We start from the raw sequence: 55,910 nt of genomic DNA, 5'->3' as shown, positions 1-55,910 counted from the left end.
GGGGGTGATCCAGATGACGGCGGGGAAGACCCCGGTTCGTCGCTGTTCGAGACCGCTGCGGCGGTAATGCTGGTACTGGCGGCACTTGGCGACGATGCGTGCGGGGTTTTCCGTGGCGAGGTCGACCTCGAGGAACCAGTGGTCTTCGTACCCGTCGGGGGTGCTGGTGATGACGGCGAGGTCGGGCTTGAGGAAGATCCGCTGGCCGGCCGAGCCGAGGTAGGGACGCCAGCAGGCAGGTTCCGGGGTGATGCTCTCGACCTTGAGGTCGTGGGCGTCTTCAAGTTCGGCGAGCTGAACGCGGAGCTCTGAGATGGCGAGGGTGTGCTCGAGGAACGTCAGAGACGGGTCCTGATCGCGTCGGTACCGCTTCTTCCGCTGCTGCGAGTCGATTTCTCCGCCACCGGCGACCCTGGCGCCACGGTTGGTGATGGTCCAGATGCCGGCGCTCGAGCCGCGTGCTTGTCCGCCGACTGTGCGCGGGAGGACGTGCAGCAAGCCGACGCTTCCAAGCTTCTGGAGGAGTCGGTTGGTCTGGCGCGCCGCGGAACGGTCGCTGCCGTACCTGGCGCGGGCTGCTCGGGCGAGCTGCCTGCTGGTGGCGTAGCGCTGCTCGAGCAGGAATCGGAGGACGGCCTGCTCCTGTTCGGTCGGCCTCGGCTCTGCCCCGGTCTGTCTTCGTCGGCCGCTCATAGGTGCCGTCCTGGGCGACGGGCCGGTACCCACCGGAACGGTGGGTGAGTCGTAGCCAGAAGGTGAGCGACAAGGGCGGAACTGCGGGCGAGTACAGGCACGTTCAGGGGAGCGACGAGTCTGCCGAGGAGTCTCTGCTCAGAGGTCGATGAGACGAGAGTCATGGGCGCTTCCTTCGTCCGACTGGCTCGGTGCTCGGTTCGTGCGAGGCGGTCTCGGTCTGGTGGTCGAGGTGCAGGTCGCGGCGGAGCGCTGCGTCGATCTCGCTGACAGGCCGTCCATAGCGCGCGGCACTCTGTTGGCGGATCTCGATCGCATCCGACACGACAGGCGGTGGCGGCTGGGTCAAGGCAGAGAACCAGCCGGTCTGCTGGCCTTGCTGCCGAAGGTTCGCGTAGACGTGGTGGGCCGGTAGGAGTTGGAAGTCTTCGGCGCTCAGCTCGCGGGTGGTCTTGGCGAGCGCTGCAGCATCTGCCTGCTCGAGGCCGAAGACGATCTTGCTGCGGGCATTCGTGTCAATCGCAGAACGCATGGCGGTCGGAAGCTGGTCTCGGTACTGGTGGGCGAGGTGCCAGGCGGCGCCGAGGGACCGGCTCTGCGCGAGCGCATCGGCGAGATCACCCGAGGCGGGGAGGGCGAGGTAGTCCTGGACTTCGTCGATGTAGAGCGACGCGATGGTTCGCTTCTCCTGAGGGAGGGCGCTGCGCCCGAGGATGATCGGCCAGAGCGAACCGACAACGAGGGAACCGAGGAGCCGCGCGAACTCCGGGCCGAGCAGGCCCTTGTTGAGGGAGATCAGCACGATCTTCTTCTTCGTGAACAACTCCGAGAGGTCGAAGTAGGAATCGGACTGACCGAGGACATTCCGCATGCCCGGGCGGATGAGGAAGCTGCGCAGCTTGTTCATCGCGGGTCCGATCTCGAGGGCTTGCTGCTGCGGAGTGAGCGCGTCGTACCGGGCCCAGAAGGCACTCACACCCAGTGGGTCGTCGATGCGGCTGGTGATCTTGCGGCGGAACGTCGGATCGGTGAGCAGTGTCGGGAGCCAGAGTAGGTTCGCTCCCGGGGTGCGGGCGAGGGTGAGCAGGGCGGAGCCAAGGACGTCCTCGGAACGGACACCCCAGTTGTCGAAAATCCCCTTCAACGCTGCCATGAGCGAGTCAGCGACCAGCTCGGGGCTCCGATTCGCCCCTGCGAGGACGTTGATCCCGACGGGCCGGTCAGAGAGCGGGTCGATCACGACGACGTCGCCACGTCGGTGCTCGGGAATGCGCTCGAGGACGTCTCGGACGAGGTCCGCCTTCGGGTCGACCACGAGCACAGGACGGCCGGCGACCATATCGGCGACGATGAGCGACAGCAGCGCCGTGGACTTGCCGGACCCAGTCGGACCAAGCAGGACCGTGTGGAACGCCGCGTCCTGGATCGGGATCCCGACCGACTGAACGACCCCGGGAGCCGTGGTGGCAGCGAAGGTTCGTCCACCGTCCTTGAGGCCAAATGGCGCGGGCAGAAGCCGTGGGTGCTCGGCGGGCAGCCCGGGCAGCGGCCCGTCACCGAGCGGCCACCCCAGAAGGGGCAACAGTTCCGGAACCGACAGGGCAAGTCGGTAGCTTCCCGGTCGTCGAGCGGCGTTGAAGGAGCCCGGCGACAGGCCGTCGAGACGCAGTCGGGTTCCGGCTGCTTCGGCGACGCGCAGCGCCCCGAACAGGGACGTGAGGAGGGACCGCCGCCGTTCGAGAGTCGCAGCGGCAGCACCGATGCGCATCTCGACCCGAAATCCATGCTGAGAGGCGCGTTGCTTCAGCGAGCTGCGGACCTCGGTCGGCGCCTGCGCGCTACCCCAGAGGAGCTGCCACCAGGCCCTCCGAGGATCCTCGACCCTTTCCGGAACAAGGTGCGGCCCGCGCCGTGCACCCAGGACGATCTGCACCACGAGCTTGTCGCCGTCTCGATTGGCCTGAGCGAGAGCCGCCAGCACCGATCGCGTGATTGCGCCGATCCGCTCGGTGGTGAGGCTGAGCGCGGGGTGGCGAAGCCGGATGCGGCCGGCGCTGAGGACAGCGATGCGGGGACCGATGGGCGCGGTGAGGCGGGCGCCGGTCAGTTGCTTGACCATCAACGTGCCGACGCCAATCTGCGGCTTCTCGAGACCGATGAGCCAGCGGATCCCGGCGGCACTGGCGCGGGCTTCGAGGCGGACCGCGCCGAGCGAAGGCTCGGTCGCGATCCGCTGCAGCAACTCCATCGCCGCATCAATCGGGAAGGGACGCTGCCAGTGCACCTCGCGCCAAATGAGCGGGGGAGCGCTACGCATCCGATGCCCCGTCCATCCGGGAGTTGTCGGTCGAGTTCTCGTCGGCGGCTGGGCGCCGTTTCGCCGGGTCCTGCTCCATCTGCCAGAGGACGAGCGCGATGACGGCGCGGGCGAACTTGCGGCGGTCGATCGGCTGATTCCAGATCGGCTGCACGCGGACCTGACTCGACGCCGACGTGCCCGGCTTCTGCTTACGGCCGGCCATTCCGCCCACCTTCCGCCTGCCTGCTCGTTTCGCTGCTCGGCTGGGTCACAGGTCGTTCCTGCGGATGAAGCGCACGAGCAGCCACAGGCCGAGCCCGACCGCGAGGACGATCATCACGATCCACCACACCTCGAGCAGGAGCCGGGCGGCGATCGACACGAGCACGGCGATTCCACACAGGACGACGGCTCCACGCAGTGCGCTCGAAAGCCACGAGTCGTTCTTCTTCTCGGACATACTGAGGCTTATGCAAAATTGGTTTTTTGCCGAGTGAAAAAGATGAGTCCGCGGACGGCGTTGAAGGCATCTCGGAAGGTGCGCAGTGGCCGCCGGTAGTCGGTGTGGAATATCCGCCAGGTCTTGATGCTAGCAATTGTTCTCTCGATCACGTAGCGGTGGGTGTTCACGAAGCGATTGTGGTGTTTGGCGTAATTTGGCAGATGTTCTTCGCTTGGCCTCTTCTTTATTGGTGTGACCATTCCGGTGCCTTGATAGCCTTTGTCGGCCAGCGTGTTCGAGAGGTTAACGGTGTCGGCCAACCCGGTTTCTCGAAACGCGTGGGCATCGTGATGCTTGCCCGCGATCGGATCCGAAATGTGGATCAACCGACCGGAGAGATCGGCGAGGACCTGGCAGTTGTGCCCCGTGGTCATGTGTTTCCCGGAGTACAGCTCTGGCGCGTCCGACCAGGACCAGCACGGCAGGAGCGTGCCGTCGATGACGGCCGTTGTCCCGCGGAGCGCGGCCTCGACGTCCGGTTGCTCGTCGTCTATCACGACATTGAGCATCGCCTCAACCGACGCGATCGTTCGCGACACGGTCGACTGACTGACACCGACCACATCAGCGATCAACTGCTCGGTCACATTCTGGCGATAATAGAGAAGAGTGACCCGCAATGCTCCCTCGAGGGAAAGTCTGCGCGGACGTCCTCGCCGCCGACGCCACATGAACTCGTTCTCGATCCGTTCGGCGAGGATCGCGTAGTGCTCGGCCGTCATTCCCGTAGTAGACTGTGTGCGCACCGGCTGGTTCCTTTGCGAAGAGTTTCTGTTAAAGGCTGCTCTTCAATCAAAGCGGATTAGCCGGTGTTATTCGTGACCGACACGCGCAAATCCATCTCGATCAATCGTATTTTGCATAAGCCTCAAGGCATCTCGGAAGGTGCGCAGTGGCCGCCGGTAGTCGGTGTGGAATATCCGCCAGGTCTTGATGCTAGCAATTGTTCTCTCGATCACGTAGCGGTGGGTGTTCACGAAGCGATTGTGGTGTTTGGCGTAATTTGGCAGATGTTCTTCGCTTGGCCTCTTCTTTATTGGTGTGACCATTCCGGTGCCTTGATAGCCTTTGTCGGCCAGCGTGTTCGAGAGGTTAACGGTGTCGGCCAACCCGGTTTCTCGAAACGCGTGGGCATCGTGATGCTTGCCCGCGATCGGATCCGAAATGTGGATCAACCGACCGGAGAGATCGGCGAGGACCTGGCAGTTGTGCCCCGTGGTCATGTGTTTCCCGGAGTACAGCTCTGGCGCGTCCGACCAGGACCAGCACGGCAGGAGCGTGCCGTCGATGACGGCCGTTGTCCCGCGGAGCGCGGCCTCGACGTCCGGTTGCTCGTCGTCTATCACGACATTGAGCATCGCCTCAACCGACGCGATCGTTCGCGACACGGTCGACTGACTGACACCGACCACATCAGCGATCAACTGCTCGGTCACATTGAGGCTTATGCAAAATACGATTGATCGAGATGGATTTGCGCGTGTCGGTCACGAATAACACCGGCTAATCCGCTTTGATTGAAGAGCAGCCTCTAACAGAAACTCTTCGCAAAGGAACCAGCCGGTGCGCACACAGTCTACTACGGGAATGACGGCCGAGCACTACGCGATCCTCGCCGAACGGATCGAGAACGAGTTCATGTGGCGTCGGCGGCGAGGACGTCCGCGCAGACTTTCCCTCGAGGGAGCATTGCGGGTCACTCTTCTCTATTATCGCCAGAATGTGACCGAGCAGTTGATCGCTGATGTGGTCGGTGTCAGTCAGTCGACCGTGTCGCGAACGATCGCGTCGGTTGAGGCGATGCTCAATGTCGTGATAGACGACGAGCAACCGGACGTCGAGGCCGCGCTCCGCGGGACAACGGCCGTCATCGACGGCACGCTCCTGCCGTGCTGGTCCTGGTCGGACGCGCCAGAGCTGTACTCCGGGAAACACATGACCACGGGGCACAACTGCCAGGTCCTCGCCGATCTCTCCGGTCGGTTGATCCACATTTCGGATCCGATCGCGGGCAAGCATCACGATGCCCACGCGTTTCGAGAAACCGGGTTGGCCGACACCGTTAACCTCTCGAACACGCTGGCCGACAAAGGCTATCAAGGCACCGGAATGGTCACACCAATAAAGAAGAGGCCAAGCGAAGAACATCTGCCAAATTACGCCAAACACCACAATCGCTTCGTGAACACCCACCGCTACGTGATCGAGAGAACAATTGCTAGCATCAAGACCTGGCGGATATTCCACACCGACTACCGGCGGCCACTGCGCACCTTCCGAGATGCCTTCAACGCCGTCCGCGGACTCATCTTTTTCACTCGGCAAAAAACCAATTTTGCATAAGCCTCATTCTGGCGATAATAGAGAAGAGTGACCCGCAATGCTCCCTCGAGGGAAAGTCTGCGCGGACGTCCTCGCCGCCGACGCCACATGAACTCGTTCTCGATCCGTTCGGCGAGGATCGCGTAGTGCTCGGCCGTCATTCCCGTAGTAGACTGTGTGCGCACCGGCTGGTTCCTTTGCGAAGAGTTTCTGTTAGAGGCTGCTCTTCAATCAAAGCGGATTAGCCGGTGTTATTCGTGACCGACACGCGCAAATCCATCTCGATCAATCGTATTTTGCATAAGCCTCACTGCTTCCCTCTCATTACTTCGCTCCCTTCACGGGCGCGAACTTCTGCTGTTTCGGAGTCCGGTCGGACGGAACGAGGTAGCCCGGAATCGAGATATCGGAGTCGACTTCGTTTCCCCAGACGGACCAGTCGGCGTTGGACGGTGGGCGGCGGCGTGCGAACAGCTCGAGGTACGGGCCGCCCGAGATGCGCTCGATGACGGCGAACTGCTCCTCGGGCTTGTGGGAGTGCGCCTGCAGTGGTGCGAACATCCAGGTCGGCTGCGACTTGTACCGCACCGGCGCCTTGCCCTTCGTGGCGAAGAGAAGGTGCTCGGTGGCGTTACGGAGGTAGTTGCCGAGCAGGAGGCGCGGCTTGATCCAGGTGAGCGGTGAGCGCGGGGTGAAGCCCCAAGCGCGGATCACGTCATAGCCGTGCTCCAGCGTCGCGTTCGTCACCCACAGCCAGAGATGCGCGTTTTCTGCTGCGAGCGCTTCGACGGGCATCGCCTTGATGCGGTCCAGGCTCATGAGGGTGTAGTGCTGGGCGGCACCGAGGCGTCCGGTCTGTTCGATATTCCACGGCGGGTCAGCCAGGATCGTCGAGAACTTCTGGGGCGTATCTGTAGACATGATGGAAGAGTCTCCTTTCAAGAGGGGATGAGTACTATTTCGGCGCGACAAATACCGCTTACGCTTGACTGCCGCGATCTACCCCGTATTACGAAGCATCAGTGAAGATTCGTAAAGACTTGAACTTCAGCGGAATGTAAGCGACGAGAAAGCCGCGTTTCAGATAGCGGGGGTGACCAAAGTGGTATCCACAGCCGTTGACGTTTTCTTCACAACACCCTGTGGAAAACGGCTGCTACGGGCACCGCCGGGTCAGCGGCGGCGGTGCTTCGCGAGCGACGCGAGCACCGCACGGGCAACCGCACCGGGCTCGTCGTCGGAACAGATCCGAGTGACGAGGGTGTTGCCACCGAAGTCGGCGTCCGTCGGGCCACCACCACCGAGGACCACCGCGTGCACGCCGCCGGGGAACTCCGCCAGGCAACGAAGCGTCTCTGCCGGCTCGGGATCGAATAGCTCGAAGTCCGACAGCACCACGAGCGTCGCCAGGTGCTGCGGCCGCGTTACTGCCAGGAGTCGAGCCGCCCGAAGCGATGGCCCGAGGACCGAACTGCCCCTGGCATCGAGAGGAGTGCGCAACCCGTGCTCGATGAGGCGCAACCCGACCTGGGTCATTCGCACCGGCGGCACGTCTCCCGACGTCGGGACGTCGAAGTGCAGGACCGCCCCGAGTTCGTCGCGCCCGACGCCGGCCGACGCAATGCGGCGGAAGGCGAGCTTGCACTCCTGATATCGGTTCGAGACCGGGTCAACGCCGGCCGGTCCAATTACGGAGCCGGAGTCGTCGGCAATCACGATGGTCAGGGACTTACCACGACAGGGCCCACCCGGATGGCCGAGCCGGATGCGGGGCCCACGTGGAGGCCGCCCTGCACCGCTTCCGAACGAGTGAAGGCCGGGACGAACGAGATGCGCAGTCGCGAGCTGCGAAGTGGCCAGACCGATGACGCTCACGGACGCCCTCCGTCCTTCTCGGCGGCATGGACTCGCCCGACCGGCTCGGCTGCACGGCCGTGCCCGACGACGCCGGGGTTGCGGCGCAGGATCCGCGCCTTGAGCGCTGCGTAGGAGAAGACCGCGGCCTTCCCGCGTTCCCTGTGCTCGTCCCGTAGCGACTGAGCGCGCCGCTCATGCTCGGCGTGCTGCACGAGCGACCGAGCGCTACTGAGGCGTGCTGCACGCTTCAGCTCCTTTTCGTAGCGCTGCTCAAACGAGCCAAGGAGGTCGGCGACCTCGTCCGAGTAGGCCCAGGCGTTAAGGAACGAACCGGCCGCAACCGCGAGCGCGAACCCGCCATAGATGAGCCCCGCGAGCGGCCCCTCGATACTCGAACGCAAACCGAAGATTCCGATTGTGATGGCCGCCGCCACGCACCCAGCCATCCCACCGGCGAGCTTCACGAAACGAGCACCAGGGTCGATACCAGTGAAAAGATGACTGTAGGGCTTCAGATCTAGAGACAAAGCCTCCGCATCCTTCTCCCGTCTGGCAGCGAGGCGGAGATCGCGGAGATCTCCGCCCACCGAGCCAGCCGACACCGCAGCGAGCCCAACCGAAACGGCCTGGATGACCGCCAGCTCCGGGATCTCTCCGAAGTAGATGGCCGCACCGGCAATCCCCGCGACGTCGCCACCGACGAAGCCGAACCAGCACCCGACATACCACTGGCCCGCATGCGGCTTCCGCCGGACGAAAGGCGCCAGTGCCTGCCTGGCAGTGGTGAGCTGCGTACGGGACTCTGCGAGCACCACATCATTGCCGACCGCTGCGTCCCGCGCTTTTTCCGCCGGGTACTTGAGACCTGCGGCGCCGACATCGTCCTCACGGGACGCTGCCTCGCCGCTGGCCGCCCACGACGGCGTCTGTGCCCCAGACAGCGCGTCGTACTCCTCCTCGACGTACGTCTGGGCGATCATGGATGGTCGTGCGATAGCGACGGCCTCATCGATCCGTTGCAGCGCGACACCGTCGGCGAAGTCAGCGGCCTGCTCGAACTCGGACGAGGATCCGACGACTACTTCTCGGAGGCTCACTGGGTGCCTCCGCCGAAGTCGGTTAGGACCGCGCACGACCCGGCGCCGGTCGCATCGCACGTCGCCGACCAGAACGCCTTCAGACCGTTGACGTACTCGGTCGACGGTTGTTCCGTGCCTGCCACCTTTCCGACACCGAGGAAGGTCACTGAAACCCGCTCGTCGAGCTGCGGCAGTGCGACGGACGAAGCGAGGGCTTCGGCCGCCTCGGCGTTCAAGGTCGGGTCACTGAGGTCCACGCCCACGTTCTGGATCCCGTCGGTCTCCACCTGAACGCTGTACACCTGTTCACCACCGAGGCTGTCTCGCTCTGTGATGTAGTCGGCGAGGGCGAAGTAGGCCGCGGTCATGTCAGTCCCACCCGTATCGAGCCCCGGCAGCGCCGCCTCGTACGCTTCCTGCGCTTCCGCGAGCTTGTCGTCGACCAGCTCTTCGACCCCGCGCAGCCGAGCGTTCTCGGTAGCTCCAGCAGGCTCAAGATCCGCGTCCAGCAGGATCACGGAGGTCGCAGAGGACGATGAACCCACGACGACTCGCGCGTGACCGCCGCACACGGCAGCCTGAGTCAGGTGCGCACGGACCGCGCCCCATCGCGTTTCGAGGAGATCGGCGTCGCGGGATGAACCGGAGCCGTCGAGCGCGTCCAACGAGTTGAAGGCGGTGCCGGCCGGGCATTCGAGCGACCTCGCCTGGGAATTCTGGAGCGACTCCGTCCGAGAGGCGGAACCGGTAGAGCACCCCGTGAGCGTTCCGAGCAGCACGACGCACAACGCGGCGACGTTGGCGCGATGTTGATTGGGCCAAGACATGGTGGTCCTTTCGCTTGACATGTACAGATGAACCGACGTCGAAGTAGCCAAGGAGGTCAGCGTTCACTGAGGTGTGGCGTTGCGGCGGCGACAGATTGCCGGTACCTAATCCGCCGTGCGGATCGATCGGCTCCTGGTACGGCTACCCCGACTGCGGTGAACCGAACCTAAAACATCGTCTGACCAGGCACAAAGCACAAGCGTGATAACAGGCTGTACGCTTCAAGGCATGGACAGCCGCGAGCGTTACCCAGACAACGCGATGATGTTCGCGCCGGAGATTCCGCTCCGCTGGCAGGAGTTCATCGATCGACGCGAAGCGTTGCTCCTCAACTACGGCTACAACACCGCCCGCGCCTACTGGGCCGACCTACAGGACTGGTTCGAATGGGCAGTTGAACGCGACAAGGATGTCCTCGCGCTTTCCGAAAAGGAGCGAAAGCAGTACATAGCCTTATTACGACGTCGGAAATATAGTGAGAGCACGATCCGAAGACGGTTGGTGGTCTTGGGTCTTCTGATGGCGTTGGGAGCGCCGAGCATCGTCTGATGTGGGTGAGCCCGTCGACCAAGGACGTTCCGCAACGCCGTGCGATCCGGCACGGGACGCTCCGTAGTCGACTGCAGTTCCCTGCCCTCACCGTCTAGTACGAAGAGGACCAGCCGCAGCGACGCGAGGGCTCACCTGGAGCTCGTGAGCTGATGCTTCTGGGACTTGCGTAGCGCGAAGCACCCGTCGTGTGCAAGAATCATGCGTCAGGGACGAATACTCGCAGAAATTGTGCGCCTAGGGCTCTAGTTCAACGATTTCGATGCTGACGCGTGGCGCGGCGAGTCACTAATATTGCGCCTAAGAGCGTTATTCATAAGCATTTACCAGCCGAGTCGGTAAAGTTCGAGGCGGGTGACGGTGCGAATGAGGTTGGGAAGTTCTGTAAGACGTCCGCGATAGCCGGTCTTGAGGATTTTCCAGTTCTTCCAGTGCGCGATGCATCTTTCGACCGCCGAACGGATGGAGGAGATGTATCGGTTGGCTGTACGTGTGTTGTCATCATGTTGTCCGTGGTGAAATTTTTTCCGGGGAGTGACTGCGGTGGTTCCGACGTACGCTGGGTCCGCTATCCACTCGGCATTATCGAGAATCGGTTCCCATCCACACAGGCTGATGGTCGCTCGGTCGTGCCGAGCGCCGGGGGTCGGATCGGACACGCAAAGCAAGTTACCGTTCACGTCCGAGGCAACTTGCACGTTCAGCCCTTGACGGTGTCGCTTCCCGGAGTAGTTCGCTCTCCCCGTCACGGCGCGGTTCCCGGTGGGAACATCGGTGCCGTCGACCAGGACCACTCGGCCCTGGATAGCCGTCTTTAAACACCCCCCCGACAAACAGCAGGCCTGCTCGATCAGCGGGACGATCCGCCGATATGCGCGAGAAATCGTGGGCTGCGACACACCGAACATATCCGCGATAGTCGCTTGGTTCACGTTCTGCCGCAATAAGATCAGGGTCATAACGACCTGCTCGCGAATGTTCAGCAGCACCGGGCGTCCCGAAACCTCACCCCTCCCCGTGACAATCTGCCATATCCGACAGATCAGCTCCGTCAATTGCTCCGCATCCAGGCCTGTAGTAGAGTCGTACCGCATCGGCTTCCCGTTCCGAAAATAGCGAGCTTTGGAACTTCTATTCTCCCGAATGGGAAGCCGATGCCTCGGAACGACACGCCCGAATCAGACCTTATGAATAACGCTCTAAGTCCAACACAAGGGGGAGTATCGGTGGCCATTGACCGGATCACGGTTCCATGTAATACTGGTGTGGAATGGAAAGACCATCCCGATCAATTCTCTCCCAGTTCCCCTCTGAATGGCCGCGACGCGGTCCTCCTCGCAGCGAGGTGTTTTTCCTTATGAGCAACCTACGAGCGGTAGCGCACGAGCGCCTGGCGGCTGAGAAGTCGGAAGATTTTGGACATCGTTACCACGCAATTGAGGCACTTGAGTCGCTTAGGTCCGGAGCGCAAAACCCGGATCTTGTTTTGCGCGAGTATTTTTCTTCAGAATCACTAGATTTCCTCGTCTCTGCTGAGGGGTTGGCAGAGCTCGAAAAGTGGTTTGAGACGTTTGCGCTGAGTCTCGTTAGTATGCGGCGACTGGAACTCAGGCGGCGGCGTGGGGCTATTCTCGAGCCAGGGGACTGGCAAGTTGCGATCTTGGGCTTAGAGGAGATAATTTCTCTCCTTGCGGAGCGGCTCGAAGCGATTGTCGGCGCTGAGGGTGCATTGGCTCCTGAGACGGCGGAGAACATGAACAGCAAGCGTTCCGCCCGTTTGCGTATGCTGGGCAACCATGCCTCAAAGGGTTAGACGACTGCGCCTTTACGTAGTCGGGACACGCGGTGCCTCATCTCCTTCATCGGATTCACTGGTGGTGCTGATAGGTTAGAGGCTCTGGTCAGCGGCACCATCACCTGAAAGAGGCATCTCGATGTCCCCGTCTCAAACTCGTCTAACCGCCCAACGGAGGCTCCTTAGTCTTCAGTCTCAATTCCAGCGTCGGGCACTCCATGAGATTCACACTCGTGCTGACGGTGGACTCGGCTTCTTGGTTCCTCTTGAGAAGAGCGAGTATGTGTTGCGTCGTATCGCCGAAGATTTATCGGCGGAACTCAGCGGGAGTGGCTTAGAGGCCTCACCTCTGAGAGCGTTATTCATAAGCGTTTACCAGCCGAGTCGGTAAAGTTCGAGGCGGGTGACGGTGCGAATGAGGTTGGGAAGTTCTGTAAGACGTCCGCGATAGCCGGTCTTGAGGATTTTCCAGTTCTTCCAGTGCGCGATGCATCTTTCGACCGCCGAACGGATGGAGGAGATGTATCGGTTGGCTGTACGTGTGTTGTCATCATGTTGTCCGTGGTGAAATTTTTTCCGGGGAGTGACTGCGGTGGTTCCGACGTACGCTGGGTCCGCTATCCACTCGGCATTATCGAGAATCGGTTCCCATCCACACAGGCTGATGGTCGCTCGGTCGTGCCGAGCGCCGGGGGTCGGATCGGACACGCAAAGCAAGTTACCGTTCACGTCCGAGGCAACTTGCACGTTCAGCCCTTGACGGTGTCGCTTCCCGGAGTAGTTCGCTCTCCCCGTCACGGCGCGGTTCCCGGTGGGAACATCGGTGCCGTCGACCAGGACCACTCGGCCCTGGATAGCCGTCTTTAAACACACCCCCGACAAACAGCAGGCCTGCTCGATCAGCGGGACGATCCGCCGATATGCGCGAGAAATCGTGGGCTGCGACACACCGAACATATCCGCGATAGTCGCTTGGTTCACGTTCTGCCGCAATATGATCAAAGTCATAACGACCTGCTCGCGAATGTTCAGCAGCACCGGGCGTCCCGAAACCTCACCCCTCCCCGCGACAATCTGCCAGATCCGACAGATCAGCTCCGTCAATTGCTCCGCATCCAGGCCTGTAGTAGAGTCGTACCGCATCGGCTTCCCGTTCCGAAAATAGCGAGCTTTGGAACTTCTATTCTCCCGAATGGGAAGCCGATGCCTCGGAACGACACGCCCGAATCAGACCTTATGAATAACGCTCTGAGTAGAAAAGAATTTGGCAACCTGAGATCGATGTACGTGTCTGACGAACTGGACGCGCCAACCAGGTCACAAATAAAGATCCTTGAGTACCTTGTCGCGGGCCAGCGAGAGCTTGACTTTGAGCAGCTCGTCGCAAAATGGTGCGCTCAACACAAAAGAATCGTCGCAAGGACCTCGCGACTCCCGCGGCGAGAAAAGAAGAGGCGCCGCTCCCTTAGTGAGCGACGTCGTCGTCAAGTCTTTGCCGGGACCTTTGTGTTAGCGCTGGCGATCGAGAGGTCCGATCTCGCTCTGCTGTCACTCGCTATGCACTCGCTTAGGGAGCCTCGAATCCCTTCAGTTCTCGAATGAACGTAGGAGAGCATTATTCTCCTAGGGAGGCGTGGGAGAGGAGAAAGCTCACTCGATTCTTTACGAACTTCCTCGCGTTTGTTGCGGCTTGTGGCGTGCTTGTCCTTCTGGCTTTGTACGCAGCGCAGACGATTGGAATCGCTGCTAAAGTTTGTTCACATCAAACTACGCGCGACACGTCTCACTTCGGCCTTGATAATCAAGACGTGTCCGTGTCTGTTGTCAGCAATTGTGTTAGCGCTCAGCCTTCGGCTACCCTATTAGGATTTGCGGTCGCGCTAGTTGGAATTCTGATCTCCCCCGAGCTCCTCACGCTATTTCCAAACTTCAATCTTAAAGTAATGGGATTCGAGTGGGCGACTAAGAGCGTTATTCATAAGCGTTTACCAGCCGAGTCGGTAAAGTTCGAGGCGGGTGACGGTGCGAATGAGGTTGGGAAGTTCTGTAAGACGTCCGCGATAGCCGGTCTTGAGGATTTTCCAGTTCTTCCAGTGCGCGATGCATCTTTCGACCGCCGAACGGATGGAGGAGATGTATCGGTTGGCTGTACGTGTGTTGTCATCATGTTGTCCGTGGTGAAATTTTTTCCGGGGAGTGACTGCGGTGGTTCCGACGTACGCTGGGTCCGCTATCCACTCGGCATTATCGAGAATCGGTTCCCATCCACACAGGCTGATGGTCGCTCGGTCGTGCCGAGCGCCGGGGGTCGGATCGGACACGCAAAGCAAGTTACCGTTCACGTCCGAGGCAACTTGCACGTTCAGCCCTTGACGGTGTCGCTTCCCGGAGTAGTTCGCTCTCCCCGTCACGGCGCGGTTCCCGGTGGGAACATCGGTGCCGTCGACCAGGACCACTCGGCCCTGGATAGCCGTCTTTAAACACACCCCCGACAAACAGCAGGCCTGCTCGATCAGCGGGACGATCCGCCGATATGCGCGAGAAATCGTGGGCTGCGACACACCGAACATATCCGCGATAGTCGCTTGGTTCACGTTCTGCCGCAATATGATCAAAGTCATAACGACCTGCTCGCGAATGTTCAGCAGCACCGGGCGTCCCGAAACCTCACCCCTCCCCGCGACAATCTGCCAGATCCGACAGATCAGCTCCGTCAATTGCTCCGCATCCAGGCCTGTAGTAGAGTCGTACCGCATCGGCTTCCCGTTCCGAAAATAGCGAGCTTTGGAACTTCTATTCTCCCGAATGGGAAGCCGATGCCTCGGAACGACACGCCCGAATCAGACCTTATGAATAACGCTCTAAGGTTCAGGATCTGGATGCTAAGAACATCTTGAATAACGTATCGAGCGAAGCGTTAGATTACGCTAATGAAACAGTGACGAGTAAACAAAAAAAGAAGAAACGTTGGTGGGCAAAGTCGTGAGTGGGACAACTGGTCCTCTTTGACCTCAGTCCTCTCTGTACCAACAATGCCCCGGTTTACGCAAAGCATAAAGTGTGTCACAATAGACACAAATGATTGCTGATGTCTTCGCAAAGATCTACAAGCTTAAAGTTGCCATTATTGCGGCTTTTGTCGCGTGCATTGGGTTCGCGACTTTGCTTATAGCTGACTATATACAGATGAATCAGCTTGCTCCAAGGTTCGTCATTGTTGTACTCAGCGGGTTGGCTGACGCCCTCGTTGTGACTGGACTGATAAGTGTGGCTGTCGACTTTTGGACTCAGCGCGAAAAAGAAGCGCGCGATGATGCGCGCGTGCGCCGATTACTGGCTGACTCAGCGCCGGACTTCACCGACGCCGTAGTTCGTGGCTTCGCCTCCAGTCCAGAAGATCTTCGCCGCGTGGCCACCCCCGCGCTCCTTGACGATCTAGCCACCAACGCCCTCGGCCTGCGCCTCGGTGACCCAGCCTTCGCACGTGAGATCTACGCTGACCTCCGCGACACCGTCGTCCGCGCACCGGAACGCTGGCACGACGTAGATGTGCGGATCCGGCTCTCCTCTACAGAGGAGAGGAACACCGTAGGTGTTCCTCGGTTCGCCGTAACGGTCACCTGGGAGTACTCGGTCATCCCAAGCAGTCCCGTCCAGCGCTTCGCCTGCACCTCAGACCGTGATGAGTTCCACGAACTGGTCTCGGACATCCCATCGACGTCGACCTGGTTCATGACGCCTCGTCCTGGCTTCGAGGCCAGCAGCCGGGATGCTTTTGAACTTCTGCAATTCAGCGTCGACGGCGAAGAGAAGAAGATCCGGCGTAGCGCCCGGAAGGCCGGCCAGACCTACTCCGTCGCGGTCGGCGACGACGCGGTCCAAAACGGTCGCATGGTCCGCATTCGCCACGTCTACCGCACCATCACGCCACGTAGCGGTCACCGCCTCTTCGTCGCGATTGCCCAGCCAACGAAGGGCCTCTCGCTCACCATGGACTACACCGATACGGACATCGCCCACATGAGCGTCACTGACCTGGTCTCGGCAGCGCAGCGTCCGCAGATCTCCAGGCTCCCTGAACAGACTGCAGCCCGGGAGATCTCGCTCGATGTCCCGGGCTGGCTGCTTCCGAAGGCGGAGGTCACTTTCGTGTGGACCCTCGCCAGCGAAGTGTCTTCAGCAGACGCTGGAAGCGCATTCGCCGCCAGAGCCGCGTAGTCGGGTTCATCGCCCCAACGAAGTCGCCACCGCTCATTTCATCACCCCGCCTCGCGCCTCCAGGCCTGCCCGTCTGGCCCGCCGTGGCTGTGATGCTACTCATAAGTATGTAGACCTTCAAGTAGCACCACACGAGGCTCGATGACGTGGAAGGTGAGCTGCAGAAGGTCTTCGGACGCAACCTGCGCCGCCACCGCGAATCTCTCGGTCTCAGCCAGGAAGCATTCGCTGACGAGCTCGGCGTCCACCGCACCTACATGGGCGGTGTCGAGCGAGGGGAGCGCAACCTCACCCTTCGCTCGGTCGAGAAGATGGCCGGCTCGATCGGTCGCGACCCAATCGAGCTGCTCTCGGAGGCTCGCTAGCTGTCGCTCCGTGCTGCACGCCGGGGGAGTGCGATCATGACCGCGCGAAAATCTGATCCTGTATGACGGTCCTACGCTGGCGAGCGCTCCGGTTCGCCGCGCCTCAACCGACCTGTCTCTGCAGTACCGCTGGAGACGCCGCAACATCTCGTCATGCACCTGATGGAGCTGGGTCGCGACCTCGACATCAATCTTCAGGATCTTGTGTCGCTCGGTACCGGGCCCGATGGTTACCCATGTGTCTTCGTCAGCGTCGTGTTGATCGAGGTGCACCTCAAGCTCAGCGGTACAGCTCGAGCGGTGTGCCGCTCCAGCGGCGTCGAAGATCCGCACCAGCTGAGCGTTTGGCGCATAATCCGTCGTGCTGAGATGCCAGCGATCATCAGGCTCCGTCGCCTCCCCATGCACAACGGTGCACGAGCTGGGGCAGCCCTCGACGGGATCAGTGGGTGACCGCGCGTCGTCAACACTTCAAATTGGACTGTCGCCGGCACGACTACGGGCGCGGCGAGCGCATCAGCCTCTCGTGGGGGGACGAGTCCCGCGAAAGGACCGGACCGCTGCGCTCACAAGGGTGAGGATCGCGGCCGCCAGGATCACGGACGTCGCCGTGCCCGTCCAGCTCGAGAATGACCACAGGCCAGCAGCGACTGTCCAACCGGTCAGCGCGGCCGCGCATCCCGCGTACACGATCCAGGTTCATTGGGAATTCTTCACCCCGGAGTGTAGTCAGAACGCGGTCCGGACGCTCGCCGCGCGCCACCAGCGGGAAAGCCGCTCGGCGGCGCTGACACGGTGGACATCCACCATGGCGCCAATCCGACTCTGCAGGAGGCGCAGGGGCAAGCGATTTCGAGTTCTTCTTCATCACTCATGCCGTGACGCTACTCGGCCAGCAGTACCAGGGGCGCCATGAACGCCGTCGACAGGGGAAGCGGTCGCGGCAGGCTCCTGTGGAGGAAGGCGGAAGCTCCGTCGACAAGGGGACTCGCTCGCCGATCTGGCCCCTGTGACCCCGCAGAGTGGTGGCAGGACGGTCTTAGTCGCTGTCTTCGTTGCTACTGGGGTGTGGGCCGGTCTAGCGGTCGAACCTCGAACGCGGCGAGCGGGGTAGCCGTACCTCAATTTTGGCTGGACCTGCTGAGTTCGGCTGCCGGTGACGCACCCGTTGGCCTTCCGGCAATGTGGGTCCTGCGTTGCTCGACCGTGTCGGGCTGCCGGCGGCGAATCCGCGGGAATGCAGTCTCCAGATCGATGTGCGGGCAAACTCGTCGCCACTCCCTCCCGATGCTCGCGCAGTGGAATGGACAGGTGGCTCAGTCGCACATTGAGCTTGGCGCGCGATGCGCGCACACTGGAGGAGTGGCAACGAAAATTACCCTCGTAGATGACCTCGACGGTCTGCTCATCCCAGACGGATCTACCGTCCGATTCTCTATCGACGATGAAGCCTACGAGATCGACCTGTCGCCGAAGAACCGACAGAAGCTCCGTGCCGCATTCCGTCTCTACATCGATGCCTCCCGCCGGGCGCGCTACACAACCACAGACTTGCCGGCTGTCGGACCGAAAAAGTAGACGAGAACGACTCGGCAATCATCCGCCCTTCGACCGCTAGGTTTTACGATTCTGGCTTGTGATGGTTCCCACGCGTCTCTAGTATCAGCCATAGGTGACAATGCCACACTGACTCCGGAGGATTCAATGGCCCAGAAAGTAACGCTCGTCGACGACATCGACGGCAGCCTGATCGACGACGACGGAGGAACCATTCGGTTCTCCATCGACGGCAGCAACTACGAAATCGACCTGTCGGCCGACAATACCTCAAAGCTGCATAAGGCGCTAGACAAGTTCGTGTTGAACTCGCGGAAGGTGCGGGCTGCGAGTCTCGCAGCGCCTTCCTCCGGAGCGGCGCGCAAGAGTGACCCTGAGCGTCTCAGAGCGGTTCGGGAGTGGGCGAATGCGAATGGCTACCGGGTGTCGAGCCGCGGACGCATCCCGCAGGAGGTAATGGACGCGTTCGACGCTGCAAACTGATCGCAGAGGCGTGAGGGAGGGACGAGGTCGCGGTCGGTTACCTCCTTCCGCGGCTCTATTGGTGCCAGTCAAACTGAATGAATAGCTTATAGCGCGTGAGTTGGTGCACACTGATGTCGGTCAGCGCATCGCCGCCCAGCGCGAAAGCGATGGTGAGATTCACGGTCAACTTGGCGGGATCGTGGATCGCGAACGGTTTACACCACGGCGCCAACGCCTCCGACAGCGTCAGATCGGGCCAAGGCTTCCCACGCAGGAGCCACTATCCGAGCATTCCGCAAATCTGAAATGCACGACGCAAATCGACGCGAATCAGCGTAAGCCTGCGTTTCACAGAAACGACGATGAACACCGCACGCACTCAAGAACGCATACGACGCCTGCTCCTGAGGTTTTCCCGACTCGTTTCTACGTAGAAAACCAGGTTCACGAGAGCCAACGGCCGCCGAAGACCGCGGCGCGTCCCGTCGCGACGTAGTGCAGCCCTGCGCGTTACCCTCCATGTTATAGGTCGGCAAAGAGGCCCGGTACGGGCTGCAGAGCGCGCCAGGTTGCGAGCCTTCGCGCTCTGTGGCAGCATGCAAAGCTAACCGATGTTTCCCGGGATGAAGAGTGGGAACATTCGGGCTAAGGGGGAAGGCTATTAGAAGGTATGCGTCCGCCGCGCGGCTCGAAGCGAATCGACGAGATATAGCGGTTTGCGCTTGCGCGACCTCCCTAGTGATTCAAGAATTGCTAGGCGACCGCATGGTCCGGCGTGAAACAACATGGCGCACGTGCATCAGCCGTACTCTATCGACCATGGTCGCGCCTAGTCGTCGCGACCGATCGATGTGCCCCCAAATCGGGGACACTAAGAGAAAAGGAGAAAACATGGGACTGAAAGACGTACTTTCGGCTCTGAACGACGCGGACATCGTGGCCGCTCCGTCGCTCGCTCGCGCTGCGGGTGAGGGAGGCGTTGACCCGTCGAAGGTCGCTGCCTACGCAAGCGATGAGGCATACGATGCGCCGATGATGATCATGAGCCAGATTAACGAAGCATAGAGGCTTATGCAAAATACGATTGATCGAGATGGATTTGCGCGTGTCGGTCACGAATAACACCGGCTAATCCGCTTTGATTGAAGAGCAGCCTCTAACAGAAACTCTTCGCAAAGGAACCAGCCGGTGCGCACACAGTCTACTACGGGAATGACGGCCGAGCACTACGCGATCCTCGCCGAACGGATCGAGAACGAGTTCATGTGGCGTCGGCGGCGAGGACGTCCGCGCAGACTTTCCCTCGAGGGAGCATTGCGGGTCACTCTTCTCTATTATCGCCAGAATGTGACCGAGCAGTTGATCGCTGATGTGGTCGGTGTCAGTCAGTCGACCGTGTCGCGAACGATCGCGTCGGTTGAGGCGATGCTCAATGTCGTGATAGACGACGAGCAACCGGACGTCGAGGCCGCGCTCCGCGGGACAACGGCCGTCATCGACGGCACGCTCCTGCCGTGCTGGTCCTGGTCGGACGCGCCAGAGCTGTACTCCGGGAAACACATGACCACGGGGCACAACTGCCAGGTCCTCGCCGATCTCTCCGGTCGGTTGATCCACATTTCGGATCCGATCGCGGGCAAGCATCACGATGCCCACGCGTTTCGAGAAACCGGGTTGGCCGACACCGTTAACCTCTCGAACACGCTGGCCGACAAAGGCTATCAAGGCACCGGAATGGTCACACCAATAAAGAAGAGGCCAAGCGAAGAACATCTGCCAAATTACGCCAAACACCACAATCGCTTCGTGAACACCCACCGCTACGTGATCGAGAGAACAATTGCTAGCATCAAGACCTGGCGGATATTCCACACCGACTACCGGCGGCCACTGCGCACCTTCCGAGATGCCTTCAACGCCGTCCGCGGACTCATCTTTTTCACTCGGCAAAAAACCAATTTTGCATAAGCCTCATAGTAGTGAGGGGGTCGGCGGATTAAACCGTCGGCCCCCCCCCATCGTTCATATCGATGAATCGCGAGACGGAGCTCAATACATGAGTGATTGAGGCTTATGCAAAATACGATTGATCGAGATGGATTTGCGCGTGTCGGTCACGAATAACACCGGCTAATCCGCTTTGATTGAAGAGCAGCCTTTAACAGAAACTCTTCGCAAAGGAACCAGCCGGTGCGCACACAGTCTACTACGGGAATGACGGCCGAGCACTACGCGATCCTCGCCGAACGGATCGAGAACGAGTTCATGTGGCGTCGGCGGCGAGGACGTCCGCGCAGACTTTCCCTCGAGGGAGCATTGCGGGTCACTCTTCTCTATTATCGCCAGAATGTGACCGAGCAGTTGATCGCTGATGTGGTCGGTGTCAGTCAGTCGACCGTGTCGCGAACGATCGCGTCGGTTGAGGCGATGCTCAATGTCGTGATAGACGACGAGCAACCGGACGTCGAGGCCGCGCTCCGCGGGACAACGGCCGTCATCGACGGCACGCTCCTGCCGTGCTGGTCCTGGTCGGACGCGCCAGAGCTGTACTCCGGGAAACACATGACCACGGGGCACAACTGCCAGGTCCTCGCCGATCTCTCCGGTCGGTTGATCCACATTTCGGATCCGATCGCGGGCAAGCATCACGATGCCCACGCGTTTCGAGAAACCGGGTTGGCCGACACCGTTAACCTCTCGAACACGCTGGCCGACAAAGGCTATCAAGGCACCGGAATGGTCACACCAATAAAGAAGAGGCCAAGCGAAGAACATCTGCCAAATTACGCCAAACACCACAATCGCTTCGTGAACACCCACCGCTACGTGATCGAGAGAACAATTGCTAGCATCAAGACCTGGCGGATATTCCACACCGACTACCGGCGGCCACTGCGCACCTTCCGAGATGCCTTCAACGCCGTCCGCGGACTCATCTTTTTCACTCGGCAAAAAACCAATTTTGCATAAGCCTCATTTTAACCTCCCTTTGTCAATTGTCGATCCGGAGTTTCTACGGGATAACTGGCAGAAGTTTCACGTAATCTGGAAGAACGCTGTCGATCCAGCCGATTTCGTGAGCACCACGGAGATCGAGCAGCAGTTGCAGGCGAGTCTTCTTCGATGGCCATACTTCACGCTCCTGAAGGATGGCAGGCAGCCACCGACGGAGACCTACACGACCTCTCGTGACGTCATCGGCCAGCAGCGTCCTGGTTATCCAGACTACTCCGCCATTTCTCAAGCGATGGCTCAGGGGGCGTCTCTCAAGCTGAATCAGGTTGGCGATTGGCATGCATCCACCCGCCGAATCCGTAGTGAACTCGAGGCCGGGCTTCCAACGGCGGTGAGTAGCTACGTCTTCTGGACTCCTGAGTCGGGACGCGGCATGTTGCCTCATCGTGATGCCGCGCACGTCCTCGCGATACAGTTGGAGGGAAAGAAGGCGTGGGACCTCTATGCCTCAGATGACCAGATCAAGTCGAACGCAGGACTTGATGTCGACACGCTAGAGCCGACCCATAGCTTTGTTATGGAGCCAGGTGACGTCCTCTATCTACCGCACGGATGGCCTCACGTAGCTCGTGCCGTCGATGGTCCGTCGATGCACCTGACCTTCACGATGGCGGAGCCTACCGCTGCCGACCTGACCGAGTCACTGATCGATATCTTCGCGGCCCGCCACCCCGAACTCGTCGACGGGTTTCATCGACTGGAGCTCACGGCGCGCGCACAGGCGGTTCTCGATGCGATCGCGCTCGATGCAAAGACGGTAAGCGATGATGAATGGGTTGAGACGACTCTCCTCAGGACGCGGAAGGAAGTAGGATAGCTATGTCGGCATCTAAGGCTCTGACAACGGAAACGGCCGCAACGCTCTCGGACATCGTGGGCGACGTGGACAGTTTCTTCAAGGAGAAGTGGGGGCGCCAACCGATTATCTGGCGCGCTCCGTCTAATATTGAAGCTCTTCTTACAGAGGACGAGATCTGGGAGGAAGTCGACAAGGGCTTCTTGCACCGGCCCTACTTCACGATGTTCAACGAAGGCATCCGGTCTGCGATGACCGATATAACGCGGCCCAAGAAGGTGGTAGGTAAGGACCTGCCTGGGTTCATCAACCCCGAGCAGATCAGGGCCGACTTCCGCGCTGGAGGAACCTTCAAGCTTAACCAAGCGGAGCACTGGCACCCCAGAATTCGCACACTAGTGAAGGCTATGGAGACTCATTTTGATGGTGGTCTCGAGGCATTCGTGTTTCTCAGTCCACCCGACAAGACGGCCATCCAAGCACACACCGACGGTGCCCATGTTCTCGTCCTGCAGCTGGCCGGAAAGAAGGACTGGGTTGTAGGCAAGCTGCACGAGAACTCGACTAGCGCCTCCACTCTTCATGAGGGAGAAATCGACCCGACGTATAGGGTAGAGGCGACATTGACTGCGGGTGACGTGCTTTACATGCCTCATGGGGCTCCCCACTACGCGACGGCCCGCGACGGCAACTCGATTCATCTCGCCATCACTATTGAGGAGCCGTCTGCTATTGATCTTGCTCAGGTGGTTCTCGCCGAGTTTCTAGCCGAGGAGTCATCGCTGGATGATCAGGAGGGGCTGCGTTTGGAGTCCTTAGCGTCCCGAATCGAGGGCCTTAGACGCCGGCTAGGCGAATCGCTTGGCTCTTCAGCGTCCTCGCATGTAGCGGCGGCAGCATCGACCCTCAGGAAGCTTCACCGGATCTGAGCCAGCAGAACTGTAGAGATTATTAGCATGTATGAGGCTTTGGTTGCCTCCCAGAACAAAAATGAGGCAACCAAAGCCGCCCTTCTTCCGCTCCTGCCAAGGTATGGCATATCCCGTGTGGCGAGGCTAACCGGACTCGACGTCTCAGGGGTGCCGGTCTACTCTGCCGTCAGGCCGCGTGCTACCACGCTTTCTGTTAGCGCAGGCAAAGGATTCTCGGAAACGACCGCCTGGATATCGGCGGTTATGGAGTCAGTCGAGGCGGACGCGGCTGAACAGTTCAGCAGGGTCGCGCTGAGGGATGAACCGGCGCGAGATCTCTCGCTTGCTTATGACGTCGAAGACCTACCGCGCCGCATGATGGCCCTCGTCACCGCTCACACTCCTCTCGATTGGACGAAGGCAAGAGACCTTGCAACTGGCGAGTGGACGTACGTTCCTTTTCTTGCCTGCGGGCTGAGGGGAGTAGTTCGGAGAGCGCGTCACCAGGCGGCATTTGTGACATCTAGTAATGGCGTGGCTGCTGGGTTTGATGTCGAGGCCGCGCGACGACACGCTTTATCAGAGTTGATCGAGAGGCACGCGCTGGCAAGTTGGCTCGAGTTGGGTAAAAGCCCTTTCCGATTTGACGCCGACCGCTACGGATCCGCTGTGGCGGACCTGATCAGGCGGGTGAAGGATGATGGTCTCTCGGTTGTGACGCTTTGTAAGGAAGGGATTGCGGGCTACTGGGTAGCAGCGACCTACTTGACAGCGCCTGATATGCCTCAAATCTTCGCCGGTTCTGCAGCAGCGTGTGACGTATTCGAAGCGGTTGAGAAGGCGGTATTGGAAGCGTTCCAGTCGCGAACGTCCGTGATCAGTGGGTTGCGTGATGATATCCGTGCAAGGGACTACTCGTACCGACGCGCGTCGAGACCCTTGGACTTCGAACGCTTTCCAGTCCTCAGTGAGAGCCCAGTCGAGCTTCGATCAGAATTGTCAGTGAGCGAGATTGTGGCGCGGATTAGTGCGGAGACGAGCATGCCAGTGCTGGAGGTACTCCTCTCGAACAAGGCTGATTCCATAAAGGTGGTTCAAACGATTGCGCCTGGGCTGCTGCCCGCTGCTTCCGTGGCCATGCCCAACTGAGGAGCGGATTTTCCAATGCGGAAAATAGTTTATATAGGTCCATCCATGCCGAGGAATTTCCGTCCTGCAGGCGTGGAGTTCCGCCCACCCGTCAAGTTGGGGGACTTCTACGCAGAGGACCTTCGAGAAGGAGATTCAGTACTCGTTGTCGACGGGCTCTACCAGCAGACCGCGCCCCTCCGACATAAAGAAATCCTTTCAGCGATTGATGCAGGGGTGCGCGTGATCGGTGCGGGCAGCATTGGTGCGCTTCGCGCGGCGGAGTTGCACGAGTTCGGAATGATTGGCGTCGGCAGAGTATTCAACGGCTACCGGAGCGGCCATTTTGTGGATGATTCGGAGGTGAGCCTCGTGCATTCTGCCTCCGACCCGGCCAAAGCACTGACCCGAGCGCTGGTCTCGATTGACACCGCGGCATCTGACCTTTCGCAACGCGGAGAGTTGACGTCGGCGGAAGAAATATTTGTGCGCGAAGTTGCGCGCGACATTCACTTCACCGAAAGAACTGATCGAGCGCTCCGGGCTGCAGTGGAAGAATCTTCTCTTTCCAAGGCACTTGAATCTGTGCTGGACTACGTTGATCAATTTGACGTGAAGCGTATGGATGCAGCGCGTGGGATGGAGTATCTCCAAACTCTTGCCAAGAAAGAGCCGAATAGATTATCCCGGCCTTACGCGTCGGCATTTGACACGCGCACGAGGCTAAATTTCGCGCGCTGGCAAGGAACTGACTTCACCGCGGATCAGGTTCTCCGGACCTTACAAATCGCACTTCCCGATTTTGGCGGGAGGTACCTGGATTACGTAACGGCAGTCAGTGGAGCGGGCGAAATAGTTTCCGACATCGAGGTTAGTCTTGCCGGATGGCGTCTTACAGAGGAGTCGCCGTCCAGCAGAGGATGGTCGCATGCGCAACGTATTCTTGCGCGAACGTTTCGGCTTCCTCCCGGTAACCTCACATTCATGGACGTGCCTGAGGAGATAGTCCGCGGGCTTGACGTTGCTGAGGTCTGCCAGTTGATCAGCTTGTGCAGAGGGCTGGACGATGGGACAGCTGTGTCACGCGCTGATATTCAGGACTGGCTGTGGAAGATATGGGGCTGCGACTCCGAGCGCGCATTCGAAGTGGAGGCGTACGATCGAGGCTTCCTCGAGGTTTCCGAAGCTTTGCGGCACGCCTCCGCGATGAATCCTAGGGTCCTCTGTCGAATCGCGACATCTAGTTCTTGGAGGCAAAAGTGAATGTGCAACACCGGCCGAGCGAGGTAGTGAGGAGTGCGGGCGACGCAGTTCGGCTTTCTTCTGTGATTTCGGCCGAAGACGAGCGGGTGTTAGTTCGTGTAGACATTCCAGGAACGGATCGCTTCACATCGTCCGTGGTTTCTGTCACGAGAGACAATTTGGTCTGGTCGATCGGCGCGTCGGTTGAGGCCGACTATGCGACGCCTCTCAGTGTCGGTGATGTTCTCTATGCACGTAATCGAAACGGCAGTTCCGTGCTCTTTGTGCGCTCAGCGAAGGGAGTGCGCCGAGAAGTAGTAACGCTCCCAGGCCGAGTGCAGGGGCTTATCACAGACGGCGATGAACGCGTTTGGGCAATTGTGCGGGAGCCTTTTCGCGGCGGGAAAGGAAGTCCTTTCGATCTGACCTCGGCCATCCATTTTGAACGGGACGCATCGATCGGTTCTGCACGGCGAGCCGACGGACGGCTGGCGGTTTGGCTCCTGCGGGTAGGATCGTGGAGTCACTCTCGGGTCGATATCGGCGACGAAATCATGACGGGTGAGGCGTCCTTCGCGGGAGGATGTCTCGTTCTCGGGTCTGTTAGGTCGAACGAGGATGGTACCAAGAATTTCGGACTGACCGTCCATCGGGCTGATGGCGGGATAGGACACGTTTACCTCCGAGAATATGACCTAAGCCTCCCATGCGGCAATCGTGCCAGCACGCTCATCGGCTGTTTGGCCACCCGTCGCCCGGTAAAGACGTCGGACATTCCGTGGCAAGGCCTAGCTGTCGTCACTACAGACCTTGCTGGCTTTGAGTTGGTCACTCGTGGTCCGGAATGGGATGCTCCTGTAGCGCAACCAAGCAGCGGAAAGTTTCTCACGATAGGCGACCTGCGCGGAGCTCGACGGTTGTTTGTAAGGGGACCAGCCGCGCACGATTTCGAGATTCCGGCGGCACATTCCATCTTGGATGCCGCAATTGGCGGTGAAACGCTGGCTGCAATCGTATCGTCACCGAACCTTCCACCGACACTTCAAGTGGGGACCGTTGAAGCCTGGGCAAGGGGCGACGCGATCCCGAGTGTCGATCTTGGACAAACGATACTTACCGGCGGTCAGTTCCACTTTCGTATCCATGCAGAGGGCTCAGGGACGGGCTCGGTAGAGACGGGAATGTGGGTTTGTTCTCCGAGCGGTTCACCGAAGGGGCTCATTGTCCTGTTCCACGGCGGTCCAATGAAGACGTGGTCAAATTGGTCGTGGCGCTGGAACCCGTGGCCGTTTGTTGCCGCTGGGTACGTCGTGGCGCTATGTGACCCTCCGATGTCCCTCGGCTACGGAGATGCTGCGGTGCAGGCTGGTTGGCGGAATTGGCGCGACGGTGTGGCGGGTCGTGCCGCCCGGGATGTTGCAGCGCTACGAAGAGAGCTTGCCTTAGGGGACCGTAAGCTGATTTTGATGGGTGGCAGCTTTGGAGGCTATTTAGCACTCGCGACGGCAAGGGAGCTCGGGGCCTCTATGGTCGTTGCGCATGCAGCACCTCTGGATTTAGCAAGAGTTGCCGACGCGAGCGACGTCTCTTGGCAATGGGCGCGTGAGTTCGGATCCACACAAAACTCGCTGCCCATCTACGAATCATCAAGCGTCTACGCGCACGAGGTTCCAGCCTCGATACCGATCCTCTTGTCGCACGGGTTGAACGATGACCTGGTGCCAGTACAGGAAAGTTTGACACTTCATCGACATCATCGTGCGGCGGGCGGATATGCAGAACTCGTGATTTTCCGTGATGAGGCGCACCCACTCCTACGCCCGCAGAATCTATCGGCGTGGTACGAATGGGTCCTCGCGAGCATCGAGAACGGCGGCTGCGCGGCGTGAGCCTTATAAGCCTTAATCAGCTTGAGGCGCAGATGGATCAGTTTGATATCGATCCTTTGCGACCATTGATAATTCATACCTCACTTACTGCGATGGGGTTGGTGGAGGGAGGAGCAAATGCTCTGTTGTCGATGCTCGAGGATAGAACGAGGCAGTCGGCGTTGGTCGTGCCGGCGTTCAGTCCGCAGCTAAACCATCCCTCAACTTGGCCCGCAACGCGGCTCGAAGGACGGAGCATCGAGGAGTGTGCCGCGTCGATCAGTTTCAATCCTTGGAGCACGCCCTGCGGGCGGCGTCTTGGCGTCGTGCCGGAACTATTCCGCCGGCGGTCCGGCGTCGCACGATCGCGCCACCCGCATACGTCCTTCGCCGCTAAAGGAGCCGCAGCGGGTCTCGTTGATGCGCACCCCTTTGCGCTGCGTATGGGAGAAAGGAGCCCCCTCGGACGCCTCTACGATCTGCGGGCGAATATCCTGATGATCGGCACGTCATGGGAGACGTGCACAAGCCTTCACCTCGCCGAGTATAGGGCGGCATACGCGGGCAGAATGGCCGGCGGATGGTTAGTCCCGCTGCCCCGCACGAGCGTCGAGGAGCCGACAACGTGGAGATTGTATGATGAAGTCGTTGTTTGGGAGGGAGACTTTGATCCCATAGGCGCGTCCTTCCTGGCGGATCACCGATCGGCAGCTGGTTGCGCTCAAACTCGCCCAGTGGGACGTACTCAGGGAACGCTGGTCGATATGCGCTCTCTTGTAGATTTCGCTGAAATGTGGTTAATGAAATATAGAGACTTACGTGGTTGGCGCGTCCCGAGCTTCTGGCGAGAGGCTCGGCCGTGGTGACAGACATTTTAGGGAGTACGAGAAATTCTATGAAAATAGAGCTGATACCGATGGATGACTCTGCGCTGGTGCGATTCGAGAAAGCCGTCCTTTCTCCGGCCGGCACAGGGGAGTTTCAGTGGTTCGGGTTCACGGATTTATCGCAGGTCCGCGCCCGCTTCATGTCGGACGGATTGCTTGGTGATCAGGGGGGTATGCTGGCAGTTCGACTTGGAAACGAACAGGTCGGAAGAGTTGAATGGTTTTCGAGTAGATGGGGGCGCTCATCGTCGACCTGTTGGACCATCGCAGTCGGAATAGACGAGGGCCACAGGGGCTCAGGAATCGGAACGGCTGCACACCAACTGTTAGTCGACTATCTATTTCGTCATACCCGCGTTGAAAGAATTCAAGCGTACACCGATGAGCACAACGTGCATGAGAGGAAGGCGCTGACGTCCGCTGGCTTCAGCCAGGAAGGGATTCTTCGTCGCGCGCAGTGGCGTGATGGTGCGTGGCGCGATATGGCCCTTTATTCGCGCCTTAGAGAGGCGTCGTGAGTACCGTCGCAGAGGCGGAAAGCTTCGTCGGTCCGGGCGGACTTCGCGTAATTCTGCGGAGGATCGAGGGAACTCCCGCAATTGCGACATGTCTGCATATCCCGGTAGGGTGCAGGAACGAGCCGCTCTCGGGCATTGCGCATTTAGCTGAGCACCTGCTTGGCAGCCCAGTCTCGCTTGGCGAGAATTCGACAAATGCCGTGTTTGCGATGGGAGGGCGAGCTAACGCGCGCACTTCGCTCGACTATACCCAGTTCACTCACATACTGCCGCGCAGGGGACTTGGGTTAGCTATAGAAAGGGAGCTTGACCGCGTCACCTTGAGGCTTATGCAAAATTGGTTTTTTGCCGAGTGAAAAAGATGAGTCCGCGGACGGCGTTGAAGGCATCTCGGAAGGTGCGCAGTGGCCGCCGGTAGTCGGTGTGGAATATCCGCCAGGTCTTGATGCTAGCAATTGTTCTCTCGATCACGTAGCGGTGGGTGTTCACGAAGCGATTGTGGTGTTTGGCGTAATTTGGCAGATGTTCTTCGCTTGGCCTCTTCTTTATTGGTGTGACCATTCCGGTGCCTTGATAGCCTTTGTCGGCCAGCGTGTTCGAGAGGTTAACGGTGTCGGCCAACCCGGTTTCTCGAAACGCGTGGGCATCGTGATGCTTGCCCGCGATCGGATCCGAAATGTGGATCAACCGACCGGAGAGATCGGCGAGGACCTGGCAGTTGTGCCCCGTGGTCATGTGTTTCCCGGAGTACAGCTCTGGCGCGTCCGACCAGGACCAGCACGGCAGGAGCGTGCCGTCGATGACGGCCGTTGTCCCGCGGAGCGCGGCCTCGACGTCCGGTTGCTCGTCGTCTATCACGACATTGAGCATCGCCTCAACCGACGCGATCGTTCGCGACACGGTCGACTGACTGACACCGACCACATCAGCGATCAACTGCTCGGTCACATTCTGGCGATAATAGAGAAGAGTGACCCGCAATGCTCCCTCGAGGGAAAGTCTGCGCGGACGTCCTCGCCGCCGACGCCACATGAACTCGTTCTCGATCCGTTCGGCGAGGATCGCGTAGTGCTCGGCCGTCATTCCCGTAGTAGACTGTGTGCGCACCGGCTGGTTCCTTTGCGAAGAGTTTCTGTTAAAGGCTGCTCTTCAATCAAAGCGGATTAGCCGGTGTTATTCGTGACCGACACGCGCAAATCCATCTCGATCAATCGTATTTTGCATAAGCCTCCTTACATGACGTTTCCTCCCGGCGTATTGAGGCTGAGGTCGCTATCATCGCCGCAGAGATTGATCGTAATGTCACTCAGCGCCCTCATGGTGGTCTAATTATGTTCAAGCTGCCGGAGCTGATGTATCAGACCTTCACGAACTCGCATAATGGCTATGGCGATGTGCGCTCGATCAGTGCCATTGAGCGCCCGGTGATAGAGAACTTCCTTCGGAGCGCCTACGACGCCAGCTCTGCGACTCTCACGATTGTAGGAGATGTAGATTCTGTTGATCTCGCCTCGATAATGCCAATTGAGTTTGGCGATCGAGACGTCAGTCGACCGGTTCATGCTGAGGCAGAACCGCCGCTAGTGTCGCGCACGGGATCGCGCTACGACTCCGTCGCCAATGCAGATCGGGTGGCGATCGGCTTCGAGGTGCCCGGGCCGCTTGAAGGCCTGCCGGCGTACGTCAGCGCGGTCTTGCTTACTGAAGTTCTCGACAGCTTTACGCACCTCCTTGCAGACGATGCGCGGATCCTGGGGAGAGGACGATGGCGTACTGGTAGGAATGGAAGTCCGTTCGATCAGGTTGGGCCAGGACTTGTTGCGGTAGACCTCGAGTGTGCAACCGGGTCGTCGCCTGAAGTCCTCGTGCGCGAGGTACAGGCGGCCTTGAATTCGCTCCCGGACGACCCTGGGTTCCGGCACTCAGTGCAGGCCGCCCAGCGTGAAGCGCAGATGGCCCTTCTCGTGGATCTCGACAACCTTCTGAGTGTCGCGTCGTGGACCGCTGTCGGCAGCGCGCTGTTTGGCAATGCAAATCACCAGTGGGAAATGAGCAAGTTGCTCATGAAGACGCCATACGAGGCCGTGGCACAGACTGCGCGGCTTCTTGCAAGAGGATCACGAGTATGGCTGGCAAGCAGAGGTCTGAGGGATCATGGCGATGGACGTTGAGGAGCTGACGTCGCGTACGGAGGCGCTCATCGGTGACGGCGCGGGTACTGCGCGCCTCCTGATTCTCAATCGGAGGGGCGATCTAACGCACGTCCGCGTAGTGGTTGCGCCGCGTTTCACGGCGTCTTTGCGTGCACCACATATTCATGCTGTGCTCGCGATGCTTGTCGAGCAACGACTAAAGGTCGCTCTCGCGGGGCGGGCCACGGCGGTCGTTGAGCATCGCCCAGACCGCGTCGTAGTCGGATTGTCGTGCCTGCCCGATGATCTGAGGGAGGTCGTCGGTGCGAGCCTGAGTGCACTCCGCGTCAGAATCGCAGATATTGATGAGGCGTTATCTGCCCGTGATCGGGTCGCGGCGATCCACGAGAAGGCGGAAGTCAGTCCGATGACTTCTGTACGCGCGCGATTCCTTGACTCAGTCCATGCTGGGAGGAGCAGCGATAGCGATGTCCGAACGCTGTCGGGAAAGCGCCTTGTAGAGGAGCTTTCGGCCGCATTGGTTGACGAAAATGTTATGCTCGCAGTGGTTGGTTCCTTATCGGCCGCGGATATTGAGGGCCTCAAGCGACTGCTGCGGGCTTCTCCGCCGTACGGGCTCGCTCCATATAGTGTGCATCAGCCCGAAAGTGGAATCATTCATGAGAGCGACGAGTCACTTGTCCAGGATATGGTCCGAGTTGGTTGCGCGACAGTCGGCCGAGGACACCGCGATTACGCGGCTGTTCAAATCGGCGCTTTAGCTTTTGGCGGGTTTCCGCTGAGTCGGTTGACACGGCGGTTGCGAGAAACTGAGAGGTTGGCATATGCCCCTAGAGCTTTCCTTGATCCGAGCCTCGGCTACTCGACTTTTGGGCTCGAAATGGACGTCCGACGGGGCCAAGGTGCGCACGCATTGTCCGCCGCAATGGAGGAGTTTTCGGGCTTACTCGAGGACTACGACGGATTTGAACTGGCGAAGAGCTATGCGGTTGGAGCGATGCAGATCTCCTGCTCCTCGGCGAGCGGATACGCGTCTGTGCTTGCCGGCCTCCAGGCATTGAGGCTGCCGATTGCCTGGCTGCAACGATACGAGCAGTCTATTCAAGCGCTAGATTTTGATTCTGTGAGGCTTATGCAAAATTGGTTTTTTGCCGAGTGAAAAAGATGAGTCCGCGGACGGCGTTGAAGGCATCTCGGAAGGTGCGCAGTGGCCGCCGGTAGTCGGTGTGGAATATCCGCCAGGTCTTGATGCTAGCAATTGTTCTCTCGATCACGTAGCGGTGGGTGTTCACGAAGCGATTGTGGTGTTTGGCGTAATTTGGCAGATGTTCTTCGCTTGGCCTCTTCTTTATTGGTGTGACCATTCCGGTGCCTTGATAGCCTTTGTCGGCCAGCGTGTTCGAGAGGTTAACGGTGTCGGCCAACCCGGTTTCTCGAAACGCGTGGGCATCGTGATGCTTGCCCGCGATCGGATCCGAAATGTGGATCAACCGACCGGAGAGATCGGCGAGGACCTGGCAGTTGTGCCCCGTGGTCATGTGTTTCCCGGAGTACAGCTCTGGCGCGTCCGACCAGGACCAGCACGGCAGGAGCGTGCCGTCGATGACGGCCGTTGTCCCGCGGAGCGCGGCCTCGACGTCCGGTTGCTCGTCGTCTATCACGACATTGAGCATCGCCTCAACCGACGCGATCGTTCGCGACACGGTCGACTGACTGACACCGACCACATCAGCGATCAACTGCTCGGTCACATTCTGGCGATAATAGAGAAGAGTGACCCGCAATGCTCCCTCGAGGGAAAGTCTGCGCGGACGTCCTCGCCGCCGACGCCACATGAACTCGTTCTCGATCCGTTCGGCGAGGATCGCGTAGTGCTCGGCCGTCATTCCCGTAGTAGACTGTGTGCGCACCGGCTGGTTCCTTTGCGAAGAGTTTCTGTTAAAGGCTGCTCTTCAATCAAAGCGGATTAGCCGGTGTTATTCGTGACCGACACGCGCAAATCCATCTCGATCAATCGTATTTTGCATAAGCCTCTGTAGCTGATGTGCTGCGGAGGCGCATTCCTCCTAATAGTTGGCGGGGAGTTATTGCGCTGGGGCGAGACCGTGACATGGCTGACTCATGGTAAAGAGGGAGGGTAGGGAAAGTATGACTGGTGATATTATTACTAATCCACTGTCAGCGGATGAGGCAGCTCGCTATTCGCGGCACGTCCTGATTCCGGGCGTTGGCTTGACTGGACAGAACAAGTTAAAGATGGCGCGGGTTCTCGTGGTCGGTGCGGGCGGACTGGGGTCACCCGTGCTTCAGTACCTGGCTGCCGCAGGTGTCGGCCGGATTGGCATACTAGATGGAGACTCGGTTTCTCTATCTAACCTCCAGCGGCAGACGGTCCACGGGACGGAAAACATCGGGAAGAAGAAGGTGGCCTCTGCCGCCGAGGCGCTTTTGAGACTCAACCCTCACGTGAGTGTGATTCGGCATGATGAATGGCTAAACGCCGAGAACGCGTTAAGGCTTTTCGAAGATTACGATGTTGTCATTGACGGATCTGACAATTTCGAAACTCGCTTTCTGATTAGTGATGCCTGCGTTGCCTTGGGCATACCTAGTATTTGGGGTTCGGTTTTCCAATTCTCAGGTCAGGTGAGCGTCTTCGATAACGCGTACGGTCCCTGTTACAGGTGTCTTTATCCAGAGGCGCCCCCGCTTGAGTTAGCCCCGAGCTGTTCCGAAGGCGGGGTTTTTGGTGCTGTCTGCGGGATTGTGGGGTCTGTTATGTGTGCGGAGGCAATGAAGCTAATTCTGGGGGTGGGCAAGGGGCTTAGCGGGCGTGTACTGACGTACAACGCTTTGACGGCTGAGACTGAGGTGAATCTATTCGATAAGCGAGCAGACTGTGAGGGCTGCGGAGCCAGTCGCACTGCGGGTTTCGTGGGGGGAGCGGGAGCATATTGTAAAGTTGCGCCGGGCGGTAGGGCTAACGCGACGGACGCGTTGGATGGCTTTGCGTTGAGTCGTCGTCTTATGGATCGGGAACTCGGCTTGGAGGACTTTGAGCTTTGGGATGTGCGGGAGACGAGTGAGTGGAACGAGGGTCACATAGAAGGTGCGGTCAATGTTCCGCTCACGGTAATTCGTGAACGAGAAGCTACCGCTGACGGTCTTCCCTCTAAGGTGGTGCTCTATTGCTTGACGGGGAAACGGTCGCTGCAAGCTGAAAAGTTGCTCCGCGCCCTTGGGGTCGAGGGAAGCAGCCTCGTTGGGGGAATTAACTCCTGGCACCGTCTCGGCCTGCCCCTGGTCAATGCGGGGTCGGATCAAGGTTGATTAGGGACTGGAGGAGTTCATCATGGCGCATAATAATATCTTGGTGGCTGTTCGCGTGAATGGCGCATTGTCAACTATTGCTGGCCTACCTGAGGAGCTACGGTGTTCCGCGTCTGACTTGCGCGAGCTTTTTCAATTGCTGTGCGCGGATTTCCCCGATGCATCTAGTTACTTGATTACTGCGACGGGCGCCGTCCAGCGATTTGTCGCGGTTTTTGTCGATGGCGTTGACTACCGTTCGTTAGAAGGAATGGATACTAGGCTGGTGAGCGGCAGTCGAGTCAGCCTCTCTACTGCAGTGTCGGGGGGATGATGGCAAACATTTTTCTGCGTCTCCGAGGCTCTTGGGCTCTCGTAGCTAAGTCGTCCGGATCGGTCAGGCTATTATCTGTTAGTACGTTCGTTCATGCAATCGGCCTAGGCATCTTTATAACCGGTTCCGCGGTCTTCTTCACTCGATACTCGGGGCTTGCCGCAACGCAGGTCGGCGTAGGGCTGTCGCTTGCGGGCTTAGTTGGCTTCTTCGCAAGTGTTCCAGTAGGGCTTGCTGCAGACCGCCTTGGAGCTAAACAGGTGGTCGCTGGTTGTGCATTTGTTAGTGCCGCTCTCTACCTGGCGTACATGTTTGTCCACTCGTTCATTGTGTTCCTGGTTGTGGTGGCATTGCTAGCAATCACGGAACGCGGAAGCCAGGGTGCGCGTCAGGCAATGGTAGGACAAATCGTTCCCGAGGCGTCTCGTGTTAGTACGAGAGCGTTTTTGGCGGTTCTTTTCAACATCGGTGCGTCTATTGGTGCGTTGGTGGCGGGTATCGTAATTCAAGTCGACAGTGCCCCTGTTTACGTGATTCTGGTAGGTGGGAATGCGGTAGCGCTCGCCACGGTCGGCACGCTCACGATGCTGATTCGAGGGGGTTCGGCACCGGCGGTATTTGAGAAGCGACGGTTTGGAGGAGCGTTAAAGGATCTACCGTTCCTGGCCGTCACCGGGCTTCAGGGCGTGCTGAGCATTCATGCGAGTATATTTGCGGTAGGGCTTCCACTTTGGATTTTCACTGCAACCAGTGCTCCTCGCGGCATCATTGGTCTGCTGGCAGTGACGAATACTGTCCTTTGCGTCCTGTTGCAGGTCCGTCTTAGCCGGGGTTCCGAGACGATTTCTGGTGCAGCGAGGTCTGCGAGTCTGGCGGGGGTCGCCCTACTTGCCGCATGCTGTGCGTTCGCGGTGTCTGAGGGCCTGGGAAGTGCTCCGGCGTCAGTCGCGCTAGTGGTAGGGGTTGCAGCGTTGACTCTTGGTGAGTTGTGGGCGTCGGCTTCGGGGTGGGGGATGGCTTTCGCTCTCGCTCCTGAGCGGGCTCAGGGCGAGTACCAAAGCGTTTTCGCTCTTGGTGCAACCGCACAAGATACCGTTGGTCCGATCTTAATGACAGCTTTCGTGCTCACAGCGGGTCCTGTGGGCTGGTTGGTGGTGGGCCTTATTGCGGTCCTTTCGGGTGCACTTCTCCGACCTGTGGGGCTTTTCGCTGAAAGATCAATGGCGGGAGTTCACGACGTCGACCGCACGACGTAACGGATGCGGCGCGTGGCGGATGGAAGGATCGGCGCTCTCTTGAACTGAAGAGGCACAGAGTGACGCCTATCTGTGCGCAGCGTTAGGGCCAATCCTCAGCGGGCGCTGCCAGTGGCTCCGGCGGTGCAAACTTAGAAGGGTTTCGATGGGACGTGCTTGGCGACCGCTGGCAAACAACGTTGGGGAGACGGGCACAGAGCCATTGCCCGCGTACCCGACCATCCTCTGCCTGAGTCCGCGGCGTCAGAATCGTCGACCGAATGCCACGCAGCGTGCCCCTTCAGCTCGTTGGTCTCGTCGTCGAATAGATGCCCGACGACAGCACCATCGACAAGCCGGGAGGTTCCGAGGTGCATGCCATCGGGAACGATCGGTACGTACGCCATGCCTGAGGGTAAAGCGGACGTGTGCGCTGAGACACGGCTGCCAGGGGATCAGCGGAGCCAAGCTGAAGTGTCCGCCGGTGGGCGAGGAACGGACGCAGGTCAGCCGGCGCTAGTGGCTGGTCTTTTGCGCCGCAGAACTTGCTCTGCGCCCGGAGACGGTGAGTAACAGGGCAGCCCTGGCGCCCATCACGAATCGGATCTTTTGAAACCAGGAGGGCGATTCCGCTGTTCCACAGACGGAAGGTTCGTCTTTGAGGGGACAAGCAAGGCGTCACCGCGGCGAGTTTGAACTTTGACCGGCGAAGCCCGTATTGTTCAGGTGAAGATATACGGTTCTACTGGAGGAACTCATGGCGCAAAAAGTCACCCTCGTTGATGACCTCGACGGTACCGCACTCGACGAGAATGGTGGCACCGTTCGCTTCTCGTTCGACGGAGCCAATTACGAAATCGACCTTTCGGCTGAGAACTCGAAGAAGTTCGAGAAGGCGCTCGCGCCCTACATCGACGGCGCTCGGAAGGTTCGGGGTGGGGTCGCCCAGCAGTCGAGCTCCTCTTCGGCGGCGAAAAGGAGCGACCCCCAGCGTCTCAAGGCGATTCGGGAGTGGGCCAACGCCAACGGGCACGAGGTTTCGAGCCGCGGACGGATTCCCCAGGTAGGGACTTTGGCTGTTCGCGTAGCGTTGCGTCCTGCTCTTGAGGTATGCACTCGAACAGCAGCCCGAGCGTCTCCTCGTGCTGCTCCGCACGTCGAAGGGCCTGGATTTCGTCTACGTACGTCGAGAATTGCTTCCCCGAACCTTCGAGGCTTAGGCTACCCTCCGCCGGTGGCGCTCGGCCGCAGCGACCTCCCGCTCCATTTCCTCGATCGAGAGGAGTGGCTCCTCGGACGCAGCCGACAGATCGACCCCGACTGTCGTCTCACGCCCAGTGGTCGACGTAGTTGTCACGCGGATCGTTGGTGGGGCTGCGGGTGGGGAAGAGGCTGTCGGCACCGCGGAGTCCGGCTCGGAGGGAGCCCGGCCCATGTTCTCGGGCTTGTCGCCGCCGCCGAAGAGTGAGCGGAACCGACCCATGCGCGCTTCTCCCTTGAACTGTCGCGAGCCTACCCGCGGCAAAGCACCCGCCGGCTCTCTTGCGTGAGTGGCAGATTGACCGCAGAACGACGCTGCCCGCCCCGGCCGAAGCTGGGGCGGGCAGCGCGGTTGAACGAGCAACCGACGAGTTGGCGACTCGTTCAGGTCTGGACCTTTTCGGGGTGCGCATACTTGCGGGGTTTTGGATCCTCGGCGCCGCAAGGAGATCCTCTACGACCTGACGGGCGATTTCAACAATCTGGTGGATCATCTCAACACCGGTCCTATCCGCCTGAAGTGCTCCGCCATGGGAGCCAACAAGATCTCGCCCGACTCGTTTAGCACCCGCATCTCCCGTTTTCCCGGTAGATTTACATCCCTGAATACAGCAGGGCTTCGCATCGTATCTGAAAAGAGCGCATACGCCGGAGTATCTTCAGGACGTATCGCAGGACTCCAAGAAACCGCTGCCACAGCTATGCCAGGCATCTCGTATGTCGGTTCGTGCGAAATCTTCACTCTACCGAGCAGCGCGGTCTTAGGCCTGAACATCGACATGTCGATCAGGAACTGACTGTCGTCACCAGGAACGAGCCCCATATTCGGCAGATCGGGATGTAGCTCAATCTGTTGATCAGGAGACGTCGTGATGAGTGAGAAGCTGAATGCCATCGATTGTGGCCACCTTTTCTCAATCACAAGAAGGTCGCCCTTACGCAAGGGGCCCCTGCTCGAAGCGAGAGCCCAAGGCCGCGCGACTACTATCGACAGCAGTTGAGAGCGTCCCTTCGTGTCCACGCGTGGAAAGTGCATCCACTTGCGCTCTAGTTCTCGCCCCGACAACGAAGCAGCGACCCACCCCGAACGATGGTAGTGAAGCTTAGGTCGCTCCTCTGTGTGTCGGAAATCTCGATGACCACTTGATTCGGCGTGCCGGACCTTCCCGTACCACCAACCCGCCTCGCTGACCGCGACGGGCGCTACCATGATGCCGCCATCGGCAGAGATGGCAATTGATGCTATGGGCTTAAGCTCTGAAGTCGATCCACGGACAACACAAAGCCGGAACGAGCGAGTCTTCCGATAATCCATTGTATAGCCACCGCCTTTAAGGAGATGTCCGCGAGGGAGCTCGCGCTGCCACGCGAAACGGAACGATGAACAGCAACGCCGGGGGGGGGGGGGGGGGGGGGGGGGGGGCTTGGATCAATCCGGCCGCCGCGTAAGTATACAGCGCGGTGATTTACTTAGCTTCTCGTCGAGTCTAATTTCGACATACCGCTACATTGAATCGGACTGGCACACAAGCTCAAGCCCGGATGCGCGGCTTCGGGAGACCCTCAGAGGGCCTGAATAAACTTCATGATTTTCGGAGGTTCTGTGAGATCGTAGGGATTTGATCCAGGGTCATTAATCGTGAACTCAGGAAGCCCGTCGAACTTGAAGCTTGCGACAAGTTCGCCCGGCCAACTGCGTGCAGCGCGTCGTTCTGCGGTGATTCCAGCAGTGACCGTGAGGCTGTGCGTGACCAGCGAATCAATGGGAGCAGTAACCACCGTCGCAGTTTTTCCTTCTACGGCCGCCGACGTCTCGATAAGGTGAACGCTACGTCGAGTGAAGACAACTAAGCAGGGATGGTCCGGCTCTTCGGTAGTGTGCCCGACTCCTGCATACGTAATTGGATTTGATCCAAGAGTAAGGGCGAACGCGCTGAGGCAACGCGAGTACCACGGCACGTAGGACGAATGGCTTTCGTCGAGGCGGTAGTAAGTAAGTCCGTCTGCGAACGCATCGTCTAGTATGCGGCCGGTCTCAATGTGCTGTTCAGTGAGTGGCATAAGAGGGGTTCCTTCCGAGTCAGTTCAGCGTCTCCGTTAAGATCTACTAGCAACCACTGACATCGTGTCGAGCCCCGCGACCGTGCCCTCTTGCCGCAGATCGTCCCTCGTTCCGGGTACAGGGACGACGGGAAGCGTTCATATTCCACGCTCTCGGCACGCCCGGCCGCGCCCCTCGCTCTCGTTCATTCGCTCGCCCCGTCGTACTGGTCTGCACGCCGAAGTGCCTGAATTTCGTCGATCCGCTCCGTGACGTGTTCTCCCTGAACCCGATAAACCTAGGCAACCTCCCGCCGCTGGCGGTCGGCCGCAGCGATTTCCCGCTTCATGTCCTCGATCGAGGGAGCATCTTCTCGGACGCAGCCGACAGATCGATCTCGGCCGTCGTTTTGCACCCCGTGGTTGAGGTGGTCGTCAGGCGAATGAGAGGAGGGACTGCGGGTAAGGGAGAGGGTGCCGACACCGTATTGTCGGGCGCGTGGGAAGCAGGGCCCATGTACTCGGGCTTGTCGCCGGTGCCGAAGAGTGAGCGGAGCCAACCCATGTACGCGTCTCCTCTGAATTGTCGCGAGCCTACCCGCAGCGAGGCACCGGCCGGCCCGCTCTCGCTCGTCGGTGATCCAACGCAGAAGAGCGCTGCCCGCCCTGGCTGAAGCCGGGGCGGGCAGCGCGCGGGCGGCTGGTCTGGCCGAAGACCCTAGCGGCTACTTCGCCTAGCCCCTCGGAGGAAGCGGATCCTTCCGTACAAGCTCTTCGTCCCGGTGGTGTCGTCGAGGTTGTGCACTGTGTCCTCGACGCTTCCGCTTGCCGCAGTCGCCCATTGCAGATCGGAACCAACCCACTGAGCACCTTCCCCAAAATTATAGCGAAGCTAGCGTTGCTCGGCCGTGGAACGCGCAAGTAGCCGCCTTAGGCCCTCGACTCCAGCCTGAAGAGAACCTCGTGCAAATCACGTCGACCATGTCGATCCTTATGATTCACTTCCGAGCCACCAAGTGTTGAATGGCGCATCGGAATTCGAAGTTCAGTAACCTTGAAAATCGGCTCAGCCAACATTCGGATATCGGTAACAGTGAGGCCATTGCTGCGCACGCCTTCTGGGTACGTCCACAGGACAGTCGTTTGGTTGGCCGCAAGGGCCGTGAGCAGCTTCCCGGTTGCATTCACCGCCTGTGTTCTTCTACTGAAATCGGATGATGGGCGATCACTGTTGACCGGTGCTCGTCCGGCGCCGAAAACGCCCTCCCACCCGCCGCGCGCAATACCCTCAAGTACGTGATAAAAACGCCCGTACTGTGCGTCGGAGTATGGGGGGTCGCAAAAGACGAGGTCGCCAGGACGAGCGTAGTTATCCGCAAAATCGACGCTGTCACCGGTCGTTGCTTTGCCCCTAACCAACGCGGAGATAGGCGCGATGGCGTCAAGCTGACGTTGCACTTCAGACATAATGTCGATCCGCCACGACGAGCGGATATGTGGCAGCAAACGTTCAGTTGGCCGGAAAGGTTGCGCAGTGTGTCCAGGCGACGCTGAGGCACGCGATGCCGTTCGAAGCAGTGCTGCAAGGGCTACTGTCCGGTGCGGCGCGCGAACTGGCATGGCTATATAGAGTGCCGATAAGTGGAGGGCCTGCAGTGGCGAGAAATAGTATCCTCCGTAGTCGGACCAGATGAAAGCTCCATCGAGTGGCATTCGACAAAGAAGGCGACCCTGTTCCACCGAGTCAGCCTCGTCCGGCTGACTGAAGGACGAGGCAACCCGCGCAAGTTCCGCGTGTTCAGATAAGAACAGATCGGCTCTCAATTTCCAGCGCGCGAACAAGCGACTTGCGTCTAATGCCTGTGTTCGCTCAATCGTGGCACCCGCCAAAGCTCTACTGAAATGCATCAAGTCAACAGCGACCACCGGAACAGCAGAACGCGTCGCAACATACCGCGATACCGAACCCGACCCTGCGAAGAGGTCAACGAATCTGCCCGACCGGGGGCTCATTTCGTCGAGTAACTCTCCCAGATCGCCAGCGAGCATGCCGGATTTTGAGCCCATATACTTCAAATGATCACCACAAGGGGACTATGCTACAGCCCACGCGGCAACTCGTTCAAAGCCGGAGAGAATGTGTAGTTGTTCGGCGAGTTCTTCGGCAACCACAGCCATCTCCGCTGGATCATCTTCGTCGTCGATCAGGCCAAGCTCGTCGATTAGAGCACTAATTCCGTCGTAGAGATCGATGAAACTCCTCGGTGTGCCCGCAGGCACCCGAATGCCGTGCAATGTCAGCATGTCGTTCAGCCAAAAGTGGACGCTGTCCGTCGAGCACCCAGCTCCAATCATGAGATCCCTTGTCGCACCAGTCGCCATCCGTAGAAGGATTACGGCGCGTCCCACCATCCCCGTCAGCTGACGCGCAAGGTTCTCAGAAGTAAGGTCAAGCGAGGCGCTCTGGAGTATGGCTGGACTTGGCCATTGAGCCGGATCATCAAGGAAGTCCGCAACGGAATTACCCGCGCCTGCTCCGAGGACCTTATCGACCCAATACTGGTTCATCGAGTCATACTCGAGCGGAACTCGAATCTTCTTATCCTTCGGATCCCGAGCGGAGAACCGTTCGAAGGCGTCTCGCATTATGTACTGGTCAAGGTTTTCGAAAGCGTTGGATGGGACAGGTTCGAGGAGCATCCAGACCTGCTGATAGAGATCGCTGACGAAAGCCGGAGTGACTCCAGTGGTGGTCAGTTTCAACCGCGTCGGATTGTAGCTAAGTTGGTTTCGGAGCTCCCGGTCGTGGGAGAAGCGAGCGACGTCCATTCCCCACTGCTCCATGATCGGGGCAATTGTAGACTTCAGCGAGGAAGGCATCGGCCTTTCGGCCACCCACTTGCCTAACGGCTCTCCACGGAGCTGCAATGATTCCGCGTAGAAGCGCGTTGCCGTGTCTGTCTTTGTCCAGTGCCTGAACAGCACCCAGATCGCTTGGTGCGCGTTGCCCGCGACCGAACTGGCCGAGTTCGGAAACGGTATGGACTTTGCACCGGACGTCGTAAGACTAAGGTTCTGCTTATTAAGAGCGTTATTCATAAGCATTTACCAGCCGAGTCGGTAAAGTTCGAGGCGGGTGACGGTGCGAATGAGGTTGGGAAGTTCTGTAAGACGTCCGCGATAGCCGGTCTTGAGGATTTTCCAGTTCTTCCAGTGCGCGATGCATCTTTCGACCGCCGAACGGATGGAGGAGATGTATCGGTTGGCTGTACGTGTGTTGTCATCATGTTGTCCGTGGTGAAATTTTTTCCGGGGAGTGACTGCGGTGGTTCCGACGTACGCTGGGTCCGCTATCCACTCGGCATTATCGAGAATCGGTTCCCATCCACACAGGCTGATGGTCGCTCGGTCGTGCCGAGCGCCGGGGGTCGGATCGGACACGCAAAGCAAGTTACCGTTCACGTCCGAGGCAACTTGCACGTTCAGCCCTTGACGGTGTCGCTTCCCGGAGTAGTTCGCTCTCCCCGTCACGGCGCGGTTCCCGGTGGGAACATCGGTGCCGTCGACCAGGACCACTCGGCCCTGGATAGCCGTCTTTAAACACACCCCCGACAAACAGCAGGCCTGCTCGATCAGCGGGACGATCCGCCGATATGCGCGAGAAATCGTGGGCTGCGACACACCGAACATATCCGCGATAGTCGCTTGGTTCACGTTCTGCCGCAATAAGATCAGGGTCATAACGACCTGCTCGCGAATGTTCAGCAGCACCGGGCGTCCCGAAACCTCACCCCTCCCCGTGACAATCTGCCATATCCGACAGATCAGCTCCGTCAATTGCTCCGCATCCAGGCCTGTAGTAGAGTCGTACCGCATCGGCTTCCCGTTCCGAAAATAGCGAGCTTTGGAACTTCTATTCTCCCGAATGGGAAGCCGATGCCTCGGAACGACACGCCCGAATCAGACCTTATGAATAACGCTCTAAGCAGAACCACACCGTGACGAAAAAGAAGCGCGTGCATTGCGCGAAGTTCACTGTAATAGAGCAAGTGCTGAGCGACCTCGATGCTGCCGGACGCTATAGCATGCATGGCGCGCCCGAAATAGGTCCACGCATCTGACGCGTGTAGTGGGACCGACGCGGCGGCGTATTCTGCGATCGCAGTTGATACGTCCTCGGCATAAGGTGGCTTCTTCACGACCTTTGTGCCATTCCCAAGAAGATGACCATCTTCGAGCCACGTTGAACGAGGAAAGTTCGGCATAAGCCTCGCGAACGCATTGGTGACTTCGTCAGGACGAGCGTTCTTCACGACGTTGTCAATCGCGTTTAGCTCGGTCCCGGTCCAGCTCTCCCATGGCTGCGGCTTCGGGAGGTCAGTCGACGTGCCTGCGCCTGAGGTCTGGGTTTGACTGTCCACCTGGTGCGTATCAGGCATCTCGATAATCCAGTGCTTTCTGAGCGAGATTCGCAATGAACGTGTGGCCTGAGGCGGCGAGGTGATCGAACATTCGTTCTCGAAGCACGTTGTACCCGCCGGTACCCCGCAGTGCCTGCTTACTTTCTCTTTCGGCTTTAGTCAGGGATTTGGCTCGAGAGTTTCTCCAATCAAAACTCGTTAGCTCCTCACCCAGAGGCTTATGCAAAATTGGTTTTTTGCCGAGTGAAAAAGATGAGTCCGCGGACGGCGTTGAAGGCATCTCGGAAGGTGCGCAGTGGCCGCCGGTAGTCGGTGTGGAATATCCGCCAGGTCTTGATGCTAGCAATTGTTCTCTCGATCACGTAGCGGTGGGTGTTCACGAAGCGATTGTGGTGTTTGGCGTAATTTGGCAGATGTTCTTCGCTTGGCCTCTTCTTTATTGGTGTGACCATTCCGGTGCCTTGATAGCCTTTGTCGGCCAGCGTGTTCGAGAGGTTAACGGTGTCGGCCAACCCGGTTTCTCGAAACGCGTGGGCATCGTGATGCTTGCCCGCGATCGGATCCGAAATGTGGATCAACCGACCGGAGAGATCGGCGAGGACCTGGCAGTTGTGCCCCGTGGTCATGTGTTTCCCGGAGTACAGCTCTGGCGCGTCCGACCAGGACCAGCACGGCAGGAGCGTGCCGTCGATGACGGCCGTTGTCCCGCGGAGCGCGGCCTCGACGTCCGGTTGCTCGTCGTCTATCACGACATTGAGCATCGCCTCAACCGACGCGATCGTTCGCGACACGGTCGACTGACTGACACCGACCACATCAGCGATCAACTGCTCGGTCACATTCTGGCGATAATAGAGAAGAGTGACCCGCAATGCTCCCTCGAGGGAAAGTCTGCGCGGACGTCCTCGCCGCCGACGCCACATGAACTCGTTCTCGATCCGTTCGGCGAGGATCGCGTAGTGCTCGGCCGTCATTCCCGTAGTAGACTGTGTGCGCACCGGCTGGTTCCTTTGCGAAGAGTTTCTGTTAAAGGCTGCTCTTCAATCAAAGCGGATTAGCCGGTGTTATTCGTGACCGACACGCGCAAATCCATCTCGATCAATCGTATTTTGCATAAGCCTCCCAGTTCCGTTAGGAACCGGCCGATTTCGTTCGAACTCAGCGTCTCCATGGCCTCGTCTAGTTGACTCTCTGGGGAAACTTTCATATCCTCATCGATACGCCACTCTGCAAGCTGCAGCTCGATCTGACCCAGGTATGCCAGATCGTTTAGGACCATATGGAAGCCGCGAACGCCCTGGTCCGAAGCAAGAAGGCTTGTTTCACCACTGAAGGCGGGATCGTTGCGGGGATCGTCCGGTTCAACTAGGACTTCGCCGGCACGGCGGAGATCTAATGCCCATTCGATGTGTCGGTCATTAAAAACTGCCTCTGCCAGTGCTTGCCAAGCAAAGATTAGAAAAGCACTCTGCTGACCGCGCGGCCAGTTAAGCCCCGAATTATTTGCAGCGCCACCAAATAGTCCTCCAAATCCCTTGTTGCCGCGGAACGGGCGAACGAAGGTTGTGGTCAACGAGCGGACAAATGCGGCCTGGGTAACTGGCCGCTGCGCCTTCATGCCAGTTTGCCCCAGCATATTAATACGGTCGTACCAAACGCTCCGCGCATCGCCCCAGAGCGACTCGACAAGCTCCTGCGCACGAGTCTCGCGATAGACGTTGAGTGATTCTCCGGCCTCTAGCCAGTCCTGCTCCCGCAAGAGGGGATATAAATCGTACGCGAGAGATGCGTTGATGCGTTTCGGCTTTATGTTCACTGTCCAGAAAAGGTACGCTTGCCAGGAGAAGTCGAGGCCGACAAACAGCACCACTGGAACTTCAAAGTCGTCGCTTCCGTCTTCGTCGAATGCGGAAAGGCGATGTTGGCCGTCGATAATCTCAAGCGGATGCGCGCCTAATGGGCGCCACTTGCTTGGTGTCCAGGACTTCGGAAGTTCAATTCTTGCGTTGTTGTCTCCGTCAATTTCGACCGAGACGGCGTCATCGGTGGCAAGATGGCTCGAGCCCCGCTTGTCCCCGGGCGGCACCACGTTCGCAATTATCGCCGTGGGCAACCACCCGGGCTTTCGAAGTGAACGGCGCTCACCGCTGTCCAACTGCCGTTTTCCCATGCTCGAAAGCGGGTAACCGACGTGAATGTAGCGTCGGATCTCAGAGGTGCGGTCCTCCTCGAGTGACCGCTGCACGGAGGTGTCCTGTGAGCGCGGAGTCACCCCCGACGCATCGCGCTGGTGGACGTCGGAGAGGCTTCTGAGGTGCCCCATTCTTTCTGGACCACCGCGGAATTGGTAGGATTACCGCGATGACCGAAAGGAAGGCCCGGGATGTCCAGTTCCCGTGGGAAGTATTCTCCGGAGTTCCGCGCGGAGGCAGTGCGCGAGGTGATTGATAGGTCGCGATCCGTCGCGGACGTCGCTCGAGAGCTCGGACTGGTTCCGCAGACCCTCACTAATTGGGTGGCTGCGCATCGCCGAAGCAGTGCCGGCGGCGAAGAAGAACTGACCGTTCAGGACAGGGCGCGAATAAAGGAACTCGAACGGCGGGTCCGCGAACTCGAAGAGGAAAACCTGTTTTTGGGAAAAGCATCCGCGTTCTTCGCGAAGAAGTTCCGCTAGCCGCCAAGCTCGAACTCATTCGCCGCGAAGAACGCGACCCCAGCCGCACGCTATCAATCCGCGGACTGTGCCAGGCGGTCGGCGTCAATCGATCTAGCTATTACGAATGGCGCGATCGCAAGACCTCCGCAACCGCTGAATGGCGTATAGGTATCACCGAACTCATCCGAACAGCCTTTCAGGCCTCCGATGGCACCTACGGCTACCGCCGCATCACCGCGCAGCTGGCGCGGTGGGGCCGTCCAGTCGCCCACGAGACCGTCCGCCGGCTCATGCGCGCAGCAGGACTGGAACCCTGCCAGCCCAAGCCCTGGCGGCCGGTGACCACGACCCCAGGCGATCCGACTGACATCCCCGACCTCGTCAAGCGGGACTTCACCGCAAACCGACCCGGCTGCAAATGGGTCGGTGATATCACCTATATCCGCACCTGGGAAGGATGGGTCTACCTCGCGACCGTCCTCGACTGCTATTCAAAGAAGGTCGTCGGGTACGCCCTCGCCGACCACATGCGTACCGAACTCGTCAGCGAAGCTCTCGAAATGGCGGCAAGGAACCAGCCGAACCGGGCCGCGAAAACGATCTTCCACAGCGACCGCGGCTCCGTTTACACCTCCGCCGACTTCGGGAAACTCGCGAAGAAGCTCGACATCAGACAATCGATGGGCCGGACGGGAGTCTGCTGGGACAACGCGTGGGCCGAATCATTCAACGGAACACTGAAGAACGAGCGCTGCAATCGCACTCAATATCCGACAAGAGAGAAAGCGATCCGCGACGTGACACGGTACATCGAACTGCGTTACAATCAACAACGACTTCACTCGGGGCTTGGCTATCGGACCCCGAACGAAGCCGAGCAGGCATGGATCACCGAGAACCTCGCCGCGTAGACAACTATTCAACTGGTCCAGGAAACGTTGGGCAGCTCATTCTGAGCTGCGATGCGCGCATGGAGGTGAGGTAGAACTCGCGCGGTGGGGGCGACTGAAACTTCGAAGAGTCCGTCGGAACCTCATCCCACTCCGGCAACCACTGCCGCACTCTAATCGCTGAGATCCCCATCGTTCCCTACCCTCGTAGCCTGACTGGTACCTACCCAACCTAGTGCCCACGAGGGGGCAGGTTGCGCGGGTGGTTCGTTGCGCGCGCTTGGGTCTTCGGGGTCTGGGGAGCCAGCGACCGCTTAGTTGGAGGCAGGTGGCGGGGGCCTCGTCCTGCTCGACGATCTGCGCCCCCCAAGGCTTCACGTAGGCGGCCATCAGGCTCAGGAGTGGTGCTGACGCGAGGAGTACGGCGAGCTCGGCTGGCCACCCGCGCAGAAGCGTGGCTCGAGGTAGCTCCCAGCGTGTTGCTTCGGTAGCGTGCGACGCATGGAGACCACTTCGGAACCTGTCGGCAAAAGGCTGCGAGTCGGCCATGTCTCTGAACGTGGAGGAATCAACGCCATTCGGACGTTGCTCGAGGCGAATGGATTAGTTGTGGATGAGGTTGATGGCCGCGCGGACTACGGGCGCGATCTGAACGTTGACATAACTCGAAAGGGTCAGCTAACCGGCGCAATCGTTGGGGTGCAAGTCAAAGGCGGGCGGAGCTACCTTCGTCGTGGAAGGTGGGTAATACCTGCGTCACCGGCGGACTGGGAATACTGGCGTTCGTCCACACTCACTATCGTGGGTATGACGTGGGATCCGGAGGATAAGATGCTTCGCTGGGTCAATCTCAGCCAGCGTGCGCGGTCCATGGTGACAAGCTCGTCGCAGAGTTTTGCCTTCGAAGTCCAAAATGACCGAATTGCTGAAGTTGAAACCGCACAGACATTAAATCAAGATAACTTTGACAATTTCGTCTACGAGATTGAGCAATATCTAAACGTAAGTAGATCCTCGTCGTTTCTTGAATTGGTTTCCACCGATGATGAGATTCGCGCGCGAGGTGTTGCCGCCTGTTGGACTCTCGGACGACATGATCCGGAGCCAATGATCCTATTACGCCGACTCCTGCCCGGACTCCGCGGTAAAAGTCTCGCGTCCGGACTGACTGCACTCGCTCACGTCACGTCGCACCCCGACATTTTCTGGACCCCTGCGAATTGGATTTCTGAACCAGTGAAGTCCAGGGTGAGAGAAGCGCTGCGGTGGTCGCCCGGCGAGCTGGTTGCACTCGTGCATGAGGTGGAGATGCTTGACGTCGAGGGCGGTGCTTGGAGCCGCGGAGGACTCGGGCAGAGTCTTTGGTCAATAATGGCAGTTGACCCGCTGCTTCAAGGGTCACTGGAGCGCGCTGTGAAGCTCGCTGTTATAGAGCGAAGAATCGATGCTGCCGTTAGAATGCTGATCTGCTTCCAGTGGCTTGCGGCTAATCCGCTGGACGAGCTGACGAAGCTTTTACAGGCCACCCCTGAGCTCAGCGGCCACGAGACGGTAAATGAGCTTCTGAACCTCATCGAATTGCACGGGCGGGTGGACATCTACTAGTCGACATCCGCCCTAAGCGGAGCGGTCTCACGAGCCATGCACGTTTCGAAGACGTGGCTTTCGCTGCGTTGTGTCGCGCTTTTGCGATGAGGGTGACCCCAGTCCAGCTATCGGAGAAATTTGCGAACTGCGAGCAGGCACGCCTCAAGCTTGGCTGGCGATGCTTCGCCTGCGAACTCGATTCGACCAACGGGTCCCTCGAGCCAGAGATTTACGGCGGTTGGATCGTCGAACGAGCGCGCGATGACGTTCAACTCGTGAACGCTCGTCCACGCTATGACTCGCGCAACGGGCGCTCCGTCAAAGGAAAAGTCGTGATCGAGCGTTAATATTGCGGTCGATGTTATAAGCCTGACGTGGACTGATGACTCACCTTTGGTGTCGTGGTCGAACCACGCGGCATTCGCGGCGAGGTCTTCGGGTCCGAGCGCGGTTGCTAGCGACGCCAGAGCGTTGCCGTACCCACTGCGGCTGGAGGATAGCCTCAGGCCGATGGCTTCGTGGAGTTCAAGCGGTGACATCGATGTCTCATCTCTCTCGGCGACGTTTGAGTTGGGGACCATCATGGCAAGTGGCGTCCAACTTAGCTACTGCCGTTAGTTCTTTGGGCGTGCTCAGGAGACGCCATCTGCTGTGGCGCTTCCTCAGGACTCATTCCTCGGATGCGATGGATGAGCTGCCAACGCTGAGGTTGAGTTGGCGCCGCGTGAGCCGCTCATCGGTGCCGTGACAGATGCTCAGCGTGCGGAAGCGACCCGCCGGCACCGCACCTTGCGACCGGCCTATGCCTCACGCTCCGAAGCGAGCAACACGATTTGTAGGGCGCGGGAGGGCATCGAGCGACGCGCCGGTCGCGCCCACTGCTCAGCGCATCGACAAGAAAATGTTCGTCCGTGCGGTAAGTGCGTTTGTCAGACAGAAGGGCGTATCAGCCCGGCTACATGCCTGACGGCAGCGAGCCTGCTACTTGGTTCACTCCGTTCGCTCCACCCGAGCCTGCAGCCGAGCCTTCATCGTCTTCGGGTCGACGCCGTACAGCGCACCGAGCCGGTTCAACGACCAGCCCCGCGTCTTCAGCGACGCCGCATCCTCCAGCTGCCTCTCCGTCAGCACAACCTGACGCACCGGAACGTGCTGCTGCCTGAGGGCCGAGCGCACCGCTTCGCGGCTCACGCCCCAAGACGTGGCGAGCTGGCGGATGTTCCCACCGGCCGCGTACTCAGCCGCCAGCTTGGCCTTCTGCTCGCCGGACAGCCGCACCTGACGCTGACGGAGGGCCCGCACACCAACCGGGGGAGCGGCCTTTTCTGGCTCCTTACCCCTGTTGATCTCGGTCCTGGCAGCCACCAGCGCGCGCTCCCATCTTTTTTGATTAGTTGCAGATAGGTGCACCGCAGTGTCGTTACTAAGACCCTTGCCACAGAAAATCGGCGCGTTTGCGCCGTCGCTGGCCTCCAAGAGGCTGGTACGGGTCCGAGCACCACTCCTAGGAGTGGTGCTTTTTTCGTGTGCACTGGCCCGGACCGCCTGCGACGTGATCGTTGCGAACGGCTCGTTCAGTTCAGCCGTGATCGTCTCGTCCGTGTGCACGAGGACCCGTTCGAAGAAGACCTGGTTCAAGAGGCGCCTGATGTAATCGGGAGCGCGTTCGTACTGGGTGGCGCACTCCATGGTGACGTCGAGGACGAGGTGGATGGCGTGCTCGACGTCCGCGAAACGCCGAGCTCTTGCGACTGCGGAACGTCAATGGGCGGGGGTGGCCTGGGCGGTCCAGGCGCCCTTAATCAGCTTTCGGGAATATCCTACAGCTGAGGTCCCGGAGTTGCGCATGATTGAACTGATGGTGGGCGACCTTCAGCGTATCCGACTTTACGCCGAGAAGGGCTTTCAAACGCCGCAAGTAATTCCTCAAAGAGTCTGGAAAGCGTATGAGGATCTTGTGTCGGCTGGATTCGATAGCCAAATGGCCTGGTTTCAAGTGTGCCTTCGTGGCTGTACTCCAATGCGCTCACTGGATTCTCAGCGCCGTTGACTCTTGTCTTCTCTGTCATCTTCAGCGTGATGCGGGCGGTGCGGCTGGTGCACGATTTGATTGCCAGGAGGGACGCGCGGCCGGCCAAGCAAGTCGTGCTAAAGAAGATGCGGTAGTCGCGTCGAAGGTCTTCTAGCATCGATTTTCTTTTGTCAGATGGTGCCCGTGCTGTCGGCCGCGGTAGAATCGAGACCGGCAGCATTCCCGATTGTGCGATGGGTCAGTACCGTTTCGAGGGCTCGAAGGTGGTCGATCGCTCCTCGATTACTCCTCGGACGCGTAGGGTGGCGCAAAGTTTGTGCCCACTGATTTGCCGGCGGTGCAGGTTGCGCCGTGCATCTTGTCACGACCACCAGGCATGCCGCGACCGCGACCGTGCTGCGCACTTTCGAGAACGTCCCCACTGGCTCAGACTTAGGGACGTCGCCGCTTTCCTCGTGGTCGCGTCTCGGCCTGAGATACTCAGCGCCGTTACGAAGGGGGAGTGATTGTTGCAGGCCAACAGGAACCCCGACGGGTCCTAGGCTGGCCCGATGAGTTCCCTGGCATCGACCCGCCCATTCGTGGGCGCTGCTCGCGTCGCCGTCGGTGCAGCGGCGATCGCGGTGATCCTCCACACTTACGCGCTGAGCATCGCGGTCGGCGATTCAAATCCGTTCGACTACTTCGGCTACTTCACGAACCAGACCAGCCTCCTCGCGAGCGCGGTGCTGATCGTCGCGGGATCGGTCGCGCTTGCCCGCCGTCCGACTCCGGTGTGGCTGAGCTACGTCCGTGGCGCATCGACGGCTTACCTGATCGTCGTCGCCGTGATCTACAACACCCTCGTTCCCGGGACCGGCTCGGCCCCGCCCTGGGTCAGCGCCGTCCTGCACCTGGTGCTTCCCGCGCTCGTCCTCCTCGACTGGACCGTCGCCGCTGACTGCGGACCGCTCTCCTGGCGTCGGCTGTGGGTGCTCCTGCCCTACCCGATCATCTGGGTCATCGTCGTGCTTGTTCGCGGAGCAACCGACGGGTGGGTGCCGTATGGCTTCCTACTCCCCGCTAACGGGGCGCTGTCGCTCGTCGTGCACGTCGCCGGCCTGACCTGCGCGGTGCTGCTCGCCGGCGCGCTCGTCTGGGCATTGAGCCGACGCCGCAGATCGGCCGGCTGATCTCCTGTCCTCCGTCGCCGTGGATCACGAGCGGTGCTGACTCTCGACGTTGGGAGCGCCACCTCTCGTGTGGGTCGCGACTCGGCCCCGGCGGGCTTTGAGCACGCGGAACACGAGATTGATCACCAGCAACCCCGCTCCAGCCGGGATGGCGCCGGCCGTGAGAATCAACGCTTGGAAAAGGAGCGGCTGGCTCATCGGCACTGGGATCAACGACGGCGGAAAGACGACGTTCTCGAGCAGGACGGGAAAAAGGCCGATAGCGATCCCGCACCAGAGGGCACTCACTACAGCTGGAAGCCACGCGACGAGAACAGGCCGACGCGAGAGCTGAGGTGCCCCATTCTTTCTGGACCACCGCGGAATTGGTAGGATTACCGCGATGACCGAAAGGAAGGCCCGGGATGTCCAGTTCCCGTGGGAAGTATTCTCCGGAGTTCCGCGTGGAGGCAGTGCGCGAGGTGATTGATAGGTCGCGATCCGTCGCGGACGTCGCTCGAGAGCTCGGACTGGTTCCGCAGACCCTCACTAATTGGGTGGCTGCGCATCGCCGAAGCAGTGCCGGCGGCGAAGAAGAACTGACCGTTCAGGACAGGGCGCGAATAAAGGAACTCGAACGGCGGGTCCGCGAACTCGAAGAGGAAAACCTGTTTTTGGGAAAAGCATCCGCGTTCTTCGCGAAGAAGTTCCGCTAGCCGCCAAGCTCGAACTCATTCGCCGCGAAGAACGCGACCCCAGCCGCACGCTATCAATCCGCGGACTGTGCCAGGCGGTCGGCGTCAATCGATCTAGCTATTACGAATGGCGCGATCGCAAGACCTCCGCAACCGCTGAATGGCGTATAGGTATCACCGAACTCATCCGAACAGCCTTTCAGGCCTCCGATGGCACCTACGGCTACCGCCGCATCACCGCGCAGCTGGCGCGGTGGGGCCGTCCAGTCGCCCACGAGACCGTCCGCCGGCTCATGCGCGCAGCAGGACTGGAACCCTGCCAGCCCAAGCCCTGGCGGCCGGTGACCACGACCCCAGGCGATCCGACTGACATCCCCGACCTCGTCAAGCGGGACTTCACCACAAACCGACCCGGCTGCAAATGGGTCGGTGATATCACCTATATCCGCACCTGGGAAGGATGGGTCTACCTCGCGACCGTCCTCGACTGCTATTCAAAGAAGGTCGTCGGGTACGCCCTCGCCGACCACATGCGTACCGAACTCGTCAGCGAAGCTCTCGAAATGGCGGCAAGGAACCAGCCGAACCGGGCCGCGAAAACGATCTTCCACAGCGACCGCGGCTCCGTTTACACCTCCGCCGACTTCGGGAAACTCGCGAAGAAGCTCGACATCAGACAATCGATGGGCCGGACGGGAGTCTGCTGGGACAACGCGTGGGCCGAATCATTCAACGGAACACTGAAGAACGAGCGCTGCAATCGCACTCAATGAGGCTTATGCAAAATTGGTTTTTTGCCGAGTGAAAAAGATGAGTCCGCGGACGGCGTTGAAGGCATCTCGGAAGGTGCGCAGTGGCCGCCGGTAGTCGGTGTGGAATATCCGCCAGGTCTTGATGCTAGCAATTGTTCTCTCGATCACGTAGCGGTGGGTGTTCACGAAGCGATTGTGGTGTTTGGCGTAATTTGGCAGATGTTCTTCGCTTGGCCTCTTCTTTATTGGTGTGACCATTCCGGTGCCTTGATAGCCTTTGTCGGCCAGCGTGTTCGAGAGGTTAACGGTGTCGGCCAACCCGGTTTCTCGAAACGCGTGGGCATCGTGATGCTTGCCCGCGATCGGATCCGAAATGTGGATCAACCGACCGGAGAGATCGGCGAGGACCTGGCAGTTGTGCCCCGTGGTCATGTGTTTCCCGGAGTACAGCTCTGGCGCGTCCGACCAGGACCAGCACGGCAGGAGCGTGCCGTCGATGACGGCCGTTGTCCCGCGGAGCGCGGCCTCGACGTCCGGTTGCTCGTCGTCTATCACGACATTGAGCATCGCCTCAACCGACGCGATCGTTCGCGACACGGTCGACTGACTGACACCGACCACATCAGCGATCAACTGCTCGGTCACATTCTGGCGATAATAGAGAAGAGTGACCCGCAATGCTCCCTCGAGGGAAAGTCTGCGCGGACGTCCTCGCCGCCGACGCCACATGAACTCGTTCTCGATCCGTTCGGCGAGGATCGCGTAGTGCTCGGCCGTCATTCCCGTAGTAGACTGTGTGCGCACCGGCTGGTTCCTTTGCGAAGAGTTTCTGTTAAAGGCTGCTCTTCAATCAAAGCGGATTAGCCGGTGTTATTCGTGACCGACACGCGCAAATCCATCTCGATCAATCGTATTTTGCATAAGCCTCCTTGATAGCCTTTGTCGGCCAGCGTGTTCGAGAGGTTAACGGTGTCGGCCAACCCGGTTTCTCGAAACGCGTGGGCATCGTGATGCTTGCCCGCGATCGGATCCGAAATGTGGATCAACCGACCGGAGAGATCGGCGAGGACCTGGCAGTTGTGCCCCGTGGTCATGTGTTTCCCGGAGTACAGCTCTGGCGCGTCCGACCAGGACCAGCACGGCAGGAGCGTGCCGTCGATGACGGCCGTTGTCCCGCGGAGCGCGGCCTCGACGTCCGGTTGCTCGTCGTCTATCACGACATTGAGCATCGCCTCAACCGACGCGATCGTTCGCGACACGGTCGACTGACTGACACCGACCACATCAGCGATCAACTGCTCGGTCACATTCTGGCGATAATAGAGAAGAGTGACCCGCAATGCTCCCTCGAGGGAAAGTCTGCGCGGACGTCCTCGCCGCCGACGCCACATGAACTCGTTCTCGATCCGTTCGGCGAGGATCGCGTAGTGCTCGGCCGTCATTCCCGTAGTAGACTGTGTGCGCACCGGCTGGTTCCTTTGCGAAGAGTTTCTGTTAGAGGCTGCTCTTCAATCAAAGCGGATTAGCCGGTGTTATTCGTGACCGACACGCGCAAATCCATCTCGATCAATCGTATTTTGCATAAGCCTCAATATCCGACAAGAGAGAAAGCGATCCGCGACGTGACACGGTACATCGAACTGCGTTACAATCAACAACGACTTCACTCGGGGCTTGGCTATCGGACCCCGAACGAAGCCGAGCAGGCATGGATCACCGAGAACCTCGCCGCGTAGACAACTATTCAACTGGTCCAGGAAACGTTGGGCAGCTCAAGCCTCCGGGGAGCGACGTACCCACCGACAGCGGCAACGACAATCGAGATGACGGCACCTACCCCGCCGGCGCCGATCGCGATGGCCCCCTCGGATGGATCCGCGTCCGTGATCCCCAGAGCCACTATGAAGCTGCTGAACATCAGAACCACGGCGGCGAGCACGGTGACCACGCCGGCGGCGGTCCAGCAGATGAACGCGTTCACAGATCCATCGGGTGCTGGAGTCGCCGCCCGCAAGTCGGTATCGACGTCTGTTGCTTGCTCATTCGTTGGTGGGGCCTCGATGGTGTTCGCGTGGTCGGAGGACGGCTTGAAGTCGGAGAGTGGCTCGTAGGTGTTGGCCGCGTGCGGTCGATTCGCTGACTCCGAGGATTGTCGCGGCCTCGGGGAGGGTAAAGCCGTCCCAGAGCATGAGCCGGATCAGTTCGGACTGATACTTCGGGAGCGAGTCGAGAGCTGTGCGGATGTGGCGGGTGTTCGCGTCGACCGGATCCGGTCGGTGGGTGTCGAAGTGCTGGCGGAGTTTCTAGGTGAGGCCGTCGTTCCGGATGGCTCCTCGTGCGGTGTTCGAGTGGACTCTGCGGGCGACGCCTAACAAGCGGTCAGAACTTTGGCAAATCGGGCATCATTTCGCGGTTCTCGTGGGAACATCGGTGCCGTCCACTAAGACCGTTCGGCCTAAGACAGCTGCCTCCCCCCGGGTAGGTAGCAGGCCTGCTCGATC

60 protein-coding genes and 1 pseudogene (1 of these 61 running past the window's edge) are annotated in these 55,910 nt (G+C 59.6%); 31 read left to right on the top strand and 30 right to left on the bottom strand.

Going from position 1 to position 55,910, the window contains the following annotated elements:
- From A6122_RS10850 to A6122_RS10825, 6 genes are all read right to left on the bottom strand, one after another.
- Positions 1-693: the 5' portion of a replication-relaxation family protein gene (locus A6122_RS10850; RefSeq protein WP_068254771.1), read on the bottom strand. It extends 246 nt beyond the left edge of the window; 693 of the gene's 939 nt are visible here — the first part of the coding sequence; the start codon lies at positions 691-693; the stop codon falls past the left edge of the window.
- A gap of 160 nt (positions 694-853) precedes the next feature.
- Complete coding sequence (locus A6122_RS10845; protein WP_068254768.1) at positions 854-3,010, bottom strand: type IV secretory system conjugative DNA transfer family protein; 2,157 nt, start codon at positions 3,008-3,010, stop codon at positions 854-856.
- Positions 3,003-3,215 (bottom strand): hypothetical protein, encoded by a 213-nt coding sequence (locus A6122_RS10840; RefSeq protein ID WP_068254765.1) that lies wholly within the window; start codon positions 3,213-3,215, stop codon positions 3,003-3,005. The genes A6122_RS10845 and A6122_RS10840 overlap by 8 nt, the downstream gene beginning before the upstream one ends.
- Before the next feature lie 45 nt (positions 3,216-3,260).
- On the bottom strand, positions 3,261-3,452 hold the full coding sequence (locus tag A6122_RS10835) for a hypothetical protein (RefSeq protein WP_068254762.1): 192 nt from the start codon (positions 3,450-3,452) through the stop codon (positions 3,261-3,263).
- Between the two features lie 8 nt (positions 3,453-3,460).
- Positions 3,461-4,216: a transposase family protein gene (locus tag A6122_RS10830; RefSeq protein ID WP_084415693.1), complete on the bottom strand. Its 756-nt coding sequence runs from the start codon at positions 4,214-4,216 to the stop codon at positions 3,461-3,463.
- Between the two features lie 90 nt (positions 4,217-4,306).
- On the bottom strand, positions 4,307-4,930 hold the full coding sequence (locus tag A6122_RS10825; protein WP_068254758.1) for a transposase family protein: 624 nt from the start codon (positions 4,928-4,930) through the stop codon (positions 4,307-4,309).
- Between the two features lie 151 nt (positions 4,931-5,081).
- On the opposite strand from A6122_RS10825, the gene A6122_RS10820 reads away from it, so the two are divergent.
- Positions 5,082-5,837, top strand: a complete 756-nt coding sequence (locus tag A6122_RS10820; RefSeq protein WP_084415693.1) for a transposase family protein — start codon at positions 5,082-5,084, stop codon at positions 5,835-5,837.
- A gap of 303 nt (positions 5,838-6,140) precedes the next feature.
- Here the strand turns inward: A6122_RS10820 and A6122_RS10815 are convergent, their stop codons facing one another.
- From A6122_RS10815 to A6122_RS10800, 4 genes are all read right to left on the bottom strand, one after another.
- Positions 6,141-6,737, bottom strand: a complete 597-nt coding sequence (locus A6122_RS10815) for an MT-A70 family methyltransferase (RefSeq protein WP_068254756.1) — start codon at positions 6,735-6,737, stop codon at positions 6,141-6,143.
- A 252-nt stretch (positions 6,738-6,989) separates the two neighbouring features.
- The gene (locus A6122_RS10810) at positions 6,990-7,532 is read right to left on the bottom strand and encodes a hypothetical protein (RefSeq protein ID WP_068254754.1); all 543 of its coding nucleotides are present in this window, start codon (positions 7,530-7,532) and stop codon (positions 6,990-6,992) included.
- 155 nt (positions 7,533-7,687) lie between these two features.
- Positions 7,688-8,770 (bottom strand): hypothetical protein, encoded by a 1,083-nt coding sequence (locus tag A6122_RS10805; protein WP_068254751.1) that lies wholly within the window; start codon positions 8,768-8,770, stop codon positions 7,688-7,690.
- Positions 8,767-9,417, bottom strand: coding sequence for a hypothetical protein (locus A6122_RS10800; RefSeq protein ID WP_068254748.1), 651 nt, complete (start codon positions 9,415-9,417; stop codon positions 8,767-8,769). The genes A6122_RS10805 and A6122_RS10800 overlap by 4 nt, the downstream gene beginning before the upstream one ends.
- A gap of 391 nt (positions 9,418-9,808) precedes the next feature.
- Between A6122_RS10800 and A6122_RS10795 the strand changes: the two genes are divergently transcribed.
- Positions 9,809-10,129 carry a site-specific integrase gene (locus tag A6122_RS10795; RefSeq protein ID WP_084415988.1) on the top strand — a complete coding sequence of 107 codons (321 nt, stop codon included), beginning with the start codon at positions 9,809-9,811 and terminating at the stop codon, positions 10,127-10,129.
- Between the two features lie 323 nt (positions 10,130-10,452).
- Here the strand turns inward: A6122_RS10795 and A6122_RS15910 are convergent, their stop codons facing one another.
- Positions 10,453-11,223 (bottom strand): transposase family protein, encoded by a 771-nt coding sequence (locus A6122_RS15910; RefSeq protein ID WP_084415987.1) that lies wholly within the window; start codon positions 11,221-11,223, stop codon positions 10,453-10,455.
- A gap of 263 nt (positions 11,224-11,486) precedes the next feature.
- On the opposite strand from A6122_RS15910, the gene A6122_RS16610 reads away from it, so the two are divergent.
- Positions 11,487-11,942: a hypothetical protein gene (locus tag A6122_RS16610; RefSeq protein ID WP_157593809.1), complete on the top strand. Its 456-nt coding sequence runs from the start codon at positions 11,487-11,489 to the stop codon at positions 11,940-11,942.
- Positions 11,943-12,296: 354 nt separating this feature from the next.
- Here A6122_RS16610 and A6122_RS15905 read toward each other — a convergent pair whose 3' ends face one another.
- Together A6122_RS15905 and A6122_RS15900 are read right to left on the bottom strand one after the other, a co-directional pair.
- Positions 12,297-13,067 carry a transposase family protein gene (locus tag A6122_RS15905; protein ID WP_084415986.1) on the bottom strand — a complete coding sequence of 257 codons (771 nt, stop codon included), beginning with the start codon at positions 13,065-13,067 and terminating at the stop codon, positions 12,297-12,299.
- 842 nt (positions 13,068-13,909) lie between these two features.
- On the bottom strand, positions 13,910-14,680 hold the full coding sequence (locus A6122_RS15900; RefSeq protein WP_084415986.1) for a transposase family protein: 771 nt from the start codon (positions 14,678-14,680) through the stop codon (positions 13,910-13,912).
- Between the two features lie 322 nt (positions 14,681-15,002).
- Here A6122_RS15900 and A6122_RS10790 point away from each other — a divergent pair, with 322 nt between their 5' ends.
- From A6122_RS10790 to A6122_RS17720, 16 genes are all read left to right on the top strand, one after another.
- Positions 15,003-16,142 (top strand): hypothetical protein, encoded by a 1,140-nt coding sequence (locus tag A6122_RS10790; protein WP_068254741.1) that lies wholly within the window; start codon positions 15,003-15,005, stop codon positions 16,140-16,142.
- A gap of 146 nt (positions 16,143-16,288) precedes the next feature.
- Complete coding sequence (locus A6122_RS10785; protein WP_068254740.1) at positions 16,289-16,507, top strand: helix-turn-helix domain-containing protein; 219 nt, start codon at positions 16,289-16,291, stop codon at positions 16,505-16,507.
- A 153-nt stretch (positions 16,508-16,660) separates the two neighbouring features.
- On the top strand, positions 16,661-16,960 hold the full coding sequence (locus tag A6122_RS10780; protein WP_068254739.1) for a hypothetical protein: 300 nt from the start codon (positions 16,661-16,663) through the stop codon (positions 16,958-16,960).
- A 909-nt stretch (positions 16,961-17,869) separates the two neighbouring features.
- A complete protein-coding gene (locus tag A6122_RS10775) occupies positions 17,870-18,085 on the top strand; it encodes an Lsr2 dimerization domain-containing protein (protein WP_068254738.1) in 216 nt (71 codons plus the stop codon).
- A gap of 126 nt (positions 18,086-18,211) precedes the next feature.
- A complete protein-coding gene (locus tag A6122_RS10770) occupies positions 18,212-18,547 on the top strand; it encodes a histone-like nucleoid-structuring protein Lsr2 (protein ID WP_068254737.1) in 336 nt (111 codons plus the stop codon).
- A gap of 873 nt (positions 18,548-19,420) precedes the next feature.
- Positions 19,421-19,594, top strand: a complete 174-nt coding sequence (locus tag A6122_RS16605; protein WP_157593808.1) for a hypothetical protein — start codon at positions 19,421-19,423, stop codon at positions 19,592-19,594.
- Between the two features lie 147 nt (positions 19,595-19,741).
- Positions 19,742-20,497 carry a transposase family protein gene (locus A6122_RS10765; protein ID WP_084415693.1) on the top strand — a complete coding sequence of 252 codons (756 nt, stop codon included), beginning with the start codon at positions 19,742-19,744 and terminating at the stop codon, positions 20,495-20,497.
- Between the two features lie 246 nt (positions 20,498-20,743).
- Positions 20,744-21,499, top strand: coding sequence for a transposase family protein (locus A6122_RS10760; protein WP_084415693.1), 756 nt, complete (start codon positions 20,744-20,746; stop codon positions 21,497-21,499).
- The gene (locus A6122_RS10755) at positions 21,438-22,361 is read left to right on the top strand and encodes a JmjC domain-containing protein (RefSeq protein WP_084415985.1); all 924 of its coding nucleotides are present in this window, start codon (positions 21,438-21,440) and stop codon (positions 22,359-22,361) included. Before A6122_RS10760 ends, A6122_RS10755 begins: the two co-directional genes overlap by 62 nt.
- A 2-nt stretch (positions 22,362-22,363) precedes the next feature.
- Entirely contained in the window at positions 22,364-23,269 is a 906-nt protein-coding gene (locus A6122_RS10750) for a JmjC domain-containing protein (RefSeq protein ID WP_068254731.1), read from the top strand.
- Positions 23,270-23,296: 27 nt separating this feature from the next.
- Positions 23,297-24,400, top strand: coding sequence for a YcaO-like family protein (locus A6122_RS15895; RefSeq protein ID WP_084415984.1), 1,104 nt, complete (start codon positions 23,297-23,299; stop codon positions 24,398-24,400).
- A gap of 45 nt (positions 24,401-24,445) precedes the next feature.
- Positions 24,446-25,642, top strand: a complete 1,197-nt coding sequence (locus tag A6122_RS15890) for a TfuA-like protein (protein ID WP_167542375.1) — start codon at positions 24,446-24,448, stop codon at positions 25,640-25,642.
- Between the two features lie 62 nt (positions 25,643-25,704).
- Positions 25,705-27,510 (top strand): alpha/beta hydrolase family protein, encoded by a 1,806-nt coding sequence (locus A6122_RS15885; RefSeq protein ID WP_157593807.1) that lies wholly within the window; start codon positions 25,705-25,707, stop codon positions 27,508-27,510.
- On the top strand, positions 27,468-28,355 hold the full coding sequence (locus tag A6122_RS17725) for an AAC(3) family N-acetyltransferase (RefSeq protein ID WP_084415981.1): 888 nt from the start codon (positions 27,468-27,470) through the stop codon (positions 28,353-28,355). The genes A6122_RS15885 and A6122_RS17725 overlap by 43 nt, the downstream gene beginning before the upstream one ends.
- Positions 28,349-28,894: a GNAT family N-acetyltransferase gene (locus tag A6122_RS10745; RefSeq protein ID WP_208855021.1), complete on the top strand. Its 546-nt coding sequence runs from the start codon at positions 28,349-28,351 to the stop codon at positions 28,892-28,894. The genes A6122_RS17725 and A6122_RS10745 overlap by 7 nt, the downstream gene beginning before the upstream one ends.
- A complete protein-coding gene (locus A6122_RS17720; protein WP_084415980.1) occupies positions 28,891-29,250 on the top strand; it encodes an insulinase family protein in 360 nt (119 codons plus the stop codon). Before A6122_RS10745 ends, A6122_RS17720 begins: the two co-directional genes overlap by 4 nt.
- Here the strand turns inward: A6122_RS17720 and A6122_RS10740 are convergent.
- Entirely contained in the window at positions 29,222-29,977 is a 756-nt protein-coding gene (locus tag A6122_RS10740; RefSeq protein WP_084415693.1) for a transposase family protein, read from the bottom strand. The genes A6122_RS17720 and A6122_RS10740 overlap by 29 nt on opposite strands.
- A 248-nt stretch (positions 29,978-30,225) precedes the next feature.
- Between A6122_RS10740 and A6122_RS16600 the strand changes: the two genes are divergently transcribed.
- Positions 30,226-31,065 carry a peptidase M16 family protein gene (locus A6122_RS16600; protein ID WP_157593806.1) on the top strand — a complete coding sequence of 280 codons (840 nt, stop codon included), beginning with the start codon at positions 30,226-30,228 and terminating at the stop codon, positions 31,063-31,065.
- Positions 31,049-32,206: a M16 family metallopeptidase gene (locus A6122_RS15870; RefSeq protein ID WP_084415979.1), complete on the top strand. Its 1,158-nt coding sequence runs from the start codon at positions 31,049-31,051 to the stop codon at positions 32,204-32,206. The genes A6122_RS16600 and A6122_RS15870 overlap by 17 nt, the downstream gene beginning before the upstream one ends.
- Here the strand turns inward: A6122_RS15870 and A6122_RS10735 are convergent.
- Positions 32,178-32,933 carry a transposase family protein gene (locus A6122_RS10735; protein WP_084415693.1) on the bottom strand — a complete coding sequence of 252 codons (756 nt, stop codon included), beginning with the start codon at positions 32,931-32,933 and terminating at the stop codon, positions 32,178-32,180. The genes A6122_RS15870 and A6122_RS10735 overlap by 29 nt on opposite strands.
- A 235-nt stretch (positions 32,934-33,168) precedes the next feature.
- Between A6122_RS10735 and moeB the strand changes: the two genes are divergently transcribed.
- The 4 genes from moeB to A6122_RS17575 all read left to right on the top strand — a co-directional run bounded on the left by moeB (position 33,169) and on the right by A6122_RS17575 (position 37,393).
- Positions 33,169-34,377 carry a molybdopterin-synthase adenylyltransferase MoeB gene (gene moeB, locus A6122_RS10730; protein ID WP_084415978.1) on the top strand — a complete coding sequence of 403 codons (1,209 nt, stop codon included), beginning with the start codon at positions 33,169-33,171 and terminating at the stop codon, positions 34,375-34,377.
- A gap of 22 nt (positions 34,378-34,399) precedes the next feature.
- The gene (locus A6122_RS17715; RefSeq protein WP_084415977.1) at positions 34,400-34,690 is read left to right on the top strand and encodes a MoaD/ThiS family protein; all 291 of its coding nucleotides are present in this window, start codon (positions 34,400-34,402) and stop codon (positions 34,688-34,690) included.
- Positions 34,687-35,946, top strand: a complete 1,260-nt coding sequence (locus A6122_RS10725; RefSeq protein ID WP_084415976.1) for an MFS transporter — start codon at positions 34,687-34,689, stop codon at positions 35,944-35,946. Before A6122_RS17715 ends, A6122_RS10725 begins: the two co-directional genes overlap by 4 nt.
- Before the next feature lie 736 nt (positions 35,947-36,682).
- Positions 36,683-37,393 carry a histone-like nucleoid-structuring protein Lsr2 gene (locus A6122_RS17575; RefSeq protein ID WP_084415975.1) on the top strand — a complete coding sequence of 237 codons (711 nt, stop codon included), beginning with the start codon at positions 36,683-36,685 and terminating at the stop codon, positions 37,391-37,393.
- Between the two features lie 282 nt (positions 37,394-37,675).
- Here A6122_RS17575 and A6122_RS16595 read toward each other — a convergent pair whose 3' ends face one another.
- The 9 genes and pseudogenes from A6122_RS16595 to A6122_RS15845 all read right to left on the bottom strand — a co-directional run bounded on the left by A6122_RS16595 (position 37,676) and on the right by A6122_RS15845 (position 45,891).
- On the bottom strand, positions 37,676-38,080 hold the full coding sequence (locus A6122_RS16595; RefSeq protein WP_157593805.1) for a hypothetical protein: 405 nt from the start codon (positions 38,078-38,080) through the stop codon (positions 37,676-37,678).
- Positions 38,081-38,748: 668 nt separating this feature from the next.
- Positions 38,749-39,246: a hypothetical protein gene (locus A6122_RS16590; RefSeq protein WP_157593804.1), complete on the bottom strand. Its 498-nt coding sequence runs from the start codon at positions 39,244-39,246 to the stop codon at positions 38,749-38,751.
- Between the two features lie 909 nt (positions 39,247-40,155).
- Complete coding sequence (locus A6122_RS17315; protein ID WP_237358171.1) at positions 40,156-40,692, bottom strand: DNA adenine methylase; 537 nt, start codon at positions 40,690-40,692, stop codon at positions 40,156-40,158.
- A 399-nt stretch (positions 40,693-41,091) separates the two neighbouring features.
- Positions 41,092-41,292, bottom strand: a pseudogene (locus A6122_RS17710) (DNA adenine methylase); the annotation flags it as partial.
- Positions 41,293-41,319: 27 nt separating this feature from the next.
- Positions 41,320-42,069: a hypothetical protein gene (locus tag A6122_RS10720; protein WP_157593803.1), complete on the bottom strand. Its 750-nt coding sequence runs from the start codon at positions 42,067-42,069 to the stop codon at positions 41,320-41,322.
- Between the two features lie 261 nt (positions 42,070-42,330).
- Positions 42,331-43,101, bottom strand: a complete 771-nt coding sequence (locus tag A6122_RS15850) for a transposase family protein (RefSeq protein WP_084415932.1) — start codon at positions 43,099-43,101, stop codon at positions 42,331-42,333.
- Positions 43,059-43,664, bottom strand: a complete 606-nt coding sequence (locus tag A6122_RS16585) for a hypothetical protein (RefSeq protein WP_157593802.1) — start codon at positions 43,662-43,664, stop codon at positions 43,059-43,061. The genes A6122_RS15850 and A6122_RS16585 overlap by 43 nt, the downstream gene beginning before the upstream one ends.
- A gap of 200 nt (positions 43,665-43,864) precedes the next feature.
- Complete coding sequence (locus tag A6122_RS10715; protein WP_084415693.1) at positions 43,865-44,620, bottom strand: transposase family protein; 756 nt, start codon at positions 44,618-44,620, stop codon at positions 43,865-43,867.
- An 80-nt stretch (positions 44,621-44,700) separates the two neighbouring features.
- The gene (locus tag A6122_RS15845; RefSeq protein ID WP_167542372.1) at positions 44,701-45,891 is read right to left on the bottom strand and encodes a DGQHR domain-containing protein; all 1,191 of its coding nucleotides are present in this window, start codon (positions 45,889-45,891) and stop codon (positions 44,701-44,703) included.
- Positions 45,892-46,029: 138 nt separating this feature from the next.
- Between A6122_RS15845 and A6122_RS10705 the strand changes: the two genes are divergently transcribed.
- Together A6122_RS10705 and A6122_RS15840 are read left to right on the top strand one after the other, a co-directional pair.
- A protein-coding gene (locus tag A6122_RS10705) for an IS3 family transposase (RefSeq protein WP_157593801.1) occupies positions 46,030-47,213 on the top strand; the annotation gives its coding sequence in 2 pieces (ribosomal slippage) (positions 46,030-46,282 and positions 46,282-47,213; 1,185 coding nt in all).
- A 480-nt stretch (positions 47,214-47,693) separates the two neighbouring features.
- Positions 47,694-48,797 (top strand): DUF4365 domain-containing protein, encoded by a 1,104-nt coding sequence (locus tag A6122_RS15840; protein ID WP_157593800.1) that lies wholly within the window; start codon positions 47,694-47,696, stop codon positions 48,795-48,797.
- A 107-nt stretch (positions 48,798-48,904) separates the two neighbouring features.
- On the opposite strand, the gene A6122_RS16580 is transcribed toward A6122_RS15840, so the two are convergent.
- Together A6122_RS16580 and A6122_RS10695 are read right to left on the bottom strand one after the other, a co-directional pair.
- On the bottom strand, positions 48,905-49,363 hold the full coding sequence (locus tag A6122_RS16580) for a hypothetical protein (protein WP_157593799.1): 459 nt from the start codon (positions 49,361-49,363) through the stop codon (positions 48,905-48,907).
- Positions 49,364-49,769: 406 nt separating this feature from the next.
- On the bottom strand, positions 49,770-50,417 hold the full coding sequence (locus tag A6122_RS10695; RefSeq protein WP_157593798.1) for a hypothetical protein: 648 nt from the start codon (positions 50,415-50,417) through the stop codon (positions 49,770-49,772).
- Positions 50,418-51,362: 945 nt separating this feature from the next.
- Between A6122_RS10695 and A6122_RS10690 the strand changes: the two genes are divergently transcribed.
- The 3 genes from A6122_RS10690 (at position 51,363) to A6122_RS17310 (ending at position 53,430) form a co-directional block, all read left to right on the top strand.
- Positions 51,363-51,983 (top strand): Pr6Pr family membrane protein, encoded by a 621-nt coding sequence (locus A6122_RS10690; RefSeq protein WP_068254714.1) that lies wholly within the window; start codon positions 51,363-51,365, stop codon positions 51,981-51,983.
- A gap of 404 nt (positions 51,984-52,387) precedes the next feature.
- Entirely contained in the window at positions 52,388-52,678 is a 291-nt protein-coding gene (locus A6122_RS15835; protein ID WP_084415971.1) for a transposase, read from the top strand.
- A complete protein-coding gene (locus A6122_RS17310; RefSeq protein WP_237358277.1) occupies positions 52,648-53,430 on the top strand; it encodes an IS3 family transposase in 783 nt (260 codons plus the stop codon). The genes A6122_RS15835 and A6122_RS17310 overlap by 31 nt, the downstream gene beginning before the upstream one ends.
- A gap of 3 nt (positions 53,431-53,433) precedes the next feature.
- Here A6122_RS17310 and A6122_RS10675 read toward each other — a convergent pair whose 3' ends face one another.
- Both A6122_RS10675 and A6122_RS10670 read right to left on the bottom strand, forming a co-directional pair.
- On the bottom strand, positions 53,434-54,189 hold the full coding sequence (locus A6122_RS10675; RefSeq protein ID WP_084415693.1) for a transposase family protein: 756 nt from the start codon (positions 54,187-54,189) through the stop codon (positions 53,434-53,436).
- A gap of 80 nt (positions 54,190-54,269) precedes the next feature.
- On the bottom strand, positions 54,270-54,851 hold the full coding sequence (locus tag A6122_RS10670; RefSeq protein ID WP_068253701.1) for a transposase family protein: 582 nt from the start codon (positions 54,849-54,851) through the stop codon (positions 54,270-54,272).
- A gap of 96 nt (positions 54,852-54,947) precedes the next feature.
- Between A6122_RS10670 and A6122_RS15825 the strand changes: the two genes are divergently transcribed.
- Complete coding sequence (locus A6122_RS15825; protein WP_146085071.1) at positions 54,948-55,145, top strand: hypothetical protein; 198 nt, start codon at positions 54,948-54,950, stop codon at positions 55,143-55,145.
- Between the two features lie 8 nt (positions 55,146-55,153).
- Here A6122_RS15825 and A6122_RS10665 read toward each other — a convergent pair whose 3' ends face one another.
- Positions 55,154-55,390 (bottom strand): hypothetical protein, encoded by a 237-nt coding sequence (locus A6122_RS10665; RefSeq protein WP_068254709.1) that lies wholly within the window; start codon positions 55,388-55,390, stop codon positions 55,154-55,156.
- Positions 55,391-55,448: 58 nt separating this feature from the next.
- Positions 55,449-55,652, bottom strand: a complete 204-nt coding sequence (locus A6122_RS17705; protein ID WP_084415969.1) for an RNA polymerase sigma factor — start codon at positions 55,650-55,652, stop codon at positions 55,449-55,451.
- Positions 55,653-55,910 lie beyond the last annotated feature (258 nt).

This window comes from Rathayibacter tritici (genome assembly GCF_001641005.1).
Classification (GTDB): Bacteria; Actinomycetota; Actinomycetes; order Actinomycetales; family Microbacteriaceae; genus Rathayibacter; species Rathayibacter tritici.
The sequence above is the reverse complement of the archived record's forward strand: the minus strand, read 5'-3'. Positions and strand labels throughout refer to the sequence as shown.

What these genes read in the sequence shown, in the direction of transcription:
- A6122_RS10845 (WP_068254768.1), bottom strand. Translation starts at nt 3,010, where the DNA reads ATGCGTAGCGCTCCCCCGCTCATTTGGCGCGAGGTGCACTGGCAGCGT.
- A6122_RS10840 (WP_068254765.1), bottom strand. Translation starts at nt 3,215, where the DNA reads ATGGCCGGCCGTAAGCAGAAGCCGGGCACGTCGGCGTCGAGTCAGGTC.
- A6122_RS10835 (WP_068254762.1), bottom strand. Translation starts at nt 3,452, where the DNA reads ATGTCCGAGAAGAAGAACGACTCGTGGCTTTCGAGCGCACTGCGTGGA.
- A6122_RS10830 (WP_084415693.1), bottom strand. Translation starts at nt 4,216, where the DNA reads ATGACGGCCGAGCACTACGCGATCCTCGCCGAACGGATCGAGAACGAG.
- A6122_RS10820 (WP_084415693.1), top strand. Translation starts at nt 5,082, where the DNA reads ATGACGGCCGAGCACTACGCGATCCTCGCCGAACGGATCGAGAACGAG.
- A6122_RS10815 (WP_068254756.1), bottom strand. Translation starts at nt 6,737, where the DNA reads ATGTCTACAGATACGCCCCAGAAGTTCTCGACGATCCTGGCTGACCCG.
- A6122_RS10795 (WP_084415988.1), top strand. Translation starts at nt 9,809, where the DNA reads ATGGACAGCCGCGAGCGTTACCCAGACAACGCGATGATGTTCGCGCCG.
- A6122_RS15910 (WP_084415987.1), bottom strand. Translation starts at nt 11,223, where the DNA reads ATGCGGTACGACTCTACTACAGGCCTGGATGCGGAGCAATTGACGGAG.
- A6122_RS16610 (WP_157593809.1), top strand. Translation starts at nt 11,487, where the DNA reads ATGAGCAACCTACGAGCGGTAGCGCACGAGCGCCTGGCGGCTGAGAAG.
- A6122_RS15905 (WP_084415986.1), bottom strand. Translation starts at nt 13,067, where the DNA reads ATGCGGTACGACTCTACTACAGGCCTGGATGCGGAGCAATTGACGGAG.
- A6122_RS15900 (WP_084415986.1), bottom strand. Translation starts at nt 14,680, where the DNA reads ATGCGGTACGACTCTACTACAGGCCTGGATGCGGAGCAATTGACGGAG.
- A6122_RS10790 (WP_068254741.1), top strand. Translation starts at nt 15,003, where the DNA reads ATGATTGCTGATGTCTTCGCAAAGATCTACAAGCTTAAAGTTGCCATT.
- A6122_RS10780 (WP_068254739.1), top strand. Translation starts at nt 16,661, where the DNA reads ATGCACCTGATGGAGCTGGGTCGCGACCTCGACATCAATCTTCAGGAT.
- A6122_RS10770 (WP_068254737.1), top strand. Translation starts at nt 18,212, where the DNA reads ATGGCCCAGAAAGTAACGCTCGTCGACGACATCGACGGCAGCCTGATC.
- A6122_RS16605 (WP_157593808.1), top strand. Translation starts at nt 19,421, where the DNA reads ATGGGACTGAAAGACGTACTTTCGGCTCTGAACGACGCGGACATCGTG.
- A6122_RS10765 (WP_084415693.1), top strand. Translation starts at nt 19,742, where the DNA reads ATGACGGCCGAGCACTACGCGATCCTCGCCGAACGGATCGAGAACGAG.
- A6122_RS10760 (WP_084415693.1), top strand. Translation starts at nt 20,744, where the DNA reads ATGACGGCCGAGCACTACGCGATCCTCGCCGAACGGATCGAGAACGAG.
- A6122_RS10755 (WP_084415985.1), top strand. Translation starts at nt 21,438, where the DNA reads ATGCCTTCAACGCCGTCCGCGGACTCATCTTTTTCACTCGGCAAAAAA.
- A6122_RS10750 (WP_068254731.1), top strand. Translation starts at nt 22,364, where the DNA reads ATGTCGGCATCTAAGGCTCTGACAACGGAAACGGCCGCAACGCTCTCG.
- A6122_RS15895 (WP_084415984.1), top strand. Translation starts at nt 23,297, where the DNA reads ATGTATGAGGCTTTGGTTGCCTCCCAGAACAAAAATGAGGCAACCAAA.
- A6122_RS15890 (WP_167542375.1), top strand. Translation starts at nt 24,446, where the DNA reads ATGCCGAGGAATTTCCGTCCTGCAGGCGTGGAGTTCCGCCCACCCGTC.
- A6122_RS17725 (WP_084415981.1), top strand. Translation starts at nt 27,468, where the DNA reads ATGGGTCCTCGCGAGCATCGAGAACGGCGGCTGCGCGGCGTGAGCCTT.
- A6122_RS10740 (WP_084415693.1), bottom strand. Translation starts at nt 29,977, where the DNA reads ATGACGGCCGAGCACTACGCGATCCTCGCCGAACGGATCGAGAACGAG.
- A6122_RS16600 (WP_157593806.1), top strand. Translation starts at nt 30,226, where the DNA reads ATGTTCAAGCTGCCGGAGCTGATGTATCAGACCTTCACGAACTCGCAT.
- A6122_RS15870 (WP_084415979.1), top strand. Translation starts at nt 31,049, where the DNA reads ATGGCGATGGACGTTGAGGAGCTGACGTCGCGTACGGAGGCGCTCATC.
- A6122_RS10735 (WP_084415693.1), bottom strand. Translation starts at nt 32,933, where the DNA reads ATGACGGCCGAGCACTACGCGATCCTCGCCGAACGGATCGAGAACGAG.
- moeB (WP_084415978.1), top strand. Translation starts at nt 33,169, where the DNA reads ATGGTAAAGAGGGAGGGTAGGGAAAGTATGACTGGTGATATTATTACT.
- A6122_RS17715 (WP_084415977.1), top strand. Translation starts at nt 34,400, where the DNA reads ATGGCGCATAATAATATCTTGGTGGCTGTTCGCGTGAATGGCGCATTG.
- A6122_RS10725 (WP_084415976.1), top strand. Translation starts at nt 34,687, where the DNA reads ATGATGGCAAACATTTTTCTGCGTCTCCGAGGCTCTTGGGCTCTCGTA.
- A6122_RS17575 (WP_084415975.1), top strand. Translation starts at nt 36,683, where the DNA reads ATGGCGCAAAAAGTCACCCTCGTTGATGACCTCGACGGTACCGCACTC.
- A6122_RS16595 (WP_157593805.1), bottom strand. Translation starts at nt 38,080, where the DNA reads ATGGCATTCAGCTTCTCACTCATCACGACGTCTCCTGATCAACAGATT.
- A6122_RS16590 (WP_157593804.1), bottom strand. Translation starts at nt 39,246, where the DNA reads ATGCCACTCACTGAACAGCACATTGAGACCGGCCGCATACTAGACGAT.
- A6122_RS17315 (WP_237358171.1), bottom strand. Translation starts at nt 40,692, where the DNA reads ATGTCTGAAGTGCAACGTCAGCTTGACGCCATCGCGCCTATCTCCGCG.
- A6122_RS10720 (WP_157593803.1), bottom strand. Translation starts at nt 42,069, where the DNA reads ATGGAGCAGTGGGGAATGGACGTCGCTCGCTTCTCCCACGACCGGGAG.
- A6122_RS15850 (WP_084415932.1), bottom strand. Translation starts at nt 43,101, where the DNA reads ATGCGGTACGACTCTACTACAGGCCTGGATGCGGAGCAATTGACGGAG.
- A6122_RS16585 (WP_157593802.1), bottom strand. Translation starts at nt 43,664, where the DNA reads ATGCCTGATACGCACCAGGTGGACAGTCAAACCCAGACCTCAGGCGCA.
- A6122_RS10715 (WP_084415693.1), bottom strand. Translation starts at nt 44,620, where the DNA reads ATGACGGCCGAGCACTACGCGATCCTCGCCGAACGGATCGAGAACGAG.
- A6122_RS15840 (WP_157593800.1), top strand. Translation starts at nt 47,694, where the DNA reads ATGGAGACCACTTCGGAACCTGTCGGCAAAAGGCTGCGAGTCGGCCAT.
- A6122_RS16580 (WP_157593799.1), bottom strand. Translation starts at nt 49,363, where the DNA reads ATGATGGTCCCCAACTCAAACGTCGCCGAGAGAGATGAGACATCGATG.
- A6122_RS10690 (WP_068254714.1), top strand. Translation starts at nt 51,363, where the DNA reads ATGAGTTCCCTGGCATCGACCCGCCCATTCGTGGGCGCTGCTCGCGTC.
- A6122_RS15835 (WP_084415971.1), top strand. Translation starts at nt 52,388, where the DNA reads ATGTCCAGTTCCCGTGGGAAGTATTCTCCGGAGTTCCGCGTGGAGGCA.
- A6122_RS10675 (WP_084415693.1), bottom strand. Translation starts at nt 54,189, where the DNA reads ATGACGGCCGAGCACTACGCGATCCTCGCCGAACGGATCGAGAACGAG.
- A6122_RS10670 (WP_068253701.1), bottom strand. Translation starts at nt 54,851, where the DNA reads ATGACGGCCGAGCACTACGCGATCCTCGCCGAACGGATCGAGAACGAG.